The sequence below is a fragment of the Streptomyces sp. NPDC091289 genome (assembly GCF_044757365.1).
In the GTDB taxonomy this organism is placed as follows: Bacteria; Actinomycetota; Actinomycetes; order Streptomycetales; family Streptomycetaceae; genus Streptomyces.
The window spans coordinates 1-55,777 of sequence record NZ_JBIVUT010000017.1 but is presented as its reverse complement, the minus strand read 5'-3'; the positions used below and the strand labels follow the sequence as shown (position 1 = coordinate 55,777).

The following is a 55,777-nucleotide window of genomic DNA, read 5'->3' as shown; positions in this document are numbered from 1 at the left end:
AGGCCGGTGCGGGCGGGGGCGGGGGCGCCGGGGGCGGCGGCGAAGTTCAGGACGACGACCCCGTCGGGGACCGGCAGGTCGTCGTGGAGCCGCCGCGCCCGGAAGTCGGCCCGGGAGTCCAGGGGTACGAGGAGGCTCTCCGGGATGTCCTTCGGGGCGGCGTGGGGCACGGGGTGGTCGAGGTCCTGGCGCTGGATCACCAGCAGTCCGTCGTCGGGGATGCCGCCGCGCGGGTCCGGGACGCCGTCCGGCCCGGGGCACGGCACGGCGGCCACGCCCGTACGGAGCTTCAGCAGGGCGTCGAGCCGGCCGAGGACGACCATGGCGGGGGTGAGGGCGACCACGGTGTCGTATCCGTCGAGGCGGAACACGTCGTGGCGTCCGGCGGCCGGGCGCGGTATCAGCCGGGGGTGCAGCCGGCGGGCGGCGTCGAAGGCGGTGTCCGGCAGGCCGGGGTGCAGGACGACGACGTCCTCGCAGAGGGCCGGGTTGCTCAGCGCGAGGCTGCGCAGGAGGGCCTGGAGTCCGGGGAGTTCGTCCGTGCCGGCGACGTACACGGCGAAGGCGATCCTGCGCTTCCCGGTGACGGCACGACGGTCGTCGGCGGAGGCGGACCCGGCCACGGGGGTGGAGTCGTTCGTCGTCATCTCAGAGTGATCCTCACTGCGGCGTCGTCCGTGTTCCCGGTCCGCGCCTCGATCCACTCCCGCTCGCGCGGGGTCAGGGCCGCCGGTCCTTCGAACCCGATGAGGTCCACCCGGGCGGGGGTGCCCAGGAAGTCGAGCAGCCGCAGCACGGTATACGCGGTGCTCGCGGGCTCTTCGCGGCCGGCCTCCTCGCCGAGCAGCGCCGGATCGTGCAGCGGGCGGCGCAGCGACGCGTCGCCGATGCGGTCCTGCGCGCCGGGGACGAGCCGGCTGCGCAGGGCGAGCCGCCAGTGCGGGAGCGGGTCGCCGAAGACGAGCCGGGCGCCCGCCCGACGGTCCCAGCGGGGCCCCTTCCACGGAGTGTCGCCGCGCAGGGTGCAGATGTGCAGATCGGTGCGGGCGGTGGGTGCGGCATGGCGTACGGCGTCGCAGCGTACGACGAGGTCGTAGCCCTCGATCAGGCCGGCCGGCGGACCGCCGGGCCGCTGCTCCTGCTCCTGCTCCTGCTCCTGCTCCTGCTCGGCGGTGCGCGGTGTGTCGGCGACGATGCACACGGTCCGGCCCGCGACGAGCCGGCGCAGCCCGGGTACGCCGAGGGGTTCGGCCCCGCCGAGCAGCGGTTCGGCCATCGGGTCGCGGTCCGAGAGCCGGCGGTGCTCGGTGTAGAGCGCGGCGAGCCGGCGTACGGCCGGGTCGGCGGCTCCGAGTTCGGCGGTGCGGCGGCGGACGAGTGCGGTGAAGGCGGTGCGGGCCTCGGCGGCGGGCAGGTGGCGGGAGAGGCGGACGCCCCCGGCACCATCACCACTGCTGCCACTGCCACTGCCACTTTCACCGTCACCGTCACTGCTTGCGAACAGTGCCAACGCCTCGTCGATGCGGTCCCCGGCGGCGCGGAGGGTGGCGATCCGGCGTTCGACGTCGCGGGAGGCGGCGGCGTTCTGCTGGAGCGTGAGGTGATGTTCGTACGCCGTGATCGCCTCCTCGCCCCGGCCAAGCGCGTCCAGGGCGTTGCCGCGCAGCCGCCAGGCGCCCTTGGAGCGGGTGCGCAGGGCGGTCGCCTCGTCGGCGAGGGCGAGCGCGAGGCGGGCCTCGGCGTCGCCGCCGTTGTCCAGGGCCTGCTGTCCGGTCCGCAGCAGCGCATCGAACGCGTCGGCGCCCGGGGTGGAGCACGCGGTGGTCAGGGCGCCGATCGACGCGATGAGCCGGGTGCGGCGGGCGTCGGTGAGGGGGCCGGAGGCGGCGAGCGCGGCGAGGTGGTCGCCGCAGAGCCGCAGGGCGGCCAGGAGCGCCGGGTCCGGCCCGCCGCCGGCCCGCCGCGGGGCGGGCGTCCCCGGCCGTCCCGCTATCGCACGTACTGACGTGAGCAGCCCGGTGAGGGTCTGGCCCATGCTCGTTCCGCCGTTCTGTGAGTCGGGCGCCGGCCCCGGGTCAGAGGCCCAGGGTGCTGCGGGTGCGCCGTACGGTGCGGCGCAGCCGGACCGCCGCTCCCCGGGGGCCGCCGCCGGGCAGGGTGAGGCTCTGCAGGCGGCGGCGTTTGAAGTAGTGCTGGGTGGTGGGGTCGAGGTGCTCCCGCAGCCATTCCTCGGCGTCGGGGCGCAGCCCGGGGTGGAGCTTGGCCTGCATGCAGTAGCCGACGGCCCGTACCAGCGGGGCGAGGGTGTCCGGCGCGGTGCGCGGCAGGCGGGGGACGGTCCCGGCACCCTGTGCGTCCGGGCCGGGCACGTCCCCGGAGTCCCGCGCGTCCAGGTCGGGCACGAGGTGGTCGGTGATCGTCAGCGGGATGCGGTTGCTGTTCTCGTACGGGGTGATGCGGTCGAGGACCAGGCGGGTGCCGACGCGGGCGACGGGGATGCCGTAGTAGGCGGCGGCGGTGAACATCGCGGTGGAGAAGCAGCCGACGACCAGGGTGGGCGCGCACCGCTCGTACAGCGTCTCGGCGAGCAGCGGGCCGTCCAGGGTGGTGAGCCGTACGCCGGCCTCGGCGGCGGCCTCGTCCAGGGCGTGGGAGTAGCGGGCCGGAGCGGTGGGGTGGGGCTTGAAGAGGATGGAGGTGTGCCCGGCGCGGGCGGCTCCGCGCAGCATCCGGATGTGCAGGTCCTCTTCCTCCTCGGGGGTGAGGATGTTGAGGGCGGCGAGGTACTGGCCGAGCAGCATCGCGGTGGGGGCGGCCGCTTCGGCGGCGGCGAGGCCCTGGTCGCCCTCGGCCGCGGCGGCGATCTCGGAGAGGACGGCGCGGAAGGCGTCGTCGGGGACGAGTTCGGGTTCGACGCCGGCCTCGGCGAGGAGGAGCGGGCGCAGTCCGGTCACCAGGTCGAGGTGGAGGACGCGCCGGATGCGGCAGGCGATGGACTGGGGCAGCCGGTTGCGGGTGGGGCCGTAGCTCATCAGGCCGTCCGCGTAGACGTGCACGGCGCTCTCGGAGAAGATCGCGGCGAGCGCACGGGCCGGGTTGACCTGGATGGACTCGACGGCGAGGTCGACGGGGGCGTCGGGGGCGATGTCCCAGGCCAGGCGGAAGGCCCGCTGCCACAGGACGGTCTCCTCGGAGCGGGGGCCCCAGCCGCTGGGGTGGTGCGGGCTGATCGCCTCGTTCCAGTCGACGACGGCGTCGAAGCGGGCGGCGAGGGACCCGTAACCGCGCATCTCCTCCAGGCGCAGGGCGGTCTCGGGGACGGCCGCGTTGTTGGAGACCAGCAGGATGCGGTGGCTGTCGGTGGCCCGGCCGAACTGTCCGGCGTCGAGGGCTGCGGCGAGGGTGGCCGCCCCGTACAGGGTGGAGACCTGGAAGATCTGGGTGCGCGAGTGCATCGGTCAGGCGGCCTTCTGCTTGGTCGGCTTGGTCTGCTTGACCTGCTTGGTGCGCAGACGGCTGAGCAGCGTGCCGCGCTTGTCGTCGATCATCGTCAGGGTGCGGTCGAGCACGTCCTGCGGCATCCGGCCCAGCGCGGCGGTGGACTCGGCGCGCAACCGGCGGGCGGTGGCGGGCTCGTAGTCGTCGGCCTTCTCGTTGTGGAAGGCGATCATCGCGCAGTAGGTACGGACGGCCTTCGGCAGCAGGATGTCCGCGTCCCGGTCGGCACACAGTTCGTCGAGCAGGGTGTCGTAGGAGGCGAAGAAGTCGAGCTGACGGGCGTCCTTGATCTGGGTCAGGGAGGTGGTGACCCCGCGCCGGTAGAAGATGCCGTACAGCCCGAGCGCCGCGTAGGTGCGGGCGCGCAGATGGAGCTGCCAGATCCACAGCCGGTCCTCGGCGGTGCGCAGTTCGGTGGCGAAGCGCTGGGCGCCGTCCGCGAAGAGCCGCCGGTGGTAGATCCCGGCCCAGACGAACGGGTAGTCGACCATGGTCTCGCGCTCGGGCACCCCGATCCCGTCGCGCGGGTCGAGCACGGTGTCGCGGAGCGGCGCGGGCGCGCGCCGCACGACGCGGTTGGTGCCGGTGGACTGGACGTGGTCGGTGCGGGCGAAGTCGCAGTCGAGGTCTTGGGCGGCGCGCACCAGCCGGTCCAGATGGCCGGGGGCGTACCAGTCGTCGCCGTCGAGGAAGGTGAGGTAGTCGCCGTCGGCGGCGTCGATGCCGCTGTTGCGGGCGGCCGCGATGCCGGCGTTCGTACCGTGTCTGATCACCCGGGCGCGCGGCAGCCGCTCGGCCCAGTGGTCGACGATGTCCTGCGTGCCGTCGGTGGACGCGTCATCGACCAGCAGGAACTCGATGTCCGGGTCCGCGTTGCGGGCCAGGCTGCCCAGCGTGGTCGGGGCGTAGGCCGCGACATTGTGGAACGGTACGACAACGGACAGTTTCGGCACGCGTGCCCTCGCCTTCGATCATGGTCCCGACAACGTAGTGAGACTGCGGAAGGATCGGGTGACGCCTGCCACGACGGCGGGTGAACTCTGCGCGTCCGCCGGGTGACCGGGTACGGAGGGGCGGGTACGGAGGGATGGAGTGGGGGGCGGCCGCCCTCACCCCACCCCGTACCGCGCCTCGATGCCCGCGACGATCAGCAGTAGGCCGTCCTCGAAGCGTTCGTCGTAGCCGGTGAAGATCTCCGGCCCGGCGGCGGCCGCGAGGGGGAACTCCGCCATACGGTCCGCCCGTTCGCCGACGTCGAACCCCTCGCGCCGCTCGTCCGGCATGGGCTGGACGCCCTGTTCCTCGGTGACGAAGCCCATCGTGTACGCGAACGCGGTGGTGCCCGCGCGGACCGCCTGGCGCAGGGTGAAGCCCGCCTCGGTCATGGTCCGCAGATGGGCGTCCAGGCCGGGGGCGTGGTCGGTGCCGGTGAAGCGGGCGCCGCTGTAGACCTTCGCGCCGTCGCGGTAGCTCAGGAGCGCGGTGCGCAGGGCGGTGTTGTACGCGACGAGCTGGGCCTGCCAGGTGGCCGGGGCGGCGTCGGGGCCGGGGAGGCCGTCGGCCAGCATCCGGCGGTACATCAGCGTGGCCATCTCGTCGAGGAGGGCCTGCTTGTCCTTGAAGTGCCAGTAGAGGGCGGGCGCCTTGACGCCGAGCTCCCCGGCGATGGCCCGCAGGCTCAGGCCGTCGAGGCCCACTTCGTTCAGCAGCCGCAGGGCGGTGTCGGCGACGCGCGCCCGGTCGATCTTCGTCGTAGCCACCTTGACAACTTAACAGCGTTAAGCGCAGACTCCGAATCATGGAACTTAACAGCGTTAAGGAAAATGTCCTCGTGCCGGCCGAGGTGGACGTACTGATCGTCGGCGCCGGGCCCAGCGGCCTCGCGCTCGCCGTCGACCTGGCCCGCCGGGGCGTGCCCGCGCTGGTCGTCGAGAAGGCCGGCACCCTCTTCCCCGGGTCGCGCGGCAAGGGCGTCCAGCCCCGCACCCGGGAGGTGTTCGACGACCTCGGGGTGGGCGAGGCGGTGCGCGAGCACGGCGGCACGGCACCGGTCGGGATGACCTGGGCGGGCGGTGTGCGGCAGGGCCCGTACGACATGTTCCGCCGGGCGGCGCCCACCGACGCGGAGCCGTACGGGGAGCCTTGGCTGCTGCCCCAGTGGCGGACCCAGGAGATCCTGCTCGCCCGGCTGCGCGAACTCGGCGGCGACGTCGTCTTCTCCACCGCGCTGACCACGCTGTCCCAGGACGCCGACGGGGTCACCGCCGAGCTGACGACCGGGACGGTCCGGGCCTCCTGGCTGGTCGCGGCGGACGGCGGGCGCTCCACCGTGCGGCGGGCGCTCGGGGTGGGCATGACGGGCGGGAGCGTGGACCCGGCGCCGATGCTGGTCGCGGACGTGCGGATCGCGCCCACGGCCCTCGACCGGGACAACTGGCACATCTTCATGGGCGACGCGGGCCACACCACGCTGTGCCCGCTGCCCGGCACGGACGACTTCCAGCTGGTCGCCCAGTTCAAGGAGGGCGCACCCGACCTCGCGCCGGAGGCCGTACGCACCCTGGTCGCCGACCGCACCCACCTGGCAGCCGAGGACGTCACCGAGGTCCGGTGGTCCTCCGACTTCCGCCCGCGCGCCGCCCTCGCCGACCGCTTCCGGGCGGGCCGGGCGCTGCTCATGGGGGACGCGGCGCACATCCACTCCCCGGCGGGCGGCCAGGGCCTGAACACCAGCGTCCAGGACGCGTACAACCTGGGCTGGAAGCTCGGCCAGGTGCTGCTGCACGGCGCGCCCGAGGCACTGATCGACAGTTACGAGCAGGAGCGCCGCCCGGTCGCCGAGGCGATGCTGGGCCTGTCGACCCGGATCCACCAGGGCCGCCAGGAGCGCGGCCGGGACACCCAGCAACTCGGTCTCGGCTACCGGGGCGGCCCCCTCTCCACCGGCCGGGCGGGCGCGCTGGAGGCGGGCGACCGGGCGCCGGACGGGCCGGCCGGTGCGCACGGGCGGCTCTTCGACGTGTTCCGGGGGCCGCACTTCACGCTGCTGGCGCTGGGCACGGACGCCGGCACGGATGCCGGGCTTCCCGTGGCGGCGGACGCGTCGGTGCGTACGTACCGGGGGCCGGCCCCGGAGGCGTACGGCGCGGGGCTGTTCCTCGTCCGACCGGACGGCTACATCGGCTGGGCGGGCGAGGACCCGGCCGGGCTCGTCGCGTACGCCGAACCCCTGGGCCTTGACCTCACGTTTGCTTGAGGTCCTACGTTCGGCGGCATGAACTACTCACACGACGACGCAGGACTCGCACGCCAGCCGATCGGCTACTGGAGCTGGGCCGCGCACGAGGCGACGGTCACCCACATCCGCTCCGCGCTGGCCGAGCACGGACTCACCCAGCCTCCCTGGTGGGTACTCAACCAACTGGACGAGGCGGGCGATGAGGGGCGGGACCGGGCCGAGCTGGTCACCATGCTCAGCGGCTACCTCGACACCGGGGCCGAGGGCATGGAGGAGGCCGTCGAGAGCCTCCTCGAACGGGGGCTGATCACCGAGGACACGGGATCCCGGCTGCGGACGACCCCCGAGGGGCGGGCGCTGCGCGAGAAGGCGTACGCCAGGGTCACGCGGGCGAGCGCGGAGATCCACGAGGGCATCCCCGAGGCGGAGTTCGTCGCCGCGCTCAAGGTGCTCCAGCGGATGATCCACAACGTCGGAGGGAAGGCCTGGCACCACTGAGCGAGCCGTTCCGACACGATCGACGCCCCCGTACGGCCTGGGGCACATGCCAGAAGCATCACCCGTGCGGTCATATGACAGGGGCTCATGTTTCCGGCATCAAAACTCCCTGATTCTCCGGTCAGAGGGCATCTGCGGCAGCACGTGCGGCCTCTCGGTCCGCTACCAAGTGGACAAAAGCCCCCATAACCTGCCGTCAGACCTGCGGAACCGACCGCGGGTGGTCACTCGAGAACTCACGGACTCGACCTCACGGACTCAAGGAGAAGCCATGTTCCGACCCGGACGCGTCACCCCGCGCCTGTGGGCCGCCGCCGCCGTACTGACGATCACCGCGGGAACCACCGCACTGACCGCGCCCACGGCGGCGGCCGACGCCGACCAGTGTCCGTCCGGATCGTTCTGTGTCTGGGAACAGTCCAGCTACCGGGGCGACTTCCGGCACTACACCGCGTCGAACCCGAACGTCGGCGACTATATGAACGACCGCATGACCTCGTACTGGAACCGCACCGGCCGGACGGTCAGCGTCTACGAGCACTCCAACTACACCGGCTGCATGTTCTCGGTCGCGCCGGGCGGTTCCGAGGCGGCGGTGGCCTCGCACTTCAACGACAAGATGACCTCCCTCCGCGTCGGCAGCGGCTGCTGACGCGAAGTCCGCCGGCAGGGGCTGCCGACGCGAAGTCCCTCACACGCTGCTGAGCGAGAGCTTGGCCGCGAACCCGAGGAACAGCACACCGGCCGCAGAAGTGGCCCCCGCCGACAGCCGCTTACGGCGGCGGAAGGCGGCGGCCAGCCGGGTGCCGCCGAAGATCAGCACCGAGAGGTACGCGAAGCTGGCGAGCTGGAGCAGCGTGCCCAGCACCAGGAACGACAGCGCCGGGTAGGCGTAACCCGGATCGACGAACTGGACGAAGAAGGAGATCAGGAACAGGATCGCCTTCGGATTGATCAGGCTGACCACCAGCGCCCGGCGATAGGGCTTCTCCACGGGGCCCGTCACCCCGGAAGCCTCGGCCGTCCCGGCCGAATCGGCGGTCTCCATCAGCTCGGCGGTACGCCGGTGCCGCTCGCGCCACAGGGACACGGCCGCCCGCAGCATGCCGATGGCCATCCAGGTCAGATAGGCCGCGCCCGCGTACTTGACGATCGCGAAGAGCAGGGGCGTGGTCTGGAGCAGGGACGCGGCGCCGAGCGCGGCGAGCGTCATCAGGATGGCGTCCCCGGTCCAGACGCCCGCGGCTGCCGTATAGCCGGTGCGTACGCCGCGTCGGGCGGCGACGGAGAGCACGTACAGCGAGTTCGGCCCCGGCAGAAGAACGATCAGCGCCAGGCCGGCGAGATAAGTCGGAAGATCGGTGACACCCAGCATGGACGGAGTCTCGCACGTCCGTACGGGGGGCCGTCCAGGGGGTTTCACCAGGCGATATCGGCCCTCCGGCACCGCGCGGGAGAGGGCGGGCCGAGCGGGCCGGACCCGGCCATGATCCACCGGGCGCCCCCTCGGGGGGCTGGACGCGCGGCTTGCGTCCGGCGGAGGATTCGGGGACCGGGCCGGACGGGAATCCGTACAGGAGGCACGGGCGGGCGGTGAGCCAGGGGGGACCGAGCATGGCGGACAGGGCGGACACGAGCAGCGGTTGGTGGGACGGCCGGGAGACGAGAGGCACGGCCGGGGCGGGGGTGACGGAAGCGATACCGACCCCGGTTCCTGGGCGGGGACGGGTACGTCGAGTCTCCGCCGTTTCCCTCGTCGCGCTGGCCGCTCTCGCGACGGTGACGGCATGCGAGCCCGGGGCCGCCGAGGGGGCGCAGGACGCGCCGCCGCCGGTACGGGTCACGCAGGCCGCGGCGTCGCCGACCGCGAGCCCCTCCCCCACGGCCTCCGCCACCGACGACGCCAAACCGCCCACGACCCCGCCCCCGAGCCCGTCGGCGTCCACCGCCGCCCCGGCCCCGGCCCCGACGACCGCCCGGCCGACCCCCGAGCCGAGCACCGCACCGCCGCCGCGCGTCCTGATGCGGACCGGGTCCGAGGGCGGCCAGGTGCGGGAACTCCAGGCCCGGCTCCGCCAGATCGGCCACTTCGGGCGCAACCCCACCGGCTACTACGGCTCCGTCACCGCCGACGCCGTACGGTCCTTCCAGGCCAAACGGAGTCTGCCGGTCACCGGCAGCACCGACGCGGTGACCTGGCAGCGGCTGCTGGCCATGACCCGGGTGCCGACGGCGGCCGAGCTGGACCCGCCCACCGAGCGGCCGGTGGCCGCGCCGGACGAACGGTGCCTGAAGGGCCGGGTCCTGTGCATCAGCAAGAAGAGCCGGACCCTGGCGTGGATGATCGACGGCCGGGTCGTCTCCGCGATGGACGTGCGCTTCGGCTCGGAGTACACGCCGACCCGCGAGGGCGTGTTCCCGGTGTTCTGGAAGTCCCGGGACCATGTGTCGACGCTCTACGACACCCCGATGCCGTACGCCCTGTTCTTCAGCGGCGGCCAGGCGGTGCACTACTCCGCCGACTTCGCGGCCAACGGTTACGGCGGGGCCTCGCACGGCTGCGTCAATGTGCGGGACAAGAAGAAGGTCGCGGCGCTGTTCGACCAGGTGAAGAACGGCGACAAGGTCGTCGTCTACTGGTGAGGGGCGTCGTCCGCCGGTGAGAGTCGTCCGCCGGTGAGAAGAGAGGGCGCGGGCGGGACCGGGGGAACGTGTCCCGCCCGCGCCGATGCGCTGAGCCGAAGGTACGGGGGGAACCCCGGCTCGTTGCGCGGCCGATGACCAGTCGGCTCACTCTGTACTGCGCCCGGCCTCCGAAAAACGTCACACCTGGCCGTCCGGGCCGCGTTCCCGGCCCTGAAACCGCAGGTCAGCGCGTGAGTACGGAGGCAGCGCCGGAGCTCTTCGGAAGCGGCGGAATCCTGGCGCCCGTCCCGCCCGCGTCCGTCCCGCCGATGCCGGACCGGGCCTCCGGGGCCACGCCCGAGCGCGGTACGGGCTGGAAGGAGACGGGCGGCAGCGAGCCGCCGTCACCCGGCCCGTTCTGACCGCCGTCGTCGTCATCGTCGCCGTCCCCGCCGCCGGAACCACCGGAACCGCCGCTCCCGCCGTTCCCGCCGCCGCTGCCGCCGTTCCCGTCGAGGAGGCGGCCGCAGAAGCGCTCCAGGTTCTTCTCGCCCTTCGCGAGCTGGATCAGCTGGCGCCGGCTCCGGTCGTCCAGGGTGCCGGCGCGGAAGGCCTTGCAGGCCTTGACGGACTTCTCGTACCAATTCCCGGTGTCCGTGCCATCACCGGAGCCGCCGGATCCGCCGGGCCGTTCGTCCCGGCCGTCGCCGCCCCCGGTCGTCTCCTCCCGGCCGTCGCCGCCCGGCCGGTCCGGGTTGCCGGTGCGGTCCGCGTCGGGCTCCCGGCCGGTCTCGCCGGTCCGTGCGCCGTCGGGCTCATCGGGCCCGGCGGACTCCCGGTCCGCGGGCGAGAAGGACACCTCCGGCTCGTCGGGCGGGGACGGGTCGGCCGGGGACGAGGGGTCGTCGACGGGCCCGCTGGACATCAGCGGGCCGGGGGTCTCCGCAGCCGATACGGAGGTGGCGGGCGTGGGCGAGCCCTGCCCGCCGAAGGTCCCGGCGAACACGCCCGTACCGGCGGCGACCGCCACCCCGCCGAGCGCACAACCCGCGAGCGAGGCGGCCAGACCGAAGCGGACCGGCCGGCTCCAGCGCGGGCGGCGGGCCGGGGTGTCGGGGGCGGAGCCGATATGGACGGCGTGCAGCATGCCGGGCCGGCCCGGGACGGCGGCACCGGCGTCCCGGCCGGCGAGCCGGTCCACGCCCTTGCCGTGCCCGGCCTGCCGGAACGCGGCGAGAACCGCGTCCTCACCGGGGAGTTCACCTGCCGAGGGGCGCCGGCCCCCGCGGGCCGTGCCGAGCGCTTCGGCGAGCCGGAAGGCGTCGGTGCGGGCCTGGTCGCCGACGGGGACGACCGGTTCGCCGCGGAGCAGTCTCTCCGCCGCGTCCTTGTCAAGCCACTCGTAGTGCTCGTCGGCCATCACATGTCCTTCTGCGTCCACGGTCGCGAATGCGTCACACCGGGAGCGACCACGGCGGGCCCGGCCGGACCGCCCCGGCCGGGCCGCTGGGAAGGCACGGCGCCGAGCCCGGCGCCACCGCCCGCGTCCGGGGCGAACGCGCCGTCGGCCCGGGTCGCCGGAAGCTGCTCGTCGGCGCCGAGAAGTTCGGCCAGTCGCTTGAGACCGCGGTGGGCGGCGGTGCGTACGGCGCCGGGCCGCTTGCCCAGGGTCTGCGCCGCACTCTTCGCGTCGAGCCCGACGACCACCCGGAGCACGACGGCCTCGGCCTGGTCCTGCGGCAGCTGGGCGATGAGAGACATGGTGCGGTCGGTGTCGAGCGCCTCGATGGCGTCGCCCGCGGTGTCGGACTCGGCTGCGCGCGCGGTCAGCTCGGTCTCGTCGCCGCCGATCGCGGGACGGCGGCTGCGCATCCGCAGGTGGTCCAGCGAACGGTTGCGCGCGATCCGCGCGGCCCACCCCCGGAACCGGTCGGCGTCCCCGCTGAAGCGGTCGAGGTCACGCGCTATCTGCAGCCACGCCTCGGACGCCACGTCCTCGGCGTCCGGCTCCCCGACCAGCGTCCGTATGTAGCCCAACAACCGTGGCTGCACCGCGCGGTACACAGCACGGAAGGCGTCCTCGTCCCCGTCCTGTGCCGCGAGCACCGCGGCAGTCAGCTCCGCGTCGTCCCCCAGCACTCCCTCAACCCGCCCTGCCGTCCTCAATCGCAGCTGGTCAACTGCTGCGCAACCCTGCGCGAACCAGCACGCTACGTGCTCGGCGGGGGCCGCGTCCATGACTTGTACAACCCGCAACAATTCGTCGGCGGTCCTCCGGTGTGACAGAAAACGCAGTCATGGCGCTGAGATGAGTACGGGGTCGTGCTGCGACCCCGTGGAAGACGGCCGGGGCCTCTCCTGTGGGGGGTGGCGGCCCCGGTCGTCGCTCCTCTTCGCCCGCGCCCTGACGAGGGACGCCCTGGGCGCGGATGCTGCTCTGCGGAACCAACTGCGTGACCAACGCGACACGGATTCGTCCGCCGGTCGGCCGACCCTAGACTGCTTCGGGTGAATACCGCGTCTCCGTCGCCCTCCGTCTTCCGCCTGATCGTGACGGGAGGCGGCACCGGCGGCCACACCTACCCCGCTCTCACCGCGATCCGCACGTTGCAGGCGCGACTGGCGGCTTCCGGCCGCACCCTCGATGTCCTGTGGATCGGCACGGCAGAGGGCCTGGAAGCCCGAGTGACCACCGCGGAGGGAATCCCCTTCACCACCGTCGCCACGGGGAAGATCCGACGTTCCACGAATCCGCTGAAGATGGTGTCGCCGGCCAACGTCCGGGACATGGCGCGCGTGCCGATCGGGGTCGCTCAGGCGCGCAGCGCGGTCTCCGCCTTCCGGCCTGACGTCGTTCTCGCGACGGGCGGTTACGTCGCCGTGCCGACCGGGCTGGCCGCCAGGATGTGCCGGGTGCCGCTGGTCCTGCATGAGCAGACCGTCCGACTCGGCCTCGCCAACCGGAAGCTGGCCGGCTCCGCCGCGCGGATCGCCGTGTCCTCGGAGTCGACCGTGCCGCTTCTGCCGGAGAGCGTGCGGTCGGCGGCCGTGGTCACCGGCAACCCCGTACGACCCGAGGTCCTGACCGGCCACCCGGACAAGGCTGTGACGGCACTGGGCCTCCACACGTTCGACCGGCGTCTTCCGACGGTGTACGTCACCGGCGGCGCGCAGGGCTCGCAGCAGATCAACGACGTGGTCGGCGGCGAACTGCCGTGGCTGCTGGAGCGCGCCAACGTGGTGCACCAGTGCGGCCCGGCGCACCAAGAGGCTCTGTCCACGCGCGCCGCGGGGCTGCCCGCCTCCCTCGCCGCCCGGTATCACCTCGCCCCCTTTGTCGGACCGGAGCTGCCGGATGTTCTGGCCCTGGCCGATCTGGTGATCTCTCGCAGCGGCGCGGGAACGCTGGCCGAGCTGACCGCCCTGGGGAAGCCGGCCGTCTTCATCCCGCTCGCCTCGGCGGCCGGGAACGAGCAGGCCCACAATGCCCGTCATCTGAAGGAGTCCGGGGCGGCGGTCGCCCTCCTCGGCGACGTCACCGGCGGCCATCTTCGTCAGGCGGTCGGCCCGCTCCTCGACGATCCGGAGCGCCGGGCCACGATGGCTGCGGCGGCCAGGGCGCACGGTCGCCCGGACGCTGCGGAAAAGCTCGTGGACGTGATCCTTTCCGCAGCGTCCCAGTAACAGCGAGGCCCGCAGTGGGCTACGTGATCCGTCCACCGGTATGGAGGGCGGTGCCGGCTTCAATGAGCACAGCGCACTCGTGGAACGCAGCGTCGGCCTGGCCCATTGGGTCGGGCACGTCCCGGTCGCCAAGGTAGAGGCGCAGTTTGTTCTCGTTCTCCGGACCGCAGACGGCCCGGAGGGAGGCGAGGACGGAGGCGTCCATGGCGAGTACCGTGTCCGCCCAATCCAGCATGTCCAGGCTGATCTGCTGGGCGCGGTGGGCGGTGAGGTCGTAGCCCAGCCGCCGGGCAGCGTTGATCATGACGGAATGGGCCGGCTGGTCCTGCCACTTGCCGATCAGCCCGGCCGAGCGGACGGTCATACGTGGTCCGCCCCGTCGAGCGAGAGCAAGCCGGGCGAAGGGGCTGCGACAGTAGTTCCCCAGACACACGGTGAGCAGATTCGACATCATGCGCCGCCCGTGGCCTTGAGCGCGTGCCCGAGGGCGGTCACCACTCGACGGACATCTGCTTCGGTGAGGTGCTGGTGGAAGGGCAGGCTCAGGATTTCCCGGCTGACCCGTTCGGTGGCGGGCAGATCACGCGTCCAGCGTGCGAAGGCGGGCTGCAGGTGGTTGGGCGGGTAGTGAACGCCGACGCCGATGTTCCTGGCCCGGAGGTGGGCGAATACGTGGTCCCGATGCGGTACGCGGACCTGGCACAGGTGCGGCACCGTGTGGTCGAGGTCGACATCGACGAGCGTCACCCCCTCCAGCGTGCCCAGGGCATCGCAGTAGGTGCGCCACAAATGCCGCCGGGAGCGCACGGTGGCGTCGAAATGGTCGAGCTGCGCCAGCCCAATGGCGGCGTTGATGGACGAGAGCTGATACCGCAAGCCGAAGCCTTCCACCTGGTAGCCGGTGGTCTCGGCGCGCTCGCTCTGGGACGGCGTGACGCCCAGCATGCGGAGTCGGCGGACAGTGGCGGCCTCCTCAGGCGTACGGGGGATGACGGCCCCACCTTGGCCACAGGTCAGATTCTTGACCGGCCCGAAGGAGAAACACGTCAGGGCCGTGTCGTCAGCACCGACGTGATGGGGTCCACGGTAAGAGCCGAAGGCATGGGCGGCGTCCTCGATAACCACGATGCCCCGCTCCGCCAGATCCTCGCGAAGGGAACTGAGGTCAACGGCCCGGCCACCGAAGAGCACCGGCAGCACGGCGGCCGTGTCATCGGCAACTGCGTCCATGACGCGTTGCGGGGTGACGCACAACGTCGCCGGGTCTACATCGATGAACCGCGGGGCGGCTCCTACAGCCCGGATGGCCTGCACAGTGGCGCAGTACGTCATGGACGGCACGATCACCTCGTCGCCAAGGCCGATGCCTGTAGCAAGCAGGGCGCTGTGCAGGGCGGCGGTGCCGGAGCTGACGGCCACCGCGTCCGGCACTCCGAGTTGGGCAGCGATCCGAGTCTCGAATTCGGCGGTGAGGTCGGTATGTCCGTACTGGCCGGTCCCCAGGACTCGGGCGACAGCCGCCGCCTCCCGTCCGTAGAGGTATGGGGACGCGTTGCGCCGGGCGTCGGGGATGGTCAGGCTCATGTGGTTACCCCGTTCATGGCGATGCGCTTCAGGTCGGTCGTATCGCCGACGGCCAGCGTCTCGACGTAGTTGGTCAGGAACACCCCTGTCCGGTAGGTCAGTCGGTCATGGTCGACCGGGAGGCCGAACAGCCCGTTGACCATCTGGCCGACGAGATCGGCTCCGGCCGCCTCGGTCAGCGGGAAACCGCCGGCGATCCGGACGTTCAGCTCGGTGATGGTGACCTGCCCGTTTTCCTGGACGAAACCCTGTACGCAGCACAGACCCTCGGCGCGTACAGCGCATAGCGCGGCCAACACGAGATCAAGCACGGTGGTGTCGTGGAAGGTGGTGGAGACCGCGGCGAGCCCAGCCTTCACCAGGTCCCGGCGGCGCAGAATCGCCGACGCTCGTCCCGTGCGGTCCACCAGGCAGTCCGCCGTGAATTCGGTTCCGTACACCCGCTCCTGCACCAAGGCGTCAGGGACCACCTCGCTCAGCAGCAGGGCGTGCTCCTTCTTCTCGACGAAGTGGACGTGCTGGGCACCGTGGCCGCGCCGGGGCTTGACCACCAGCTGCGTGTTCTCGGGAACCCGGTCGAGGGTGTCGCCCCACCAAGATCGAGGGGTAGGCACTCCGTGCTCGGTGAGGACGCGATGAAAGGCCGCCTTGTCGATGCACGCGTGTACCGATGCGGGTTCGGGCAGCCACATGCGCACGCCGATCTCCTCCAGCCGAGAACTCATGCGCAGCAGCGGCGGAAGATCGTTCTCGATGGCGGGTACCACCGCGTGTACCGCCAGCGCCCGGCACAGCCCGGTCATGCGGGCCCGGTAGTCCTGGTCGTCAGCCGTCGGAATGACCTGGGGCACGACTTGCGGGAGAAGGAAGCCTGGGGCAAGAGGGTTGGCGTCGGCGGCGATGACCCGGTGGCCGAGACGGGTAAGGCTCCGGGCCAGTCCGAAGCCGGGGTTGGCCCCGGTGCCGGTGACCAGGATCCGGCGCGGTGCGATCTGGTCAGAGGGCATGGTCTTCCTCCAAAAATGCGGGCGCAGGGCGGGAGGCCGGCAAAGCGGTGCGCCAGAGACCACCGCCCGCGAGCGGGGCCCACCGGTCGGTGTTGCGGCGGTACCACTCGGCGGTTTCAGCCAGCCCAACCTCCAGGCGGTGAGCCGGCCGGTATCCGAGTTGGTTGCGGGCCTTGGAGCAGTCGATCGAGTAGCGGACGTCGTTCGACGGTCGGTCGGGGATGTACGTGACCGCGTCCCATGTCGCGCCGCAGATGCTCAGCAGATGGCCGGTCAGCTCCTTGCTGGACAGGTCAGTGCCTCCACCGAGGTTGTAGATCTCCCCCGGCTCCCCACCACGCAGCACCGCTTCGATCCCGGCACAGTTGTCCTCTACGTGCAACCAGTTGCGTACGTGCTGCCCCCGGTCGTGGAGAGTGACGGGCACTCCTCGCAACAGCCGGGTCACGAAGAGCGGGATGATCTTTTCCGGGTACTGGTAGGGCCCGTAGTTGTTGCTGCTGCGAGTTACACATAGCGGGAGCCCAAGTGTTTGGTGAGCACCCAGGGCAACCAGGTCGGCGGCCGCCTTCGACACCGCGTACGGGACCGAGGGGCGCAAGGGCGAATCCTCGGTCGCGGCCCCCTCCAGCAGCGGGCCGTAAACCTCGTCGGTCGAGACGTGGACGAACTTGTCGACGCCGTGGCGGTGTGCTGCGTCCACGAGCACCCGGGTGCCGAGAACATTCGTGGACAGGAACGCGTCGGCCGCGTCGTAGGAGCGGTCGACGTGGGACTCGGCCGCGAAATGCACCACTGCTGTGGGACCGGACGCCATCAGGCTGTCGACGACAGCCGCGTCCCGGATGTCACCGTGGACGAACCGTAGTTTGTCCGACAGGAACGCCATGCCCAGGTTCTCGATGTGACCGGCGTAGGTGAGGGCGTCAAGGACGGTCACACGGGCGACGTCCTCGGTCTGGATGATCCGCTTGACGAAGTGCGAGCCGATGAAGCCCGCACCTCCAGTGACGAGTACGTGTTTCATGCACGCCTCCCGGAAGAGTGGCGGCCCGGCACATCACGCAGAGAGCCGATGTCCGCGGGCCGTCGAGAGATGCCCGGAACCTCGCCGAGCTGCCTCCACGGTGGGCCGCACCCCCCGTTGGAGTCTGTATCCCCGATGTGGGCCCGCTCTGTGAATCAGGTCGCTACGGTGCCGTACAGACGTCAGAGTCGGGGGGTGTGCATGACGACTGAAGCGGTACGACATCCCCTGACCTACGTACGCCAACAGCGCGGGTGGAGCATGGAAAAGCTCGCCCATCACCTGAACCTGGCCGCGCAACGCCGCGGTCTTCGTATCGCTGCCGACCGCAGTCGCATCTACCGGTGGGAGCACAGGCGCGTAGGCGCTCCCAGCGACCTCTACCAAGAGCTACTGGCCGACGTTCTGGGCATCGATCACGCGCGGTTGCGGACTGTGGCATGGCCGTGGTGGCTCCCCGCCTACGATCGCCCCTTCCCCTTCAGCCCAGCCGGCGTCCGCGCCGCCCACACGGAGTTATTGGTGGATCTCGACCAGCCTGACCGCCGCACCTTTCTCGTCCTCGCCGCCGGATCCTTAGTCGGTATGGCAACCGAATGGGCTCGCGTCGAACCCGAACGCCTGACCGGGGCTCTGGCCGGGCGCCGCGTCGACGAGAGCCTGCTCACCTGGCTGGAGAGCAGCGTCGACCGTCTCCCTGGCCTGGCGAACACATCCCCTCAGGAGTGTGCTGACCTCCTCGGCGCGGCCATGCGTGTCACCATCAACCTGCTCGACTCGGCCCGCTACGACGAACCTGCGGGCCGCCGCCTGCGTACCGTCCTGGCTCAGGCAGCCCAGGGCGCCGCCTGGCTCCACTTCGACCAAGGTCGCCACGCCTCGGCGCAACGCCACTGGCGCACCGCCCTGCACTCGGCCCACAGCGCCGACGACCGCGATCTCGGAGCCGGAGTCCTCTCCGACCTCGCCTACTCCGCCACTTGGCTCGGCCATCCCGGTGAGGCGGTCGAGATCCTCTCCTTTGCCCGTACCCGAACCCGCCACGCGAAAGCCCGCTCCCTGCTGGATGTACGCCGGGCTCGCGCCCTCGCGGTACTCAAGGACGATGTAGGCACTGCCCGCGCACTCAACGACGCCGAACACCAACTGGAGCGTGGCAGAGCTCAATCCGCACCCCCGTGGGTGTCCTGGATGTCATCCGCCGACCTTGCCGTTGATGCGGGACGCTGCTGGCTCGATCTGGAGGACCCACGGCGAGCCACCTCCGCGTTGGAGGAGGGCCTGAGCCTGCTGGTCCCCGAACGGGAAAGAACCCGCGCCATCATGCTCACCTATCGCGCCCACGCTGCGCTCGCCGGCCATGACGTCGATGCCGCCGTAGCGGACACCCGAACAGCACTGGATACCGCCCTGGGAACAGGTGCTTCACGGTGCCTCGACCTGGTGCGAAGCACCCTGCTGGAGTCACTCGAACCCCACAAAGGTGCAACCGCCGTTCGAGACCTGCGCTCGTACGCGCACCAGCGACTGACGTCCGTACCTGCGTGAACAGCCTGCCTGGGCACCGGACGAACTGACCGCATCGCAGAGGGCTGCTTCGACTGGGTGCGGCGGCCAGGGCGCAGCCCGTAAAGGCAGGGACGCCGTCCTCGACGGGGTCCGGATACGCTGACGCCGGAGCTCCGCGCCCTGTTCCGGCACGGGGTGGACGGCTGTCGGCTTTCGGGGGGAGCGGGAGTGACACTCACGGGGGAGGATCCGCGGGTCATCGGCCGGTACCGGTTGCTGAGCAGGCTCGGCGCGGGCGGCATGGGCGTGGTCTACCTGGCGCGGTCGCCGTCGGAACGGCAGGTCGCGGTGAAGGTGATCCGGCCGGACCTGGCGCAGGACCCGGACTTCCGTACCCGTTTCCGTCGCGAGGTGGCGGCTGCCCGTCAGGTCAGCGGCGCCTTCACCGCCGCCGTGGTCGACGCCGACTGCGACGCCGAAACGCCCTGGCTCGCCACTGTGTACATAGCGGGTTCCACGCTCGCCGAACATGTCGCCCGAAAGGGGCCGTTGGCCGAGGCGGAGGTGTACCGGCTCGCCATGGGCCTCGTGGAGGCGCTGCACGACATCCACCGCACCGGACTGGTGCACCGGGACCTCAAGCCCGGCAACGTCCTCCTCGCCGACGACGGCCCCCGGGTCATCGACTTCGGTATCGCCCGCATCGCCGATGCCACGCAGCTCACCAGCACCGGAGTGGTCGTCGGCACCCCGCCGTTCATGGCGCCGGAGCAGTTCCGGCGCGGCGAGGCCGGTCCCGCGACGGACGTGTTCTCCCTGGGGGCCGTCCTCGCGTACGCGGGAAGCGGGCACGGCCCCTTCGGCGGGGACAGCTCCCACGCCGTCGGTTTCCGTGTCGTCCACGAGGAGCCCGACCTCACCGGGCTCCCCGCCTCCCTGCAGCCGCTGGTCCTCCACTGCCTCGCCAAGGACCCGGCCGCCCGGCCCACCGTGAGCGCGCTGCTGCGTACGCTGCCGGACGTCGCCCCTGCCGCCCTTTCGGTCTCCCGGCCGGAATCCCCGCACCCGCCCACGGAGCCGTCGGGCACCGTCCTTCCCGCGCCGCAGGACCGGCTCCGGAAGGTCGAGGCCACCCCCTCACCGGAGCCCACGCAGACCGCCCCGCCCCCACCGGTCGCTCCACCGCACCGTCCCGGCACCCCGCCGCCCCCCGCGCCCACCCGGTCCGCCACCCCTGGCTCCCCGCCCCGCCGCCGCGTCACGCGCCGCTGGGCCCTGGCCGGTCTCGCGGCGGCCCTGGTGGTCGCGGCGGCGACCACCGTCCCGCTGCTGATGAACGGCGACGGGAAGGGCAGCGGGAAGGAGAACCCCCAGGGCAAGGGCACCGGCGCGCCCTCCGGCGGGGGCGCCTCCTCGTCGGCCGCCGCCGTGGACTGCCCCACCTCCACCGGCACGGTCGCGGGGAGCGGGGTGAGCGTCCACAAGATCCTGATGGACCAGTGGAATCAGGAGTTCGCCGCGGTCTGCCCGGCCACGACCATGGCCTATCAACCCGTTGGCGCGGGAGCCGGCCTCGCCGACTTCACCGACGGAAAGGCCGCCTTCGCCGTCATCGATGAACCGCGGAAAGCCGAGGAGATCAATGAGCTCTCGGCCCACTGCCAGGGCGGCCGGGCCATCCACATTCCCCTCGGCGCCGCTCCCGTCACCGTGGTCGTCAATCTCCCCGGCGTGCAGAAGGCCGCCCTCGGCCCCTCCGCTCTGGCCATGATCTTCAACGGCGACCTGACCCGCTGGAACGACCAGGCCATCGCCGACACCAATCCGGGCGTCGCCCTTCCGGACACCGCGGTGAAGCCGGTCACCCTTTCCGAGGAGTCCGGCACCACCAGGGCGTTCACCACGTTCCTCGCCGCCCATGCCCCCGGTGAGTGGAAGCACCCCCCTGCCGGCACCCTTCCCGTCAACGGGACGACCGCACAGGGAACTTCGGGCGTCGCCGACGTGGTGCAGAGCACACCGGGCGCGGTCGCTGTCCTGCCCGGCGCCTTCGCGGCCACCCTGCCCGGCCTCCGGGCGGATCTGGCCACCGGCCGGGATTCCTCCAGCACCGCCACACCTGAGAACGTCACCAAGGCGCTGAGCGAGGCAGAGGTGACGGGCACTGGAGGAGACCTCTCGCTCTCCCTCGAACCGGAGTCCGGGCTCTCCGGCGCCTACCCCCTGCTTCAGCCGCTCTACGCCGTCGTCTGCGAGAAGGGCGGGAACGCCCCCGGTCTCCGCGCCTTCCTCACCCATGCGCTCAGCGAGGACGGCCGGGCCACGGCCGCCGAACTCGGCTACGGGCCGCTCCCGACACCCCTGACGGACCGGGCCCTCAGGACCGTCCGCTCCCTCTCCTGACCACCCGGGTCCCACCCGGCCGAGCAGAGCCACCTGGTGACCTGGTGACGTACAACTGCCGCGTAGGGCGGGCTCAGCCCCGCCCCCGCGCCCTCCGCGACATCACCGCGCGCAGGACCCGGCGGCCCTCCGTGGACAGGTCCAGCGCCTTGCGGAGTCCGGCGCCGCTGCCCGCCGTGCCGGTGGTCTCCGCGAGGATCTCCAGGATGCGGACCTGGCGTTCCAGCTCGCCCGCGACCAGCGGTCCCACGGCGGCCGGTTCGCCGCTGCGGGCCGCCTTGAGCAGGTGTTCCTCGTCCGGGGACGCGTCCGGGGCGTCGAACCGGCCGTGGAGCCTCAGCGCGACCAGCGAGCAGGCGTCGGCCCACTCCCGCAGCGGTACGGGGGCGAAGTCGGAGGGGGCGGCGCCGAGCATGGCCCGCACGCGTGCGGCCGGCCCGTCGGCCACGGACTCGTGGTCCATCGCCGTACGGACGGCCGCGAGGCGCATGGCCCATTCCCGCCCGTCCTCGCAGCTCGCCCAGAGCGGCCGCAGCGGCTCGGCCCCGTCCGGCCCGGCCAGCAGCGGCAGGCAGCGGTCCAGGCAGGCCACGGCACTGGCTGCGAGCGTGCGCTCGTCGGCTCGTTCGATCAGTTCCAGCAGACTCATCGACGTCTCCCTCGGTCTACCGGATACTGCGCCGAATGGCTGAAAATCGTCACTTGTGAGCGCCAGGGACCACCGTGGCGGGAAGCGCGCCGTGCGCGGCCCGTTCGACCTGCATGCGGGTCACCGCGCGGACGAAGAGGATCGCGAGCACCGCGGCGACGATGTCCAGCGTGTCGGCGGCCGCCACCAGGCCCGCGGCCCGCGCGATCTCCTCCGGCTCCTCGGCCCGCGCCCATGTGCTCCCGGTGAAGCGGGAGAAGAGGAGGGTCGCGACCCAGGCGCTCCACCAGAGGTTGAGCGGGGTCCGGGGGACCGTGCGCCAGCCGCCGTCCGAGCGGGTCTGCGCACTGGCCTCCCAGATGCCGCCCGCGACGCGGTAGGGGAGCCAGAAGTTGGCGATCGGGACGAACCAGCCGCCCACCGCCCAGCCGGGGCCCATCCGCTGCACGCCCGCGTCGAAGACCTCGGCGTTCCGGCGGGTCCGGTGGAACCAGATGATGAAGACGACGGCGGTGGCCGTCAGCGCCGTGCCCTGGGCGACGCCCGCGATGCCGTACAGCCGCTCGGCGAGGCGGCCGTCGGCACGGTGGACGCCCAGGGAACCGTCCATCGCCAGCCGGTCCCAGAATCCGCGCAGGCGCAGGCCGGTGCCGATGGCGAACACGTCGGTGGCGATGACCACGCCGAGCAGCGCCGTCACCGCCCGGGACAGGCCGACGGGTGAGCGCGGCCAGGTGCCGGCGCCCCAGCCGCCGGGGCCGGGGACCGGGGGCAGCAGGCCGTCGGGCAGCGGGGGCCGGGTGCCCGAGCAGAAGGTGCACAGGCCGTCGTCGGTCACGGCCGTTCTGATACGGCAACGGGTGCAGAGCATGAAGAAGTCCCCCCAGGGCACGAAGCAAGGCGTGAAACCGTGTGTGACCTTGCGTCCCTCCCCAGGAGCGCGCGGTCGGGGGGGGGGGGGGCCCGGGGCGGGGGGGGGGGGGCCGGGGGCGGGGCGCCCCCCCGGGCCCCCCCGGGGGGGCCCCCGCGGCCCCGGCCCCCGCCCCCCCCCCCCCGGCGCCCCCGCCGCCCCCCCCCCCCCCCCCCCCCCCCCCCCCCCGCCGGGGAACGCCCGGGGGCTACCCGGCGCTGCCGGTCCGCTTCGCCAGTTCCTGGAACTGTGCCCAGCTCAGCGAGGGCTTCCGCGGGTCCCACAGCTTCTGCGAGGTCGCCACCAACGGCATCCTGATGCCGTTCGCCACCTGCTGGGTGGTCTGCGCGTTCGGCAGGTCGCCCCAGACGGCGAACCGGCCGCCCAGGATCTGCGGCGAGTAGCGCTCGGCCACGGGCTCGGTGCCGCGCAGGACCAGCGGGGTCCACTGCTCGTAGATCCGCTTGCCGGTCGGGTAGACGAACTCGTTGGGCTCGCCGAGGACGTAGTAGAGGAACTCGTCGTTGAGGTTCAGCATCTTGTAGCCCGCGGCGAGGTACTCCTGCGGCGGGCGGGCGCCGATCTCCTTGCCGGTCCAGTACTCGATCTCGATGTTCTCGTCGGCCTTGACCTTCGTGCCCCGGAACAGCCCGTCGTTCCAGGCCTTGGCGGTCCGGCCCTTCGGGACGACGACGGCCGCCCGGTCGTTCAGCCAGCCGGTCGCCAGGTCCTCGATGGTGGCGCCGGAGCCGTGCTTCTCCTCGGCGGCCCGCTGGAGCTGGGGGTAGGAGGCGGCCGGGTTCTGGACCGTCAGCGCCTGGTACTCGTCCGCGCCGAGGTGCCAGAAGCGCCCCGGGAACAGCTCGGTGTACTCCTCCAGGAGTTCGTCGATGAGCTTGGCCGCGCCCGGCTTGGAGATGTCGATGGACCCCTTCGACTCGGCACCCGCGGTGTTGCGCAGCTGGAGGTCGGGGTGGGCGGCGAGCACCGCGCCGAGGTGTCCGGGCGAGTCGATCTCGGGGACGACCTCGATGTGCCGGCTGTTGGCGAGGCCGACGATGCGGCGGACCTCGTCCTGGGTGAGGGCCTCGTCCGAGACCACCTCGGGGTGGGACTTCGACTCGATCCGGAAGGCCTGGTCGTCGGAGAAGTGCAGGCCGAGCTGGTTGAGCTTGAGGTCGCCCATCTCGCGTATGCGGTCCTCTATCCACTCCGCGCTGTAGTGCTTGCGCGCGATGTCGAGGTTGAGCCCGCGCTGCGGCCGGTCCGGCCGGTCGTTGACGACGCCCTCGGGCACCGTTTTATCCGCCTTGAGCGACTGCTTCAGCGTGCGGGTGCCGTAGAAGACGCCCGATTCGTCGGGTGCGGTGATCTTCACCTTCGCGTCGCGCACGGTGAGCGTGTACGACTCGGCGGGGCCCGCGTCCTTGGCGCCGAGCGCCAGCTCGACGTCTCCGGTCCGCGCCGGCTCGGCGCCCCGGTAGCGGATCTTCAGCTCCTTGGCGAGCAGCTCCGCCTCGTCGGCGAGCACCTGGCTGCCCTTGGCGATGACGACCGTACTGTCCTTGCCCGGTTGCCAGCCGGGCCCGCGCGCCGCCGTGTGCTCGCGGACCGCCGGGATCACACTCGGCGTGCTGGACATCGGGTAGCTGCGGGACGGCGACGGGGCGGCGGCCTCGGCGGAGGTGCCGGAGGGTGACGCCGCGTCGCGGGAGGGGTGGCTGCCGGATCCCTCCGGCCAGACGACGACGGTGAGGGCGACGGCGGCTGCGGCCGTGACAGCCGCGCCGGTGACAAGGGCACCACGCGAGGGCGACATCGGGCAGATTCCTCCGTTGAGGGGGCAGGGACGGGTGAAACGAGTGAAGTGCGGGTGAAACGAGTGAATAGGGTGCAAGGTTGGCATTTTTGCCGTGGCCTCGCCCATCGGGAGCTTCGGGGGATCGGACACACCCCCCGCCGACGCAGGTCAGACGTCCATCACACGTTCCGAAACTCTCCCGTTCGGGTGATTCTTCTTCGGTCCGCCGGACGGCTGCCGACCGATATCGCTAGCGTTGGGGCACATTCGTCCCTCCCTTCACCCCCACCCCACGGAACCTCATTGCGCTCCGGCCTGTCTTCCAGGAACGGAGGCCTCTTTTCGGGGCCGCGGGGTCACAGATGTCGTTGACCTCACAGATGTCATTGAACGAGGAGTCCACGCTGTCCAGGTCCAGCGAGTCCCCCGCAGGCCTGCCGAAGCGATCCGCGCCCCGGGCCGGGCAGTCGGCCGTGCCCGTGCAGCCGCGCCACCCGGCTCCGGCCGACGGCCCGGGGGCGCCGCCCGCCGCCGGGCCGCCGGATGATCATGCCGTCGGTCTGGCCCATTTCAACAGCCTCCCCTTCGCCGCCGCCGAGGCGGCCTTCCTGGAGTGCTGCGGCAGTCTCCGCTGGGCCCACCGCATGGCCGCCCACCGCCCCTACCCGGATCTCGGCTCCCTACTGGCCGCCTCCGACGAGGCGGGCTACGACCTCGCGCCCCGGGACATCGCGGAGGCCCTGGCCTCGGAGCCGGCCCCCTGCCTGCACCACGACGCCCCCCGCGCCGCCCATCTGGCGCTGCGGGCCGCGCACGCGGCGTACGAGAGCAGGTTCGGCCACGCCTTCGTGATCTGCCTGGACGCCTGTCAGCCCTCCCAGCACGTGGACCAGGTGCTGGCCGGGATCCGGGTCCGGCTGGCGCACGACCCGGACGAGGAGCGGGCGGTCACCGCCGAGGAGCTGCGCCGACTCGCCCGGAGCCGGATCGTCGAGCTGGTGGCGCCGGACCCCCGGCAGCATGCCCCTCAGTAGCCCGTACGTGCCTGTTTGATTGCCACTTTGATCACACCAGAGGCCCCGGCGCGAACGAACCGACAATGCGTCGCTACGATGGCCGGGGCCGGTGGACCGTACCCGGCCGGGTCAGACCGACAGTCAAGCCGGCCGACCCCAATCCCCGCTCCCGGAGGGTTCTTCCGTGCCGGCTGGAACGCTGTACCGCGGCCGGGAAGGCATGTGGTCCTGGGTGGCTCATCGAGTCACCGGTGTCCTCATTTTCTTCTTCCTGTTCGTACATGTCCTGGACACCGCTCTCGTCCGCGTCTCCCCCGAGGCCTACGACGATGTCGTGGCCACGTACAAGACGCCGATCGTCGCGCTCCTCGAATACGGCCTCGTGGCCGCGATTCTCTTCCACGCGCTGAACGGTCTCCGGATCATCGCCGTGGACTTCTGGGCCAAGGGCCCGCGACTCCAGAAGCAGATGCTCTGGACCGTGGTGGGCATCTGGATCGTGCTGATGGTCGGGGCCCTGTACCCCGTCCTCGGTCACGCCGTACGCGACGTCTTCGGGAGCTGAGGCCCATGTCCAGCGAGACTTCTTCCGCAGCCGCGATCGGCGACGTCGAAGGCGTGAGCCTGTTCGACGTCGACCACCCGGCCCCGGTGATCGAGCCCCCGCGCAAGCGCACGGCCAAGACACCCAAGGGTTCGCGCACCAACTTCGAGATGTACGCCTGGCTCTTCATGCGCCTGTCGGGCATCGTCCTGACCGTCCTCGTCATCGGCCACCTGCTGATCCAGCTGGTGCTCGACGGCGGCGTCTCCAAGATCGGCTTCGCCTTCGTGGCGGGCCGCTGGGCCTCGCCGTTCTGGCAGGTCTGGGACCTGACGATGCTGTGGCTCGCCATGCTCCACGGCGCCAACGGCCTCCGTACGGTCATCAACGACTACGCCGAACGGGACAACACCCGCTTCTGGCTGAAGATGCTCCTGTACACCGCCACGGTGTTCACCGTCCTGCTGGGCACGCTGGTGATCTTCACCTTCGACCCGAACATTCGCTAGGCGCCGGGACAGAGGGACCAGAGGAAACCATGCAGATCCACAAGTACGACACCGTCATCGTCGGCGCCGGCGGCGCCGGCATGCGCGCGGCCATCGAGTCGACCAAGCGCAGCCGTACCGCCGTACTGACGAAGCTCTACCCCACCCGCTCCCACACGGGCGCCGCGCAGGGCGGCATGGCCGCCGCGCTGGCCAACGTGGAGGAGGACAACTGGGAGTGGCACACCTTCGACACGATCAAGGGCGGCGACTACCTGGTCGACCAGGACGCCGCCGAGATCCTCGCGAAGGAGGCCATCGACGCCGTCCTCGACCTGGAGAAGATGGGCCTGCCGTTCGGCCGCACGCCCGAGGGCAAGATCGACCAGCGCCGCTTCGGCGGTCACACCCGTAGCCATGGCGAGGCCCCGGTCCGTCGTGCCTGCTACTCGGGCGACCGCACCGGCCACATGATCCTCCAGACGCTGTACCAGAACTGCGTCAAGGAGGGCGTGGAGTTCTTCAACGAGTTCTACGTCCTGGACCAGCTGATCACCGAGGTCGACGGGGTCAAGAAGTCCTCCGGCGTCGTCGCGTACGAGCTGGCGACCGGCGAGATCCACGTCTTCCAGGCGAAGTCGGTCATCTACGCCTCCGGCGGCACCGGCAAGTTCTTCAAGGTGACGTCCAACGCGCACACCCTGACCGGTGACGGCCAGGCCGCCTGCTACCGGCGCGGTCTGCCGCTGGAGGACATGGAGTTCTTCCAGTTCCACCCGACGGGCATCTGGCGCATGGGCATCCTGCTGACGGAGGGCGCCCGCGGTGAGGGCGGCATCCTCCGCAACAAGGACGGCGAGCGCTTCATGGAGAAGTACGCGCCGGTCATGAAGGACCTCGCGTCCCGTGACGTCGTCTCCCGGTCCATCTACACGGAGATCCGTGAGGGCCGCGGCTGCGGTCCCGCCGGTGACCACGTCTACCTGGACCTCACCCACCTGCCGCCGGAGCAGCTGGACGCCAAGCTCCCGGACATCACCGAGTTCGCGCGGACGTACCTCGGCATCGAGCCCTACACGGACCCGATCCCGATCCAGCCGACCGCGCACTACGCCATGGGCGGCATCCCGACCAACGTCGAGGGCGAGGTGCTGGCCGACAACACCACCGTCGTCCCGGGCCTGTACGCCGCCGGCGAGGTCGCCTGTGTCTCCGTGCACGGCGCCAACCGGCTGGGCACCAACTCGCTGCTCGACATCAACGTCTTCGGCAAGCGCTCGGGCATCGCCGCCGCCGAGTACGCGGCGAAGACCGACTTCGTCGAGCTGCCCGAGAACCCGGCCCAGCTCGTCGCCGACCAGGTCGAGCGGCTGCGTAACTCCACCGGCACCGAGCGCGTGGCGACGCTGCGCCTGGAGCTCCAGGAGTGCATGGACGCCAACGTGATGGTGTTCCGCACCGAGCAGACGATCAAGACGGCGGTCGACAAGATCGCCGAGCTGCGCGCGCGCTACCTGAACGTGTCCGTCCAGGACAAGGGCAAGCGGTTCAACACCGACCTGCTGGAGGCCATCGAGCTGGGCAACCTGCTCGACCTGGCCGAGGTCATGGCGGTCTCCGCGCTCGCCCGCAAGGAGTCCCGCGGCGGTCACTACCGCGAGGACTACCCCAACCGCGACGACGTCAACTTCATGCGCCACACCATGGCGTACCGCGAGGTGGCCGCCGACGGCGCCGAGTCGATCCGGCTCGACTACAAGCCGGTCGTGACGACCCGCTACCAGCCGATGGAGCGTAAGTACTGATGGCTACCCCGACCCTGGACAAGACCGACAAGGCCGAGGCCGGCTTCGCCGACTCGCCGTTCATCACGGCCACGTTCCGGATCCGCCGCTTCAACCCCGAGGTGTCGGACGAGGTCCAGTGGCAGGACTTCCAGATCGAGATCGACCCGAAGGAGCGTGTCCTCGACGCCCTTCACAAGATCAAGTGGGAGCTCGACGGAACCCTGACGTTCCGCCGTTCCTGCGCCCACGGCATCTGTGGTTCCGACGCGATGCGGATCAACGGCAAGAACAGGCTCGCCTGCAAGACGCTGATCAAGGACATCAACCCGGACAAGCCGATCATGGTGGAGGCCATCAAGGGCCTCACGGTCCTCAAGGACCTCGTGGTCGACATGGACCCGTTCTTCCAGGCGTACCACGACGTCATGCCCTTCCTCATCACCAAGGGGAACGAGCCGACCCGCGAGCGTCTGCAGTCCGCCGAGGACCGCGAGCGGTTCGACGACACCACCAAGTGCATCCTGTGCGCCGCGTGCACGTCCTCGTGCCCGGTGTTCTGGAACGACGGCCAGTACTTCGGCCCGGCGGCGATCGTCAACGCGCACCGCTTCATCTTCGACTCGCGCGACGAGGCCGGCGAGCAGCGCCTGGAGATCCTCAACGACCGTGACGGCGTGTGGCGTTGCCGCACCACGTTCAACTGCACGGACGCCTGCCCGCGTGGCATCGAGGTCACCAAGGCGATCCAGGAGGTGAAGCGCGCGCTCATCACGCGTCGCTTCTGACCCGCTCGTAACACCTGTTACGTCGACAGGCCCCGCCCCCGCAGCCTCACCGCTGCCGGGGGCGGGGCCTGTTGCTGCGCCGGGACCGTGCGGGCGGTACGGTTCAGCGGAGCTGAAGACCGAAAGAGAACGGGGATCGTCGTGAGCGAGCCGAATCCGTACGCGGACGACGCGTACAAGTGGGGCCCGCCCCAGCAGCCGGGCCACCAGCCGACCGTGGCCGACGGCCAGGCGTACGGCTATCCGAACCCGGGCGCGGCCCCGGCGTACGGCTATCCGCAGCCGCTGCCGGAGTCCGCGGCGCAGCCCGGCCCCGGTTACGGGTACCCCAACGCGGCCGCCCAGCCGACGATGCCCGGCCAGTACCTCCCGGTGCCGCAGGGTGCGCCGGGCCAGGGCGGCGTCCCGGTGCTGGCGATCGGCGACATCACCGTGATGAGCGACGCGATCGTCACCCCGTCCGGCTCGATGCCGCTCAAGGGCGCGGTCTGGACGGCCACGGACATGTCGCGCACGGAGGAGAAGATCCCGACGCACGCGGTCGTGCTGGCGATCATCTTCGCGCTGTTCTGCCTGATCGGGCTGCTGTTCCTGCTGATGAAGGAGAAGCAGACCACCGGCTTCATCCAGGTCACGGTCACCAGCGGCGGCCGGCACCACTCCACGATGATCCCGGCCATGGGCCCGTACACCTTCCCCGCGGTGATGGGCCAGCTCAACCAGGCCCGTTCCATGAGCGCCTGAGCAGCGGGGCCCGCCCATGGCGCGTTTCGAGCACACGGTCTCCGTCGCCGCCCTGGACCGGGGCTGGTTCGAGGAGGCCGCCGGTACGCTGGTGGGCCTCCTCGACGCCTCCCGGGAGCGGGACGGGGCGATCCTGCTGGCGGACGGGCGGGCCGTGGACGGCGCCCGGCTGCTGAAGGGGCGTCACCTGCAGCCGGGGGCGCGGTACGGGAGCGTCCCGGATCCGGCCGAGGCGGACGAGGCGCAGGACGCGGCGGCGGCTTCCCCGGTGTCGGAGGAGGCGGCCGTCCTGCGTGAGTGGCGGCCCTCGCGCTCCATCGAGGTGGAGAGCCTCATGGAGGACGAGTCCTTCGCGGTCCGGGCGAAGATCCGGCTGCGCGATCCGCTGAAGCCGAGGGCCCTGGAGCTCTCGCTGTCGGGGCACAACCCGAAGGGCGGTTCGCTGTACCGCTTCTCGGGGCGCGGCAAGGCCGATCTGGCCGCCTGGTGGGCGGCGGTGGACCGGCCGCACACAGCGCCTCCGGCCGCCCGGGCCCCGGTGTCCGGCAAGGCGGTGCACCGGCTGGGGAAGGCCCGTCTGACGGTCACCCCGCGACCGGCCGAGGACGGTTCCTGGCAGGTCTGTGTAGTGCTGGGCGTGCGCGGCCGGTGGCTGCTGCGGCCGGTGGGCGCGGTGGCGCTGTTCTTCGCCCGGGGGCCGATGACGCGGGGCTTCCGGGAGGCGGTGGAGAGTGCGGCCGAGGAGTGGAACACGACGCTCGCGGAGCTGACGCCGCTGCACGGCGAGGCGTTGCGCACGGAGATCGCCGACGCGCTGACGGAGCCGGCCGAACCGCCCGAGCCGAAGGCTCTCTGACCTTTCCTTCCCCCCTCTCCCTCACCCTCCCTCACCTCCCTTCCCCGGACCCCTTCTTGAACATGTTCAAGAAGGGGTCTACAGTCATGCCCAAGAGCATTTTTGAACGCGTTCAAGGGAGGGTGGGGCATGGACCTCACTGTGGTCGCGTACGTCATCTACCTGCTGATCAGCGTGGCGCTCACCGTCTGGGTGGCCCGCACGCTCAGCCGCAACGGGCGGGTCTTCCTCGCCGATGTGCTGCACGGCAACGAGAAGCTCGCCGAAGCCGTCAACCACCTGCTGGTGGTGGGCTTCTACCTGGTCAACCTCGGGTTCGTCACGCTGTATCTGAAGAACGCCGACGGGGTGGCCAACGCCCGCGAGCTGTTCGAGGCCCTCTCGGTGAAGGTCGGCGTGGTCCTGCTGGTGCTCGGCGTCATGCACCTGGGCAATGTGTGGGTGCTCAGCCGGATCCGCCGCCGCAGCGCCCTGGAGCGCGAACAGACCCCGCCCGTACCGCCGCAGGGCTGGACGCCGCCGGGGCCCCAGGGCCAGTGGGCCGCACCCGCACCCGGGCAGTGAGTCCGGTGACCGGGCCCGCCCCCGTACGCCGGCTCACCGTGCTCTACGACGCGCAGTGCCCGCTCTGTGTCCACCTGCGGCACTGGCTCCAGCGGCAGCGACAGCTCGTGCCGCTGGACCTCGTACCCGCCGGATCGGCCGAGGCACGGCGGCGGTTCCCGGAGCTGGACCATGCGGCGACGCTCCAGGAGATCACCGTGGTCGGCGACCTGGGGCAGGTCTACCGGGAGACCTCCGCCTGGATCGTCTGCCTGTGGGCGCTCGCCAAGTACCGCTCCCGGGCCCACTGGCTGACCACCCCGGCGGGCCGGCCCTTCGCCCGGGGCACCGTGCTGGCCGCCGCCCGCTACCGCTCGATGGCCGTCCCGCCCTGCGCCCCCGGGGCCAGCGCGTGCGTCGCCCCGCCCGGAGGACCGTGGGGTCCCCGTTAACCTTGGGCCCGTGGTGAAGGAAGCGAAGAACGTGCAGGAGAACAAGCCGGCCAAGGCCGCGAAGAGCGAGCAGACCCGCACGCTGATTCTCGAAACGGCGCTCCGGCTCTTCGCGGAGCGCGGCTACGACCGGACGACGATGCGGGCCATCGCCCAGGAGGCGGGCGTCTCGGTCGGGAACGCCTACTACTACTTCTCCTCCAAGGAGCACCTGGTCCAGGGCTTCTACGACCGGATCGCCGGCGAACACGCGGCGGCGGTCCGGCCCGTGCTGGAGGGCGACGGCGATCTGACCGTACGCATCAGGGGGGTGCTGCTCGGCTGGTTGGACGTGGCGGAGCCGTACCACCGCTTCGCCGCCCAGTTCTTCAAGAACGCGGCCGACCCCGAGAGTCCGCTCTCCCCGTTCTCCGAGGACTCGGTGGCCGCCCGCGACGCGGCGATCTCCATCCACGAGCGCTGCATCGCCGGGGCGGACGTCAAGAGCGATCCGGAACTGGCTCCGCTGCTGCCGCAGTTGATGTGGCTGATGCAGATGGGGCTGGTGTTGTTCTGGGTGTACGACCGGACCGAGGGCACCGAGCGCAGCCGCCGGCTGGTCGAGCGCACCGCGCCGATCGCCGCACGGGCCATCGCGCTCTCCCGGTTCCGGGTGCTGCGACCGCTGGTGCGGCAGATCCACGCGCTGCTGGTGGAGTTCCTGCCGGGTGCGGCGACGGCCGGGCCCCAGGACGCTGCCAGGGGCCCGGCCGACTGATCGATCCGATCGGATCGGACTAGATCAGACCAGGTCAGATCTGACCTGATCAGATCCAGCTGAGCTCCCACAGGCGCCAGGTGCCGGTGCCGTCGGAGAGGTACTGGGAGCCGGCGACGTCGGACTTGGCGACGACGTAGTCCTTCTTCTGCCACAGCGGCAGCAGGGGGACGTCCTCGCCGACCAGGGACTGCATCGCCTTGAAGTCGTTCGAGGTCCGGCTGCGGTCGCTGAACTGCTGCGTGGCGGCGATCAGCTGGTCCATCTTCTTGCTGGAGTAGCCGCTGTGCAGGACGTTCCCGGTGCCGACGAGCGGCTGGCTGAAGGTGTCGGGGTCCGGGAAGTCGGGGAACCAGCCGACGGTGTACATGTCGTACTTACCGGCCGCGTACTCCTGCTGGTACGTGGTCCACTCCACGGCCTTGACCGAGACCTTGAACAGCCCGTCCTTCTCCATCTGACGCCGCAGCTCGGCGGTCTCCTTGGTGTACATGTCGCCCGCGCGGTACGCGAAGTTGATGGCGACCGGCGTCTCCAGCCCGGCCTGCTCCAGCAGTTGCGCGGCGCGGTCGGGGTCGGAGGAGGGGTAGGCGTCGAAGAACGGGGTGCTGTGCCCGATGTAGCCGGTGGGGATCAGCGAGTACAGCGGGTCGACCGTGCCCTGGTAGACCTTCCGGACCAGGGGACCCCGGTCGAGGAGCGCGGCGACCGCCTGGCGGACCTTCTTGTTCCCGAACGGCGAGTCCGCACGGGAGTTGAAGATGATGTTGCGGATCTCGGCGCTGGCCGCCTCGGTCACCCGCACGTCCGGGTCGTTCTCGTTCAGCTCGGCGAGCGTCTCGGACGGCAGCTGCCGGTGGGCGATGTCCACATCGCCGCTGTCCCAGGACGTCTGCAGGTCCTCGGAGGTCTTGAAGTAGCGGATGGTGACCGCCTCGCCGGTCTTCTTGAGCGCACCCTTGTACTTCAGGTTGGGCACCAGCTCGGCGCGGCTCCCCGAGTCGTACGACTTGAGGACGTACGGGCCGGAGCCGTCGACCTCGTTGCCCGTGCGGAGCTTGTCCTTCGGGTACGTGTCCGGGTCGACGATCGCCGCGGCGCCGGTGGCGATCTTCTGCGGGAAGGTCGCGTCCCTGCCGGACAGGTTGAACGTGATCGTGCGGCCCTCGGTCGTCACCGTGTCGAGCGTGGGGAAGAGACCCGCGGGGCCGACCTCCGACTTGATCGTGAAGATCCGGTCGAAGGAGTGCTTGACGTCCTCGGCGGTGATCTTTCGGCCGTTGGAGAAGGTCAGGTCGTCGCGGAGCTTGCACTGGTACGTCTGGAGCTTCTGCCCGACGAATCCGCAGCTCTCGGCGGCGTCGGGTTCCGGGGTGACGGCACCGGGCTTGAAGGTCATCAGCGACTGGTAGATGCTGCTGTAGATCGCCCAGGAACCCGCGTCGTACGCACCGGCCGGGTCAAGGGAGGTGACGACATCCGATGTCCCGACAGTGATCGCATCGGTCTTCGCCTCCCCCGACGGGAGCAGTTGCCAGGCGCCGACGCCTGCGATGACCAATACCGCGAGAATCGCGAGAATCCGTACCCGGACCGACCGCATTGCCGTGCTCTCCCTTACCAGCCCCACCTCGGCGGTCGCGTTTGTGACGCGCACATCGCCGCATGTTCGCGCTTACCCAATCACACGATTTTCACATCTGGAAGAGTAAATGGGGCGCTCACAGCCTTTTATTGGACACGCACGGGAAGTCCTGTCCGAAAAGGCTGTTTCCTGCCTCCTACCTGCGGGTTTCCGTAGCTGACGGTGACTCTTCGGTGTGGATTTCATGATGACGGACCCGGGGCTCCCGGACCGTCGCACCCGCAACGGAGAGTCACGCCTGACGGGAGGCGAGCTCCACGACGGTGATGTCGGACGGGGCGCCCACCCGGACGGGCGGCCCCCAGGCGCCCGCGCCGCGCGAGACGAAGAGCTGGGTGTCGCCGTAGCGTTCGAGCCCGGCGACGGTGGGGTTGGCCAGCTCGGCGAGGTAGTTCCCCGGCCAGAGCTGTCCGCCGTGGGTGTGGCCGGAGAGCTGGAGGTCGACGCCGTGCTCGACGGCGTCGTGGATGACCACGGGCTGGTGCGCCATGAGGACGGCGGCGCGGCCGCGGTCCCGGTCGCCCAGCGCCCTGCCGAAGTCGGGCCCCTGGCCCTCGGTCTCGCCCGCGATGTCGTTGACGCCGGCGAGGTCGAAGCCCTCGATCTCCACCCGGGCGTTCTCCAGCGGGATCAGGCCCAGTTCGCGAACGTGATCGACCCACTGCTCGGCACCGGAGAAGTACTCGTGGTTGCCGGTGACGAAGTAGCTGCCGTGCCGGGCGCGCAGGGCGGCCAGCGGTTCGGCGGCGGAGCCCAGGTCCGCGACGGACCCGTCGACGAGGTCGCCGACGACGGCGACCAGGTCGGGCGAGGTCGCGTTGATCGTGTCGACGATCCGGCGGGTGTGGGCGCGGCCGAGGATCGGGCCGATGTGGATGTCGCTGACCACGGCGATCCGGAAGCCGTGGGCGGCGCGGGGCAGTCGGGCCAGCGGGACGGTGATCCGCTTGACGCTCGGCCCGCGCAGCACCCCGTACGTGCCGTACCCGACGGTGGCGAGTCCGGCGGCGGCCGCCGTGCCGCCGACGACCCGGGAGACGAAGAGCCGCCGGGAGGGACCGGCAGCGAGAGCGGGACCGACAGCGAGAGCGGGAGTGGGAACGGGAGCGGGAGTGGGAGCTGCCGGTTCCGCTTTCGGTTCCGTTTCAGCTTCCGGCGCCGTACGCGCCGCCGCTTCCGAGGGAGCCGAAGAGGCCGAGGTACCGGCCGAGCGGGACGGCACCAGCTCTTCGGTACGGGGACGGGTCTCGTCCGGTGCCTCGGCAAGGGTTCCGGACGCCGCTCCGGAAGCCGTTCCGCTTCTCGCCGCGTCACGCCGGGCGAGGACCCGCAGGAGCACCGGCCGAACGACCTCGCCCACGAGGAGCGCCAGCGTCAGGTACAGCAGGCAGGCCAGCCACAGGAAGCCCGGCCAGGCCAGCACCTGCTGGAGCCAGAAGGGGGCGCCCACCCGGCCGGACGTCATCGCTCCGACGCTCAGCAGGGGGAGCACGAAGGCGGCGACGGTGCCCGCCCGCCGCAGCGGGCTGCCCGGCGCCGTCGTGTCACCGACGAAGCGCCGCCACACATACCGGTGCACGGCGCCGAGCAGCGCCAGCACCACGAGCCCCACCAGAGCGAAGACCACTGCAGCCATCCGAGCTTCCCCACGTTCCCGTCGTCATGTGCGCTTGTCGCGCAAAGCCCGGACTCCGCGCAACCCGATCACGCCGACCGCCGTCCCCAGAAGAAAGGACGTGATGGCGAGCAGCAGGTGCACCCAGAAGTACCCGGTCGGTTCGCCCGCGTCGTCGAAGGCGAGCCCGCTGCCGTCCTGCCACAGGTTCTTGACGAAAGTGATCCAGATGAACCAGCTCCACACCCCGAACGCGAGCAGGAACCAGGACACGCGGCGGCTGAGCTTCATGGGTCCAGTATCGCCGCCGCCCCCCGGCCCCCATCCCCGGGGTGGCGTCCGAACGGGGCCGTCCCGGCGTTCCCTGCGGCGGGTCAGCCGGTCCGGCTCCGCATCCACATGTTCGCCCTGTACGTTTCCGATCGTGCCTGCTCTGAAAAAGATCGCTCTGACGGTCACCTCCGCCGCCTTGTTGTCTGGTTTCGTCCTCAGTCCCGCCGCAGCGGCCGACAAGGACAAGAGCGACGCCAAACAGCCCAAGCCGCCGAGCACGATGTCCGGTATCGGCGGGGAGCGGCTCGGTAAAGCCGGTACCCAGGTCGATCTGGGCCCGGGGGCGCCGGTGCTGCCCAAGGGGCTGACCGGCCGGTCGTGGATCGTCGCGGACGCGGAGAGCGGCGACGTCCTGGCGGCGCACAACTCGCACTGGCGGCTGCCGCCGGCCTCCACGCTGAAGATGCTCTTCGCGGACACGGTCCTGCCCGCGCTCCAGCCCACCACCCTGACGCACAAGGTGACGGAGAGTGAGCTGGCCGGGGTCGGCGAGGGCAGCAGCCTGGTCGGGATCAAGGAGGACCACACCTACACGGTCCACGACCTGTGGCTCGGGGTGTTCCTGCGGTCGGGCAACGACGCGGTGCACGTCCTCTCGGAGATGTACGGCGGCGTCCCGAAGACGGTGGACGCGATGAAGGCGCACGCCGAGGAGCTCCAGGCGCTGGACACCGTGGTGGTCTCGCCGGACGGGTACGACGCGCCGCGCCAGGTCTCCAGCGCCTACGACCTGACCCTGATCGCCCGCAGCGGACTCCAGAAGAAGGACTTCCGTGAGTACGCGGCGACCGCGTCGGCCGACTTCCCCGGCGAGAAGAAGAAGGGGAAGAAGCGGGACTCCTTCGAGATCCAGAACACCAACCGGCTGATCACCGGAGACATCGGCGTGGACCCGTACCAGGGCATCGCGGGCGTCAAGAACGGCTACACCTCCCACGCGGGCAACACCTTCACCGGCGTCGCGGAGCGCAACGGCAGGGTCCTGCTGGTCACGGTGATGAATCCGTCGGCGGAGGAGAGCCACGCCGTCTACAAGGAGGCCGCCCACCTGCTCGACTGGGGCTTCGCCGCCAGCGGCAAGGTGACCCCGGTCGGCCAGCTGGTACCGCCGAAGTCCGTGGACACCGGCACCGGAACCGGCACAGCGACCGGCGGCAAGGGCGCGGCGCCCGCCGCCGGCGCGGACCAGGGCTCGGGCGGCCAGGCGGAGGCCTCGCACGCGGCCGCCGCGAACGGTTCCAGCGGGGTCGGGATCGCCCTGGCGATCATCGGCGGCCTGCTGGTGCTCCTGGCGGGCGGGGTGTTCCTGGTCAACCGTCGCTGGCCGCTGACCGGCCTGGCCCGCCGCACCCCGGCGACGACCGACGCGGCCGAGCCCACGGAAGCGGCGGAGCGCACGGAGCCCACTGAGCCTGCCGGGCCGACCGAGCCGAAGGCCTCGACCGGCCCGACCGACTCGGCCGGCTCGACCGAGAAGTCCTAGGCGCGGGTGGAGCCGCCGGGTGCCACGCCCCCGGCGGCATCCCCCGGCTCCACCGTCTCCTCGACCTCATCGTCCTTGCTGCCGGTCGCCGTCCAGGCGGCGCAGAACAGCAGCAGTTTCGCGGTGAAGTTGATCCACAGAAGGAGCGCGATCGGCACGCCGAACGCGCCGTACATGCTCTTGCCCGCGACGCCCTTCATATAGCTGCCGAGCAGCAGCTTGAGCAGTTCGAAGCCGACCGCCCCGAGCAGGGCCGCGACCACCAGCCGCCGCCGGGGCGGCTCCACTCCGGGCAGCAGCGTCAGCAGATAGAGCAGCAGCAGGAAGTCGGCGACGACCGCGACCGCCAGCGCGGCCACCCGCAGCAGGACGCCGCCCGCCCCGCCCTCGGGGATGCCGATCAGGTCGGCGAACCAGCCGACCGCCGTCGAGCCGACGGTGGAGACCGCGAGGGTGGCGAGCGCCGCGCCGCCGAGGCCGACCAGCAGCACCGCGTCCTTCACCTTGGCGACGACGGGGTTGGCCGCCTGGACGTCGTCCAGCTCCCAGACCGCGCGCAGGCATTCGCGCATCGAGCCGACCCAGCCGACACCGGTGAACAGCAGCAGCGCACCGGCCACCAGGCCGATCGTGCCCGCGTTGGCGACCAGACCGTCGATGCCCAACTGGTCGGAGATGCCGGGCACCTGGTCGGCCAGCTTGTCCTTGATGGTGTCGAGCTGCTTGTCGCTCAGCAGAGCGGCGGCGACGGCCGCGCCGACCGCGATCAGCGGGAAGAGGGCCAGGAAGCTGATGAAGGTGATCGCCGCCGCGAGCCTGGCCCAGTGGACCCGGTCCAGCCGCTCGTACGAACGCCACGCGTGCGTCTTCATCAACCGGGCGACCAGGGGCCCGATCACCGGGAGTTTCTTGAGCCAGTCCATGACGTCACGCGTACCCTCCTGGGCCCGGAACACCAGCGGCCCGCCCCGGACTCTCCCGGACCCGTCCGGCGGATCCCGGTCACGCTTCTCTGACACTCACTCCATCACCCGTTCCGGTGAGCGAATTCACCAATGCCGCGAAGGGGATTTCCCGGACGATACGGTCACCCTCATGTCCGTCGACACGGTGTCCTTGACCGGCTGGGGCCGCACCGCCCCGACGACCGCCGTGCGGTTTCGCCCCCGTACGTACGAGGAGGCGGCCGCCGCCGTCCGGGGGCGCGGGCCCCGGGGAGTCATCGCGCGCGGGCTGGGGCGGTCGCCCGGGGACGCGGCGCAGAACGCGGGCGGCTCGGTGCTCGACGTGACGGGCCTGGCCCGGATCGGCGGGGTCGACGCCGTCGGCCTGGTGCGCTGCGACGCGGGGGTGAGCCTGGAGCGGCTGTCGCGGGTGCTGCTGCCGCTCGGCTGGCTCCCGCCGGTCGTGGCCGGGACCGGCAGAGTGACGGTCGGCGGGGCGATCGGCTCCGATCTGCCCGGCCTCGACCACCGCCGGTCGGGTTCGTTCGCCCGGCACGTGAGCGCCCTGGAACTGCTCACCGCCGACGGCGAGGTGCGTACGGTGCTGCCGGGCACCGCCCTCTTCGACGCGACCGCCGGGGGCCTCGGCCTGACCGGGGTGATCCTGGGCGCGACGCTCCGCCTCCGGCGCGTCGCCACGGCCCTGATGTCGGTCTCCACCGAGCGCGCCGGGGACCTGGACGATCTGCTGGCCCGCTTCACCGCGGGCGGCGACCGGATGCCGTACGGCTCCGCCTGGATCGACCTGATGGCGCGGGGCCGGGCGACCGGACGCGGGATCCTCACCCGGGGGGAGCACGCACCCCCGGATATGCGCCCGGCGCACGCGGGGCGCACTCTGCTGTCCTCGCGCTCCGGAAGGCCCCGGGGGCGGCTCTCCGGTCCCGGCTCCTTCCCCGGCTCCTTTCCCGCCTCCGTCCCCGGCCTCCCGCCGCTGCCGGGCGGGCTGCTCGGCCCGGCAGCGGCCGCCCTGTACAACGAGGTCCGCTACCGCGGCGCGCCCCGCGCACGGACCGGTGAGCTCCGCCCGGTCCCCGCCTTCTTCCACGCCTCGGACGCCCTGCCCGACCCGCGTCCGCTGTACGGCCGGGGCGGCCTGGTGCGCTACCGGTTCGCCGTCGGGTACGGCCAGGAGGAGACCCTGCACCGGGTGGTGCGCCGGATCGCGGCGCGCCGGAGCCCCGCCGTGCGGGCCGTGCTCCAGCGGTTCGGGGCGGCGGCCCCCGGCCCGCTGTCGTTCGCGGCGCCCGGCTGGTCCCTGGCCCTGGATCTGCCCGCGGCCCTGCCCGGCCTGTCCCGCTTCCTGGACGGCGTCGACGAGGAGGTGGCCGCCGCCGGGGGCCGGGTCTGCCTGGCGAAGGACTCCCGGATGCGGCCGGAGACGGCGGCCGCGATGTACCCGCGGCTCGCGGAGTTCCGGGAGCTGCGGGCGCGGCTGGACCCGACGGAGGCGTTCCGCTCCGACCTGTCGCGCCGGCTCGGGCTGTAGCCCTCCCCACCACCGATCCCCCGCTCCCCCACCTGACCAGGAGTTTTCCGTGAAGGATGCCTTCGGCGCCCCGCAGTCCCTGCTCGTCCTCGGCGGCACCTCCGAGATCGCCCTGGCCACCGCGCGCCGGCTGATCGCCCTGCGCACCCGCCGGGTCTGGCTGGCCGGGCGCCCCTCCCCGGCCCTGGAGTCGGCCGCCGCCGAGCTGCGCGGCCGGGGGGCGGACGTACGGACCGTCGACTTCGACGCGCTGGACTCCGCCTCCCACGAGGTCGCCCTCGGCAAGGTCTTCGCGGAGGGCGACATCGACGTGGTGCTGATGGCGTTCGGCGTCCTCGGGGACCAGGCGCGGGACGAGGAGGAGCCGATGGCCGCGGTCCGGGTCGCCCAGACCAACTACACGGGGGCGGTCTCCGCCGGGCTGGTGTGCGCCGGCGCACTGCAGGCGCAGGGGCACGGTTCGCTGGTGGTGCTGTCCTCGGTGGCCGGGGAGCGCGCCCGGCGCGCGGACTTCATCTACGGCTCCAGCAAGGCGGGCCTCGACGCGTTCGCGCAGGGGCTTGGCGACGCGCTCCAGGGGACCGGGGTGCAGGTGATGGTCGTGCGCCCCGGTTTCGTACGGACGCGGGCCACGGCGGGGCGGCCGGAGCAGCCGCTCGCGACCGGCCCGGAGGAGGTGGCGGCGGCGATCGTCACGGGGCTGCGGCGGCGCTCGGAGACCGTGTGGGTGCCCGGTTCGCTCCGGGTGGTGATGGCGGCGCTGCGGCACGTCCCGCGCCCGCTGTTCCGCCGGCTGCCCGTCTAGGGCGTACGGCCCCGGGTGCTCAGGGCCGCAGCGACGGGGCCGAGGACGCGTCGATCGTGTAGCCGCCCTGGGCGGGGACGGCGGGCGCCCCGCCTCCCCCGCCGAACGGGAAGTCCTTGATCTTGCGCCAGACGGCGTCCGGGCCCTGCTCGTACAGCGCGAAGGAGCCGCAGGTCCAGGCGGCCTCGTAGTCGGCGAGCTCCTCGTAGGCCCGGTCCATGGCCTCCTCGGCGATGCCGTGGGCCACGGTGACGTGCGGGTGGTACGGGAACTGGAGCTCGCGCACCAGGGGCCCCGAGGCGTCCCGGACCCGCTTCTGGAGCCAGGCGCAGGCCGAGGCGCCCGCGGCGACCTGGACGAAGACGACCGGCGACAGCGGGCGGAAGGTGCCGGTGCCGGACAGCCGCATGGGGAACGGGCGGCCGGCCGTGGCGATCTTGTCGAGGTGCGCCTCGATCGCCGGCAGGTCGGCCGACTGCGCCTCGGTCGGCGGCATGAGGGTGACGTGGGTGGGAATGCCGAAGGCGGCAGGGTCCCCGAAGCTCGCGCGGCGTTCCTGGAGCAGGCTGCCGTAGGGCTCCGGGACCGCGATCGAAACGCCGAGCGTTACGGTCCCCACGTCGTTCTCCTCCATCGTCGATGGTCGATTTCCGGTCATGCCGCGCGGGCCGGGTGTCCGGCCCGCGCGTTCCGCCGCCGCAAGTGTGACCCCTGCGGCCATGATCTCGCCAGGGTCCTTGGACTCAGTGCTTCGCGGGCAGGAAGCCCATCCGGTCGTACGTCTGTGCCAGGGTCTCCGCGGCGACGGCCCTGGCCTTCTCCGCACCCTTGGCCAGGATGGAGTCCAGCGTCTCCGGGTCGTCCAGATATTCCTGGGTGCGGGCCCGGAAGGGAGTGACGAATTCCACCATGGCCTCGGCCAGGTCGGTCTTCAGCGCGCCGTAGCCCTTGCCCTCGTAACTCCGTTCCAGATCCTCGACGGGGCTGCCGGAGAGGGTGGAGAGGATCGTGAGCAGGTTGCTGACGCCCGGCTTCTTCTCGGCGTCGTAGCGGATCACCGTGTCGGTGTCGGTGACCGCGCTCTTCACCTTCTTCGCGGTGACCTTCGGGTCGTCGAGGAGGTTGATGAGGCCCTTCGGCGTGGAGGCCGACTTGCTCATCTTCACCGCCGGGTCCTGGAGGTCGAAGATCTTCGCCGTCTCCTTGAGGATGTACGGCGCGGGGACGGTGAACGTCTGGCCGTACCGGCCGTTGAACCGCTCGGCGAGGTCGCGGGTCAGCTCGATGTGCTGACGCTGGTCCTCGCCCACCGGGACCTGGTTCGCCTGGTAGAGCAGGATGTCGGCGACCTGGAGCACCGGGTAGGTGAAGAGGCCGACGGTGGCCCGGTCGGCGCCCTGCTTGGCGGACTTGTCCTTGAACTGCGTCATCCGGGAGGCCTCGCCGAAGCCGGTGAGGCAGTTCATCACCCAGCCGAGCTGGGCGTGCTCGGGCACATGGCTCTGCACGAACAGCGTGCAGCGCTCCGGGTCCAGACCGGCCGCCAGCAGCTGCGCCACGGCGAGCCGGGTGTTGGCCCGCAGCTCGGCGGGGTCCTGCGGGATCGTGATCGCGTGCAGGTCCACGACCATGTAGAAGGCGTCGTGGCTCTCCTGCAGCGCCACCCACTGGCGCACCGCGCCCAGGTAGTTGCCGAGGTGGAACGAGCCCGCGGTGGGCTGGATCCCGGAGAGCACGCGCGGACGGGCGGCCGCACCGGTGCGGCCCGTCTGCGGCTGGTCGGTGGGGAGCGAAGGGCGATCAGAGGCCATGGCCCCATTGTCTCAGGTACGGGGGCGATCTCCGGCAGCCGGTGCGGGGCGGAGAGGGCGCGTACCAGCAGGAGCCCGGAGCACAGGAGCGCGCACCTGAGACGAAGCCCACATTCCGGCCGCCGGAGTGTGCGCGGGCGGGCGCGCCGGAGAGTGAAGGTTTCCCTGCGCCGGATCCGACCGACGATACAAAGTGGGCACCACCCCCGCCCACGCCGCACGACGAACGGAGATCCCGTGTCGACCACGGAAACTGCCATCGCCTCCGCCGAGGCGCACAGCGCGCACAACTACCACCCGTTGCCGATCGTCGTGGCCACGGCGGACGGCGCCTGGATGACCGACGTCGAGGGCCGCCGGTATCTGGATCTGCTGGCCGGATACTCGGCACTCAATTTCGGCCACGGCAACCGCCGGCTCATCGACGCGGCCAAGGCCCAGCTGGAACGGGTGACGCTGACCTCCCGGGCCTTCCACCACGACCGGTTCGCCGACTTCTGTACGGAGCTGGCGGCGCTGTGCGGCATGGAGACGGTGCTGCCGATGAACACCGGTGCGGAGGCCGTGGAGACCGCGGTGAAGACCGCCCGCAAGTGGGGCTACCGGGTCAAGGGCGTGCCGGACGGCATGGCGAAGATCATCGTGGCCTCGGACAACTTCCACGGCCGCACGACGACGATCGTCAGCTTCTCCACGGACCCGGAGGCGCGGGCCGACTTCGGCCCGTACACCCCGGGGTTCGAGATCGTCCCGTACGGGGATCTCACCGCGATGCGGGAGGCGATGACCGAGAACACCGTGGCGGTGCTGATCGAGCCGATCCAGGGCGAGGCCGGGGTGCTGGTGCCGCCGGCCGGCTATCTGCCCGGGGTGCGGGAGCTGACCCGCGAGCGGAACGTGCTGTTCATCGCGGACGAGATCCAGTCGGGGCTCGGGCGGACCGGGAAGACGTTCGCGCTGGACCACGAGGGTGTGGTGCCGGACATGTACGTGCTCGGCAAGGCGCTGGGCGGCGGGGTGGTGCCGGTCTCCGCGGTGGTCTCGTCGGCGGATGTGCTCGGCGTGTTCCGGCCCGGCGAGCACGGCTCCACGTTCGGCGGGAACCCGCTGGCCTGCGCGGTGGCGCTGGAGGTGATCGCGATGCTGCGGACCGGTGAGTACCAGCAGCGGGCGGCCGAGCTGGGCGACCATCTGCACCGGGAGCTGGGCCTGTTGACGGGCGGCGGCGCGGTGGAGGCGGTGCGCGGCAGGGGTCTGTGGGCGGGCGTCGACATCGCTCCGGCGCTGGGCACCGGCCGGGAGATCTCCGAGAAGCTGATGGATCAGGGGGTGCTGGTGAAGGACACCCACGGCTCGACGATCCGGATCGCCCCGCCGCTGGTGATTTCCAAGGAGGACCTGGACTGGGGCCTGGACCGGCTGCGGGCGGTGCTGACCGCCTGAGCCGGCCCGGGCCCCCTCATGTCGACGCCCCGGGGGTCAGAGGATGACGTGGGGCAGGAAGCGGGCGTACTCGTCCGTGACCGGCCCCGCCGACTCCCGGATGCCAAGCCCCGCCGCCTCGTCCTCGACGATCCACGCGCCAAGCACCACCCGGTTGCCGTCGATGTCGGGCAGCGGGGCCAACTCCTGGTAGCAGCACGGCTCGCCGCGCAGGACGGGCGGCGAGCCGGGGCCGTGCAGGTCGACCCCGGCGCCCTCGCGGCCGAGCAGCGGCTTGGACACGTAACCCGCCCCGCCGGGTCCGGCCAGCTCGCGCGGTCCGTCGAGGTAGGCGGGCAGCAGATTCGGGTGGCCCGGATACAGCTCCCAGAGGATCGCCAGCAGCGCCTTGTTGGAGAGCAGCATCTTCCAGGCGGGCTCGATCCAGCAGGTGGTGCCGGAGCCGCCGCCGTTGTCGAGGGTCTCCAGCACCTGCGGGCCGAAGCGGTCCGTGGCGAGCCACTCCCAGGGGTAGAGCTTGAAGCAGCTGCGGATGAAGCGGAGCCGGTCGTCGACGAACCGGCCCGACAGCCGGTCCCAGCCGATCTCCTCGACCGACAGCGCCTCGGTGTCGATCCCGGCCTGCTGGGCGGTCTCGCGCAGATACGCGACCGTCATCAGGTCCTCGCCCGCCTCGTCGCCGTCGGAGTGGACGAAGTGCAGCGGTCCCGGCGGCAGCAGGGACGCCTGCCGCTTCCAGGCGTCGACCAGCCGCTCGTGCAGGGAGTTCCACTGGTCGGCACCGGGGAACCGGTCCTCCATCCAGAACCACTGCGCGCTCGCGGCCTCCACCAGCGAGGTCGGGGTGTCGGCGTTGTACTCCAGCATTCTCGCCGGGCCGCTCCCGTCGTAGCGCAGGTCGAACCGCCCGTACACCGAAGGCAGTTCGGCGCGGCGGTGCCAGGACTCGGCGACCAGCGCGGCCAGTCGCGGGTCGGTGATGCCGAGGTCGGCGAAGCGGTCCCGCTCGACGATGTGCGCGGCGGCGGCCAGGCACATCGTGTGCAGTTCCTCGACCACCTCCTCCAGGGCCTCGACCTCGGGCAGCGAGAAGGCGTAATAGGCGCTCTCGTCCCAGTACGGACGGAGCGAGTCGTCCGGGTAGCGGGTGAGCGGGTAGACGACGCCCTGCGACTCGACGGTCTCCTGCCAGCCGGGGCGCGGCTCGATCGTGCGGCGCTCCATCTCCGCTCAGCCCCCGCCGGACTTGGAGCAGCCGAAGCCGCCGCGGTCGACCGCGGACTTGTTGAAGCTGCCGCCCTGCACCTTGCCGTCGTAGCTGCTGGTGCTGCCGCCGTAGTAGTACGAGCCGCGGCCGCCGCCGGAGCCCCCGCCGCCGCTGCTGCCTCCGCTGCCGCCCCGGCACTCGTAACTGGGCAGGGGTTCACGGGTCGTGCGGTCGGCGCAGCGCCGGTCCGGCTCCGAGCCGCAGGACGTGATCGTCAGGGCGAGCAGCCCCATGCCGCCGAGCACGACCGTGCTCGACCTCAGCCTTCGTGTGGCCATGTTCGGTTCTCCCCCGTGGTACGCGATCGGATCCGGCTTCCTTTCTGTTCCGTCACCGGATCTCTTGTCAGATTAGTTGGAGGGGTGGCCGGTTCGGAAGCCGACTGCTTACGGGAGCACCCGGCACAGGGCGTCCAGCGCGCCCGCCCAGGCGCTCTCCGACGGGGAGCCGTAGCCGATCACCAGGGCGTCGCGGGCGGCCGGGGCGTCCGGGTGGCGGTAGCGCGCGAGGCCGTCCAGGGCCAGGCCCTGGAACGCCGCCGCCTGGATCACCGAACGCTCGGAGCCCGCCGGGAGTTCGAGGACCGCGTGCAGCCCGGCCGCGATCCCGCTGATCTCGATGCCCGGCGCGCGCTCCGCGAGCGCCGCGACGAGCTGGTCGCGGCGGCGGCGGTAGCGCAGCCGCATCGAGCGCACATGCCGGTCGTACGCTCCCGAGGCGATGAACTCCGCGAGCGTCAGCTGGTCGGGCGAGCCGGACATCCACTCGGACACGCCCTTCGCCGCCACCACCTCGCCCACCAGGCTCCGGGGCAGCACCATCCAGCCCAGCCGCAGCGCGGGGGCCAGCGACTTACTGGCGGTGCCGAGGTACACGACCTGCTCCGGATCGAGGCCCTGGAGCGCGCCCACCGGCTGCCGGTCGTAGCGGAACTCCCCGTCGTAGTCGTCCTCCAGGATCAGCCCGCCGGTGGACCGGGCCCAGTCGACGGCGGCGGCCCGCCGGTCCGGGTGCAGCGGTACGCCGGTGGGGAACTGGTGCGCCGGGGTCAGCAGGACCGCTCCCGCGCCGCGCATGGCGGCCGGCTCGCCGGTGCGGGAGCCGTGCTCGTCCAGCGGCAGGCACGGGGTGCGCAGCCCGGCTTCGGTGAGGAGGTCTCTGTGGAGGTCGAGGCCGTACGACTCGACGGCGACGTCCCGGACCCGGCGGCGGCGCAGCACCCGGCCCAGCAGCGACAGCCCGTGCGCGAAGCCGGAGCAGATCACGATGCGCTCCGGGTCGGCGTACACCCCGCGCGCCCGCGCCAGATATTCGGCCAGCACGGTGCGCAGTTCGACGCGGCCGTGCGGATCGCCGTAGCCGAAGGCCTCGTCGGGCGCGGCGGTGAGCGCCTTGCGGGCGGCCTTGAGCCAGGCGGTGCGCGGGAAGGCGGACAGGTCGGGCGTGCCGGGCTTCAGGTTGTACCCGGCCCCGGACCGGGTCGGCCGGGAGGGGGCCGCCGCCGGGTCCGTCCGGCGCGGCGCGGACCGCTGGGCGACCCGGGTCCCCGAGCCCTGCCGGGCGGTGAGCCAGCCCTCGGCGACCAGTTCGGCGTAGGCGTCGGCGACCGTGTTGCGGGCGACGCCCAGGTCGGCGGCGAGCACCCGGGAGGACGGCAGCCGGGTGCCGGGCGTCAGCCGGCCGCTGCGCACCGCCTCCCGCAGCGCCTCCATCAGCCCGCTGCGCAGCCCCTGGCCGACCGGCTCCAGATGCAGGTCGGCGCCGAAAGTGGCCCAGGGATCCGTCATGCCAATGGACCATACCGGGGTGCCACCGGGGCCGTAGCGTCGTCCTCATGACCACGACGCACGAGCACCACCACGCCCCCGCCGGCCTCGCCCCCGAGCACCCCGCCCGGATCTCCGTCTCCCAGCTCCTCCCCGACGTCTACAAGGCGATGATCCGGCTCGACATCGCCGCCCGTCAGGGCCTGGACCCGGTCCTGGTGGAGCTGGTGAAGATCCGGGCCTCGCAGCTCAACCGGTGCGCGTTCTGCCTGGACATGCACAGCAAGGACGCGCTCGCGGCGGGCGAGTCCGTCGAGCGGATCGTGCAGCTCAGCGCCTGGGAGGAGTCGCAGCACTTCTACACGGAGAAGGAGCTGGCGGCACTCGCCCTGACCGAGGCGGTCACCGTCCTGACCGACGGCTTCGTCCCGGACGAGGTGTACGCGAAGGCCGCCGAGCACTTCGAGGAGGCCGAGCTGGCCCGGCTGATCGCGGCCATCACCGTGATCAACGCCTGGAACCGCTTCGGCGTCACCGGCCGGCTGGCCCCGGGCCACTACACGCCCGGCGACCACAAGAGCTGACCCGCCCAAACCCCTCGCCCCTCACCCTTCCGCCCCTCACCCCCGAGGACAGCCCTGTGACCGACCCGGTCTCCGTCTTCCGCGCCCTGCACCACGGGCGCGCCCCCGACGACCCGCTGGTACTGCCCGGGCCGTGGGACGCGGCGAGCGCACGGGCGCTGGAGGAGGCCGGGTTCCCGGCGCTGGCGATCCCGAGCGCGGGCGTCGCCGCCGCGCTCGGCCACGAGGACGGACACACCCCGGCGGACGAGATGTTCGCCGCCGTGGCCCGGATCGCCCGCGCGGTCTCCGTACCCGTGTCGGCGGACATCGAGGCCGGGTACGGGCTGGAGCCGAAGGAGCTGGTGGAACGGCTCCTGGCGGCGGGGGCGGTCGGCTGCAACCTGGAGGACTCGGTGGACGGCGTCCTGCTGGACCCCGCGTACCAGGCCGACCGGCTGGCCCGCTTCCGCGAGGCCGCGGGCGACCGGCTCTTCCTCAACGCCCGTGTGGACACGTATCTCTACGGCGGGCCCGCCGGTACGGACCGGTCGGCGGCCGCGCTCGACCGGGCCCGGCGCTACGCGGCGGCGGGCGCCGACGGCGTCTACCCGATCGCCGCGCCGCCCGAGGAGCTGCCGGCGCTGGCCGCCGCCGTGCCGCTGCCGCTGAACGCCCTCGGTACGCCGGACTCCCCGGCCGCCCTGCGCCGGCTGGGCGAACTGGGCGCGGCCCGGATCACCTTCGGCCCCGCCCTCCAGCGGCTGGCGGTGGCAGCGGCGCGCGGGGCGGCGGAGGGACTGCGGTAGGGCGCGCGGACACCGGACACGCCCAACGCCGAACGCCCCCGGCAGCACAGGCTGCCGGGGGCGTTCGGTGTGGTGCGGTGGTGCGGGGTGCTGGGTGCTGATCAGATGAGGCCGAGCTCGCGGACCGCGTCGCGCTCCTCGGTGAGCTCCTTGACCGACGCGTCGATGCGCGTACGGGAGAACTCGTTGATGTCCAGGCCCTGGACGATCTCGTAGACACCGTTCTTCGTGGTGACCGGGAACGAGGAGATGATGCCCTCGGGGACGCCGTAGGAGCCGTCCGACGGGATGCCCATCGAGGTCCAGTCGCCCTCGGCGGTGCCGTTGACCCAGGTGTGCACGTGGTCGATGGCGGCGTTGGCGGCCGAGGCGGCCGAGGACGCGCCACGGGCCTCGATGATCGCGGCGCCGCGCTTGGCGACGGTCGGGATGAAGGTGTCGGCCAGCCACACCTCGTCGTTGACGACCTCGGCGGCGTTCTTGCCGGCGATCTCCGCGTGGAAGATGTCCGGGTACTGGGTGGCCGAGTGGTTGCCCCAGATCGTCAGCTTCTTGATGTCGGAGACGGCGGCACCGGTCTTGGCGGCCAGCTGCGAGATCGCGCGGTTGTGGTCCAGGCGGGTCATCGCGGTGAAGCGCTCGGCCGGTACGTCCGGGGCGGCGGCCTGCGCGATGAGCGCGTTGGTGTTGGCCGGGTTGCCGACGACGAGGACCTTGATGTCGTCCGCGGCGTTGTCGTTGATGGCCTTGCCCTGCGGCTTGAAGATGCCGCCGTTGGCGGCGAGCAGGTCGCCGCGCTCCATGCCCTTGGTACGCGGGCGGGCGCCGACGAGCAGGGCGACGTTCGCACCGGCGAAGCCGACGTTCGGGTCGTCGGTGATCTCGATGTTGCGCAGCAGCGGGAAGGCGCAGTCGTCGAGCTCCATCGCGGTGCCCTCGGCGGCCTTGAGGCCCTGCGGGATCTCCAGGAGGCGCAGGTTGACCGGCACGTCCGGGCCGAGCAGGTGGCCGGAGGCGATGCGGAAGAGCAGCGCGTAGCCGATCTGGCCGGCTGCGCCGGTCACGGTGACATTCACGGGAGTGCGGGTCATGGCGGTCTCCGTTTAGACAGCTGGCGGTGGGGGTCCCGGCCCCTGGTGCCGGACCCTGGTGCTGGACGCCTCTTCCGCGCCCCGACGAATCTTGACGTGAAGAGATATCCAGCGGTCAGGCTATCGGACCCGGCCGGGCCGGGCCGCCCGGCCCCCTGTGGCACCGCACACAACCGGTCACGCACCGCACGCACGGGTGACCCCGGCCCCGGGCGGGACCGGGGTCACCTGCCCGGAGCCGGGATCACTCGCCCGGGTCCGTGCACCCCTTCGTGCCGGAGGTGAGCGTCGCGCACGCCTTCGCGTCGGCCGCCTTCTTCACCGCGACCATCGGGGTGTACGCGTCGGTGTCCCCCATGACCTCGCCGTCCTGCCCGCCGTCGGCCCCCGTGATCCGCACGGTGTCGCCGACGGCCGCCTCGGTGAGCCGGGCCCAGGCGGCGGAGCAGACCTCGCTGTAGCGGACCTCGACCTTGCTGCCGCCGACCACCGCGCTGGCGACCGTACGGGCGAACTCGCCGCCGCAGCCCATCGCCTCGGGGTCCTCCCCGGTGCAGTCGGCGCCGCTGCACTCGACGCCCACGGGCAGCTCCGGGGCGGGCGTGGTGGGGGCTGCCGACGGGGGCGGGGTGGCCTTGGCGGACTCGTCGCCGCCCGGTGCGAGCAGCACCGCGCCGACCACGACGATCAGCGCGCCGACCGCCCCGACGGCGAGCATGACGCCCTTCTTGCGGCCGCCGGGCGTCTTGCCTCCGGCGTTCCGGCCCGACCGCTCCCCGTCCTGCGGCGGCCGGGGAGCCTCCGGCGCGCTGCCGCGCTGGCGGGGTACGGAGAGCTGGCGCGTCGCGTCGTCGCCGCCGGGTCCGTAGGCGTCGGCGCCGTGACCGGCCGGTCCGTAACCACCCGGTCCCCGGCCGTCGTTGCCGTGGCCGGCGGTCGCGTGGCCGCCCGGCCCCTGGCCGTACGTCTCGTAGGCGGAGGGTCCGCGTTGGCCGGGAGCGGTGGTGTCGCGGGGCGGGGCGTCCGTACCGGCCGGGCCCGCGGCGGTGGGCACCCGCGCGCCGGATCCGGCCGTGCTGTGCCGGCCGCCGGCGGAGGACCGGCCGGACCGGCCGGACGACGGAGCGTCGGGAGACGTCGTGCCGAGCTCGCCGAGCGCGGCACGGGCCTGCGTGATGCGGATGGCCTCCATGGTCATGTCGTGGCGCATCTCGGCCCGGCTCCAGGCCCGCTCCGCCAGCTCCCACATGGTCGTGAGGTGGTGCTGCGGCGTGCCCGTCACCTCGGCGAGGGCGACGACGGCCCCGCGCGGGGCGAGCAGCCGCCCGTTGAGATACCGCTCCCAGGACGTCTTGCTGTAACCCGTGCGGTCGGCCACCGCGTTGATGTTCAGTCCGCTGCGGTCGACGAGCCGGCGCAGCTGGCTGGCGAACTCCCTGATCTGCGGGTCGAGCTCTTCGGGCAGTGCCTTCCAACGAGGCATCGCTTTATTCCCCCCTCATGTCCCCCGGACGTGCTTGCTGTACCCCGCTGCGCCGGGTCCCCCGACCCGCGCTTCCCCCCGGTCCGTCCGCCGTCCGTCCGTTCCGGACCGTCAGCTGGACTACCCACGAGGATGCGCGGAACCAGGGTGTCAGTTCCGGACGAGGGGGCGCACGGGAGCATTCGGGACGGAGTACGCATCTTCGCGCGCCCCGATCACTGTTCCGGCCACTGCTCTCTGCCTGCTCCGTGCCGCTCTGTGTGCCGTGACAGTCTGCCATCGTTGCGCGGCGATCACACCGTGCCGGAATGGTCACTTCCGTGCCACAGGCCACAGTGAACACTTGTTCCGGTCTTTCGTGTCCATGACGCTGGAGTCGGGACGGGGCAAGGCCGCCCATCTCGCCGCATACCGGGGCTTTCTGCCCGGTGGCCCCGTTCCGCCGTGGTGTCCGTCCCCCCTCGGGGGTGGGGACGGCCACCACGGTCGGGCCCGAACGCTTCTCCGAACGCCTCTAGCGGATGGTGAAGCGGACCGCGTTCTCCAGGATCGGGACGTCCAGCCACGGCTTGGGCTGGGCGACCAGCGCGAGCAGCACGATCAACGTGCCCATCAGCCCGTACGTGACGAGGTCGGTGAAGCGGGAACGTACCGCCAGCATCCCGACCGACGGCACCACCCAGCGCAGCACGGCACCGGCGATCAGCGCGCCGCCGATCAGGATGGTGCCGATACGGAACGCCTGGTCGAACGGGTCCAGGGCCACGATCAGCAGGCCGAGGCCCGCCGCGCAGAGCACGGTGAGCAGCGGCCACTGCCGGGCCGGGGCGGGCGCGTCGCCGGACGCCGCCCGGCCGCCGCCCTCGGGCCGGGCGGTGTCCCGGGTGAACCGCGGGAACCGCCGCGACCGGCGGGGCCGCCCGGCGGGCGCGGCTCGGTCCGTGACCTCCGCGGCCCCGTCCGTGGCCGCACCCGTGGTCCCGTCCGCAGCTCCGTCCGTGGTCCCGTCCAGGGGCTTGTCCGTAGCCCCGTCCAGGGTCTTGTCCGTGGCCGGTTCGTCCGGCTCGTCCGCCGCCCTGCCCGCGGAGGCGGGGTCGGCCGGACTCGTACCAGCACCCATGGGGTTTCCTCCGGATCCGGGCCGTCAGCCCGCGGCGGCGGCGTCGGCGGCCTCGGCGGCGGCCCGCTCGGCGGCTTCGACCACGTTGACCAGCAGTTGAGCGCGGGTCATCGGGCCGACGCCCCCCGGGTTCGGGGCGACCCAGGCGGCCACCTCGCGGACCCCCGGGTGCACATCGCCGACGATCTTGCCGTCCGCGTCCCGGCTGACGCCGACGTCGAGCACGGCCGCGCCCGGCTTCACGTCCTCCGGCTTGATCAGGTGCTGCACCCCGGCGGCGGCGACGATGATGTCGGCCTGCCGCAGGTGCGAGGAGAGGTCCCGGGTGCCGGTGTGGCACTGGGTCACCGTGGCGTTCTCCGACTTACGGGTCAGCAGCAGCGGGATCGACCGGCCGATGGTGACACCGCGTCCGACGACCACGACATGCGCCCCGTTGATCTCCACGCCGTGCGCGCGCAGCAACTGGACGACGCCCTGCGGGGTGCAGGGCAGCGGGCCGGTCTCGTTGAGGACGAGGCGGCCGAGGCTCATCGGGTGCAGCCCGTCGGCGTCCTTCGCCGGGTCCATCAGCTCCAGGACCCGGTTGGTGTCGATGCCCTTGGGCAGCGGCAGCTGGACGATGTAACCGGTGCACTCGGGGTTGGCGTTGAGCTCCCGGACGACGTCCTCGATCTCCTCCTGCGTGGCGGTGTCGGGAAGTTCGCGCTGGATGGATCCGATGCCGACCTGGGCGCAGTCACGGTGCTTGCCGTTGACGTACCACCGGCTGCCCGGGTCGTCCCCGACGAGCAGGGTTCCGAGGCCGGGAGTGATCCCCTGGGCCTTGAGGGCCGCCACACGGACGGTCAGATCGGATTTGATCGCGGCAGCGGTGGCCTTGCCATCGAGAATCTGGGCAGTCATGGGCCCATCCTCGCGGATGACCCCGCCCGCATACCAATTGCCGGTGCCACCCCCGTACCGGAGATTGCACTTGCACAACTTCCACGGCTCCGGACTGGACAAACAAGGGCTCCGCTTATAACGATGAAGGCCGCGGTTGTACGGGGGGCGGGCCGCTGATCGATGTCCTTCCTCCGTGTGGCCATCTCGTCCCCACACGTCTGTTGAAGGAACACCCCTTATGAGCTTCGGCGACCCGAACAACCCGTACGGGCAGCAGCCCGGCCAGCCGCCCCAGGGCCCGCCGCAGGGGCAGCCCGGATACGGCTACCCGCAGCAGGCTCCGCAGGGTGTCCCGCCGCAGGGCTACGGCTACCCGCAGCAGCAGCCGGGGTACCCCCAGCAGCCCGGTTACCCGCAGCAGCAGCCCGGCCAGCCCTACGGCGGCGGCTACCCGCAGCAGCCCGGCTACGGCGGCGGCATGCCGGAGCTGGCCCACTGGGGTCTGCGCTTCGGCGGACTGATCGTCGACGGGCTCGTCATGATGGTCCCGTACATCCTCGTCATCATCGGCACCGGTGTCGGCGACTCGTTCGGCGTGATCCTCAGCGGCATCGGCTTCATCGGTCTCATCGCCGTGGCCATCTGGCAGCTGTACCAGGAGGGCACCACCGGCCAGACGATCGGCAAGAAGGCCGTAGGCATCCGCCTGCTGCGCGAGGCCGACGGCCGTCCGCTGGGCTTCGGCATGGCGTTCGTGCGCCGTCTGGCCCACTTCCTGGACAGCATCGCCTGCTACATCGGCTGGCTGTGGCCGCTGTGGGACGAGAAGAAGCAGACGTTCGCGGACAAGGTCTGCTCGTCCGTGGTCGTCAAGGCCAACTGACGCTCCTTCCGGACGCTTCCGGACATGCCGCGAGGGCCGCACCCGATCACGGGGTGCGGCCCTCGCGGCATGTCCGGCGACGGCGGGCCCGGTCAGTCCTTGCGTACGCCCGGGATCTCCGCCGGCTCCGGCGTCGTGCGCTCCATCACCACGAAGCTGCCGCCCCGGTGCTTGAGCCGGTAGCGCGCCTCGGGGTGCAGCTGCTGGGCGTACGCCACCGGGTCCTGGATCGGGCGGGACCAGCCGAAGTCCAGGTTGATGGCGACGATGTCGGGTGCGGTGCCCGGGGCCCCGCCGACCCAGTAGACGGTGCGGTCGGAGGTGAGGTGGGCCATCAACGTGATGTCCGTCTCGACCCGTGCCCCGGCCGGGATGGCGTCCAGCGCCGCCCGGGCCGCCTGGCTGCGGGCGTCGTCGGTGCGGTAGGTCTCCGGGCGCAGCAGATCGCGCAGCGGCAGGTGCTGGGTCATGGCGACGGCGATCGCGGCGGCGACGGGCACGGCGACCTTCGCGTACGAGGCGAGCCAGGGGCGGTGCGAGTCGCGGCTGCGGCGGACGCCGTCGGCCAGCGCGAGGAAGAGCACCGGCATGAGGATCGCGCTGTAGTGCCAGACCATGCCCCAGTGGTTGCTGTCCTGGGAGAGCAACCGCCAGCCGAGCGTGGGGACGATCAGCAGCGTCAGCGGTGAACGCAGCGCCATGAACGCGGTGATACCGATCAGGAAGACCAGCATCTCGATCTTGACGGAGGAGTTGAGGACGCCGAGGACGGAGTCCAGCATCGAGACGTCCTGCTCGCCGTTCTTGTCGATCTTCGTCCAGTAGTCGTACGTCCCCGCGCTGCTGGCCGCCGGGATGAGCACCATGAGGGTGACGACGAAGGCCACGACCCCGAACGCGGCGAGCAGCGCGCCCTGGAGGCGGCGGCCGTACACGAAGAGCAGGAAGCCGACGACCGCGACGGTGGCGCCCAGGTCCTCCTTGACCAGGACCAGCGGGAGCGACCACAGGAGCGCGGCCGTCCACCGCTTCAGCAGCAGCGCCCGGCAGACGAGGGCCAGCAGCGGCACGGCGAACGCGATCTCGTGGAAGTCGGCCTTCACCGCTTCCTGGATTCCCCAGGAGAGCCCGTACGCGACGGTGACGCAGAGCCCGGAGCGCCCGCCGAGGAGCTGCTGGGTGGTGCGGCCGACGATGACCGCTCCCAGCGCGAACAGCGCGGCCTGCGCGAACAGCAGGGCCTCGGCCGACGGCCAGAGCCAGTACAGCGGGGCCAGCAGCGCCACGATCGGGGAGAAGTGGTCGCCGAGGATCAGATAGCCGGGGCCCTTGATGTCGACGACCGGGGCGTCGAACCCGGCGTACGCCCTGACCTCCTGCTCGAAGATCCCCAGGTCCCAGGAGGGCGAGCCGAAACGGGCGTACTGGAAGTACGCGTAGAGGAAGTAGAGCGCGCACAGGATCGCGCCGGCGATGAGGTACGGGCGCAGGGGTACGCGTTCGGCGGCGGCCTCGCCCGTACGCGGCGCATCGCCGGCCGGACGGGCGTCCGGCCCCGGGCCCTGGGCGGGCAGGCGGCCCGGTCCCGACCGGTCCGTTCCACTCTTGTTCAGCTCAAGCACGGTGACTGCCCCCGCTAGGGATTTCCACGGCCGTTCATCGGATACGGCCGTGTCATTAGAACAGAGCGGCGAGCGCGTTCCGTACGACGGACACGGCGGCGGGGGGGGGGCCCCCCGGGGGGGGGGGGGGGGGGGGGCCCGCGGGGGGGGGGGGGGGGGGGTGGGGGGGGGGCGGGGGGGGGGGGGGGGGCCCCCCCCCCCCCCCCCCCGCCCCCCCCCCCCCCCCCCCCCCCACGGCCGGGTGCCGCAGCA

At 71.8% G+C, this 55,777-nt stretch carries 53 protein-coding genes (1 of these 53 cut by a window edge); 24 read left to right on the top strand and 29 right to left on the bottom strand.

Annotated features, from left to right (window positions below):
* The 5 genes from ACIQPT_RS23060 to ACIQPT_RS23040 form a co-directional block, all read right to left on the bottom strand.
* Nucleotides 1–647 carry the start of a polysaccharide pyruvyl transferase family protein gene (locus ACIQPT_RS23060; protein ID WP_401157961.1) on the bottom strand. The gene continues 1,762 nt to the left of window position 1, outside the view, so the window shows 647 of its 2,409 coding nt (coding positions 1–647); it begins with the start codon at nt 645–647; its stop codon lies off the left edge, out of view.
* A complete protein-coding gene (locus ACIQPT_RS23055; RefSeq protein ID WP_401157959.1) occupies nt 644–2,035 on the bottom strand; it encodes a hypothetical protein in 1,392 nt (463 codons plus the stop codon). The genes ACIQPT_RS23060 and ACIQPT_RS23055 overlap by 4 nt, the downstream gene beginning before the upstream one ends.
* Before the next feature lie 40 nt (nt 2,036–2,075).
* Nucleotides 2,076–3,455 (bottom strand): polysialyltransferase family glycosyltransferase, encoded by a 1,380-nt coding sequence (locus ACIQPT_RS23050; protein ID WP_401157957.1) that lies wholly within the window; start codon nt 3,453–3,455, stop codon nt 2,076–2,078.
* Nucleotides 3,456–3,458: 3 nt separating this feature from the next.
* Complete coding sequence (locus ACIQPT_RS23045) at nt 3,459–4,451, bottom strand: glycosyltransferase family 2 protein (RefSeq protein WP_401157956.1); 993 nt, start codon at nt 4,449–4,451, stop codon at nt 3,459–3,461.
* A 156-nt stretch (nt 4,452–4,607) separates the two neighbouring features.
* Entirely contained in the window at nt 4,608–5,258 is a 651-nt protein-coding gene (locus ACIQPT_RS23040) for a TetR/AcrR family transcriptional regulator C-terminal domain-containing protein (protein ID WP_401157954.1), read from the bottom strand.
* Nucleotides 5,259–5,296: 38 nt separating this feature from the next.
* Between ACIQPT_RS23040 and ACIQPT_RS23035 the strand changes: the two genes are divergently transcribed.
* The 3 genes from ACIQPT_RS23035 to ACIQPT_RS23025 all read left to right on the top strand — a co-directional run bounded on the left by ACIQPT_RS23035 (nt 5,297) and on the right by ACIQPT_RS23025 (nt 7,886).
* The gene (locus tag ACIQPT_RS23035; protein ID WP_401157953.1) at nt 5,297–6,754 is read left to right on the top strand and encodes an FAD-dependent monooxygenase; all 1,458 of its coding nucleotides are present in this window, start codon (nt 5,297–5,299) and stop codon (nt 6,752–6,754) included.
* 18 nt (nt 6,755–6,772) lie between these two features.
* On the top strand, nt 6,773–7,234 hold the full coding sequence (locus tag ACIQPT_RS23030; RefSeq protein ID WP_401157952.1) for a MarR family winged helix-turn-helix transcriptional regulator: 462 nt from the start codon (nt 6,773–6,775) through the stop codon (nt 7,232–7,234).
* 271 nt (nt 7,235–7,505) lie between these two features.
* The gene (locus ACIQPT_RS23025) at nt 7,506–7,886 is read left to right on the top strand and encodes a peptidase inhibitor family I36 protein (RefSeq protein ID WP_401157950.1); all 381 of its coding nucleotides are present in this window, start codon (nt 7,506–7,508) and stop codon (nt 7,884–7,886) included.
* Between the two features lie 39 nt (nt 7,887–7,925).
* Here the strand turns inward: ACIQPT_RS23025 and leuE are convergent, their stop codons facing one another.
* On the bottom strand, nt 7,926–8,609 hold the full coding sequence (gene leuE / locus ACIQPT_RS23020; protein WP_401157948.1) for a leucine efflux protein LeuE: 684 nt from the start codon (nt 8,607–8,609) through the stop codon (nt 7,926–7,928).
* Nucleotides 8,610–8,995: 386 nt separating this feature from the next.
* Between leuE and ACIQPT_RS23015 the strand changes: the two genes are divergently transcribed.
* The gene (locus tag ACIQPT_RS23015) at nt 8,996–9,877 is read left to right on the top strand and encodes a peptidoglycan-binding protein (protein WP_401158211.1); all 882 of its coding nucleotides are present in this window, start codon (nt 8,996–8,998) and stop codon (nt 9,875–9,877) included.
* Between the two features lie 226 nt (nt 9,878–10,103).
* On the opposite strand, the gene ACIQPT_RS23010 is transcribed toward ACIQPT_RS23015, so the two are convergent.
* Complete coding sequence (locus ACIQPT_RS23010) at nt 10,104–11,279, bottom strand: hypothetical protein (protein WP_401157947.1); 1,176 nt, start codon at nt 11,277–11,279, stop codon at nt 10,104–10,106.
* Entirely contained in the window at nt 11,279–11,998 is a 720-nt protein-coding gene (locus ACIQPT_RS23005; RefSeq protein WP_401157945.1) for an RNA polymerase sigma factor, read from the bottom strand. The genes ACIQPT_RS23010 and ACIQPT_RS23005 overlap by 1 nt, the downstream gene beginning before the upstream one ends.
* 369 nt (nt 11,999–12,367) lie before the next feature.
* Here ACIQPT_RS23005 and ACIQPT_RS23000 point away from each other — a divergent pair, with 369 nt between their 5' ends.
* A complete protein-coding gene (locus ACIQPT_RS23000; protein ID WP_401157943.1) occupies nt 12,368–13,543 on the top strand; it encodes a UDP-N-acetylglucosamine--N-acetylmuramyl-(pentapeptide) pyrophosphoryl-undecaprenol N-acetylglucosamine transferase in 1,176 nt (391 codons plus the stop codon).
* A 19-nt stretch (nt 13,544–13,562) separates the two neighbouring features.
* Here ACIQPT_RS23000 and ACIQPT_RS22995 read toward each other — a convergent pair whose 3' ends face one another.
* From ACIQPT_RS22995 to ACIQPT_RS22980, 4 genes are read right to left on the bottom strand one after another with little or no spacing between them, the layout of a single operon-like run.
* Complete coding sequence (locus tag ACIQPT_RS22995; protein ID WP_401157941.1) at nt 13,563–13,994, bottom strand: low molecular weight phosphotyrosine protein phosphatase; 432 nt, start codon at nt 13,992–13,994, stop codon at nt 13,563–13,565.
* Nucleotides 13,994–15,127, bottom strand: coding sequence for a DegT/DnrJ/EryC1/StrS family aminotransferase (locus ACIQPT_RS22990; protein ID WP_401157939.1), 1,134 nt, complete (start codon nt 15,125–15,127; stop codon nt 13,994–13,996). Before ACIQPT_RS22990 ends, ACIQPT_RS22995 begins: the two co-directional genes overlap by 1 nt.
* Nucleotides 15,124–16,134 carry an ATP-grasp domain-containing protein gene (locus ACIQPT_RS22985; protein WP_401157938.1) on the bottom strand — a complete coding sequence of 337 codons (1,011 nt, stop codon included), beginning with the start codon at nt 16,132–16,134 and terminating at the stop codon, nt 15,124–15,126. The genes ACIQPT_RS22990 and ACIQPT_RS22985 overlap by 4 nt, the downstream gene beginning before the upstream one ends.
* A complete protein-coding gene (locus ACIQPT_RS22980; protein ID WP_401157936.1) occupies nt 16,124–17,161 on the bottom strand; it encodes a dTDP-glucose 4,6-dehydratase in 1,038 nt (345 codons plus the stop codon). The genes ACIQPT_RS22985 and ACIQPT_RS22980 overlap by 11 nt, the downstream gene beginning before the upstream one ends.
* Before the next feature lie 261 nt (nt 17,162–17,422).
* On the opposite strand from ACIQPT_RS22980, the gene ACIQPT_RS22975 reads away from it, so the two are divergent.
* Nucleotides 17,423–18,709 carry an XRE family transcriptional regulator gene (locus tag ACIQPT_RS22975; RefSeq protein ID WP_401157934.1) on the top strand — a complete coding sequence of 429 codons (1,287 nt, stop codon included), beginning with the start codon at nt 17,423–17,425 and terminating at the stop codon, nt 18,707–18,709.
* A 189-nt stretch (nt 18,710–18,898) separates the two neighbouring features.
* The gene (locus ACIQPT_RS22970; protein ID WP_401157932.1) at nt 18,899–21,073 is read left to right on the top strand and encodes a substrate-binding domain-containing protein; all 2,175 of its coding nucleotides are present in this window, start codon (nt 18,899–18,901) and stop codon (nt 21,071–21,073) included.
* A gap of 73 nt (nt 21,074–21,146) precedes the next feature.
* Here ACIQPT_RS22970 and ACIQPT_RS22965 read toward each other — a convergent pair whose 3' ends face one another.
* The 3 genes from ACIQPT_RS22965 to ACIQPT_RS22955 all read right to left on the bottom strand — a co-directional run bounded on the left by ACIQPT_RS22965 (nt 21,147) and on the right by ACIQPT_RS22955 (nt 24,451).
* Nucleotides 21,147–21,722, bottom strand: coding sequence for a hypothetical protein (locus ACIQPT_RS22965; protein ID WP_401157930.1), 576 nt, complete (start codon nt 21,720–21,722; stop codon nt 21,147–21,149).
* 49 nt (nt 21,723–21,771) lie between these two features.
* Nucleotides 21,772–22,593 (bottom strand): DUF4328 domain-containing protein, encoded by an 822-nt coding sequence (locus ACIQPT_RS22960; RefSeq protein ID WP_401157928.1) that lies wholly within the window; start codon nt 22,591–22,593, stop codon nt 21,772–21,774.
* 247 nt (nt 22,594–22,840) lie between these two features.
* Nucleotides 22,841–24,451: a family 20 glycosylhydrolase gene (locus tag ACIQPT_RS22955; protein WP_401157926.1), complete on the bottom strand. Its 1,611-nt coding sequence runs from the start codon at nt 24,449–24,451 to the stop codon at nt 22,841–22,843.
* Between the two features lie 455 nt (nt 24,452–24,906).
* On the opposite strand from ACIQPT_RS22955, the gene ACIQPT_RS22950 reads away from it, so the two are divergent.
* The 10 genes from ACIQPT_RS22950 (at nt 24,907) to ACIQPT_RS22905 (ending at nt 32,405) form a co-directional block, all read left to right on the top strand.
* Nucleotides 24,907–25,467: a 2-oxo-4-hydroxy-4-carboxy-5-ureidoimidazoline decarboxylase gene (locus ACIQPT_RS22950; protein ID WP_401158209.1), complete on the top strand. Its 561-nt coding sequence runs from the start codon at nt 24,907–24,909 to the stop codon at nt 25,465–25,467.
* A 166-nt stretch (nt 25,468–25,633) separates the two neighbouring features.
* Nucleotides 25,634–26,014: a succinate dehydrogenase, cytochrome b556 subunit gene (gene sdhC, locus ACIQPT_RS22945; RefSeq protein WP_073740310.1), complete on the top strand. Its 381-nt coding sequence runs from the start codon at nt 25,634–25,636 to the stop codon at nt 26,012–26,014.
* A 5-nt stretch (nt 26,015–26,019) separates the two neighbouring features.
* Nucleotides 26,020–26,502 carry a succinate dehydrogenase hydrophobic membrane anchor subunit gene (locus ACIQPT_RS22940; protein ID WP_319600374.1) on the top strand — a complete coding sequence of 161 codons (483 nt, stop codon included), beginning with the start codon at nt 26,020–26,022 and terminating at the stop codon, nt 26,500–26,502.
* Nucleotides 26,503–26,531: 29 nt separating this feature from the next.
* Nucleotides 26,532–28,286, top strand: coding sequence for a succinate dehydrogenase flavoprotein subunit (sdhA, locus tag ACIQPT_RS22935; protein ID WP_401157925.1), 1,755 nt, complete (start codon nt 26,532–26,534; stop codon nt 28,284–28,286).
* On the top strand, nt 28,286–29,053 hold the full coding sequence (locus tag ACIQPT_RS22930; RefSeq protein ID WP_401157923.1) for a succinate dehydrogenase iron-sulfur subunit: 768 nt from the start codon (nt 28,286–28,288) through the stop codon (nt 29,051–29,053). The genes sdhA and ACIQPT_RS22930 overlap by 1 nt, the downstream gene beginning before the upstream one ends.
* A 141-nt stretch (nt 29,054–29,194) precedes the next feature.
* On the top strand, nt 29,195–29,797 hold the full coding sequence (locus tag ACIQPT_RS22925) for a hypothetical protein (RefSeq protein ID WP_401157921.1): 603 nt from the start codon (nt 29,195–29,197) through the stop codon (nt 29,795–29,797).
* Between the two features lie 16 nt (nt 29,798–29,813).
* Nucleotides 29,814–30,653, top strand: coding sequence for a hypothetical protein (locus ACIQPT_RS22920; RefSeq protein WP_401157920.1), 840 nt, complete (start codon nt 29,814–29,816; stop codon nt 30,651–30,653).
* Between the two features lie 129 nt (nt 30,654–30,782).
* Nucleotides 30,783–31,217, top strand: a complete 435-nt coding sequence (locus ACIQPT_RS22915) for a hypothetical protein (protein WP_401157918.1) — start codon at nt 30,783–30,785, stop codon at nt 31,215–31,217.
* Entirely contained in the window at nt 31,214–31,648 is a 435-nt protein-coding gene (locus ACIQPT_RS22910; protein ID WP_401157917.1) for a thiol-disulfide oxidoreductase DCC family protein, read from the top strand. The genes ACIQPT_RS22915 and ACIQPT_RS22910 overlap by 4 nt, the downstream gene beginning before the upstream one ends.
* 10 nt (nt 31,649–31,658) lie before the next feature.
* On the top strand, nt 31,659–32,405 hold the full coding sequence (locus tag ACIQPT_RS22905) for a TetR family transcriptional regulator (protein ID WP_401157915.1): 747 nt from the start codon (nt 31,659–31,661) through the stop codon (nt 32,403–32,405).
* Nucleotides 32,406–32,454: 49 nt separating this feature from the next.
* On the opposite strand, the gene ACIQPT_RS22900 is transcribed toward ACIQPT_RS22905, so the two are convergent.
* The 3 genes from ACIQPT_RS22900 to ACIQPT_RS22890 form a co-directional block, all read right to left on the bottom strand.
* Nucleotides 32,455–34,008 carry an ABC transporter substrate-binding protein gene (locus tag ACIQPT_RS22900; protein ID WP_401157914.1) on the bottom strand — a complete coding sequence of 518 codons (1,554 nt, stop codon included), beginning with the start codon at nt 34,006–34,008 and terminating at the stop codon, nt 32,455–32,457.
* Between the two features lie 274 nt (nt 34,009–34,282).
* Nucleotides 34,283–35,677 (bottom strand): metallophosphoesterase, encoded by a 1,395-nt coding sequence (locus ACIQPT_RS22895; RefSeq protein WP_401158207.1) that lies wholly within the window; start codon nt 35,675–35,677, stop codon nt 34,283–34,285.
* A 33-nt stretch (nt 35,678–35,710) separates the two neighbouring features.
* Nucleotides 35,711–35,956 (bottom strand): SCO4848 family membrane protein, encoded by a 246-nt coding sequence (locus tag ACIQPT_RS22890; protein WP_401157913.1) that lies wholly within the window; start codon nt 35,954–35,956, stop codon nt 35,711–35,713.
* Nucleotides 35,957–36,089: 133 nt separating this feature from the next.
* Here ACIQPT_RS22890 and ACIQPT_RS22885 point away from each other — a divergent pair, with 133 nt between their 5' ends.
* Nucleotides 36,090–37,481 (top strand): D-alanyl-D-alanine carboxypeptidase family protein, encoded by a 1,392-nt coding sequence (locus tag ACIQPT_RS22885; RefSeq protein WP_401157911.1) that lies wholly within the window; start codon nt 36,090–36,092, stop codon nt 37,479–37,481.
* Here ACIQPT_RS22885 and ACIQPT_RS22880 read toward each other — a convergent pair.
* On the bottom strand, nt 37,478–38,404 hold the full coding sequence (locus tag ACIQPT_RS22880; RefSeq protein ID WP_401157909.1) for a YihY/virulence factor BrkB family protein: 927 nt from the start codon (nt 38,402–38,404) through the stop codon (nt 37,478–37,480). The genes ACIQPT_RS22885 and ACIQPT_RS22880 overlap by 4 nt on opposite strands.
* A gap of 172 nt (nt 38,405–38,576) precedes the next feature.
* Between ACIQPT_RS22880 and ACIQPT_RS22875 the strand changes: the two genes are divergently transcribed.
* Nucleotides 38,577–39,974: an FAD-binding protein gene (locus tag ACIQPT_RS22875; protein WP_401157908.1), complete on the top strand. Its 1,398-nt coding sequence runs from the start codon at nt 38,577–38,579 to the stop codon at nt 39,972–39,974.
* A 49-nt stretch (nt 39,975–40,023) separates the two neighbouring features.
* A complete protein-coding gene (locus ACIQPT_RS22870; protein ID WP_087765255.1) occupies nt 40,024–40,779 on the top strand; it encodes a decaprenylphospho-beta-D-erythro-pentofuranosid-2-ulose 2-reductase in 756 nt (251 codons plus the stop codon).
* 19 nt (nt 40,780–40,798) lie between these two features.
* On the opposite strand, the gene ACIQPT_RS22865 is transcribed toward ACIQPT_RS22870, so the two are convergent.
* Both ACIQPT_RS22865 and trpS read right to left on the bottom strand, forming a co-directional pair.
* Complete coding sequence (locus ACIQPT_RS22865) at nt 40,799–41,398, bottom strand: 2'-5' RNA ligase family protein (protein WP_401157906.1); 600 nt, start codon at nt 41,396–41,398, stop codon at nt 40,799–40,801.
* A gap of 124 nt (nt 41,399–41,522) precedes the next feature.
* Entirely contained in the window at nt 41,523–42,515 is a 993-nt protein-coding gene (gene trpS / locus ACIQPT_RS22860) for a tryptophan--tRNA ligase (protein ID WP_401158205.1), read from the bottom strand.
* Between the two features lie 312 nt (nt 42,516–42,827).
* Between trpS and rocD the strand changes: the two genes are divergently transcribed.
* The gene (rocD, locus tag ACIQPT_RS22855) at nt 42,828–44,033 is read left to right on the top strand and encodes an ornithine--oxo-acid transaminase (protein ID WP_401157904.1); all 1,206 of its coding nucleotides are present in this window, start codon (nt 42,828–42,830) and stop codon (nt 44,031–44,033) included.
* A 36-nt stretch (nt 44,034–44,069) separates the two neighbouring features.
* Here the strand turns inward: rocD and ACIQPT_RS22850 are convergent, their stop codons facing one another.
* The 3 genes from ACIQPT_RS22850 to ACIQPT_RS22840 form a co-directional block, all read right to left on the bottom strand.
* Nucleotides 44,070–45,257 carry a glutathionylspermidine synthase family protein gene (locus tag ACIQPT_RS22850; RefSeq protein ID WP_401157902.1) on the bottom strand — a complete coding sequence of 396 codons (1,188 nt, stop codon included), beginning with the start codon at nt 45,255–45,257 and terminating at the stop codon, nt 44,070–44,072.
* Between the two features lie 6 nt (nt 45,258–45,263).
* Complete coding sequence (locus ACIQPT_RS22845; protein WP_401157901.1) at nt 45,264–45,578, bottom strand: hypothetical protein; 315 nt, start codon at nt 45,576–45,578, stop codon at nt 45,264–45,266.
* Between the two features lie 108 nt (nt 45,579–45,686).
* Complete coding sequence (locus ACIQPT_RS22840; protein ID WP_401157899.1) at nt 45,687–47,087, bottom strand: PLP-dependent aminotransferase family protein; 1,401 nt, start codon at nt 47,085–47,087, stop codon at nt 45,687–45,689.
* Nucleotides 47,088–47,134: 47 nt separating this feature from the next.
* Here ACIQPT_RS22840 and ACIQPT_RS22835 point away from each other — a divergent pair, with 47 nt between their 5' ends.
* Nucleotides 47,135–47,650, top strand: coding sequence for a carboxymuconolactone decarboxylase family protein (locus ACIQPT_RS22835; protein WP_401157897.1), 516 nt, complete (start codon nt 47,135–47,137; stop codon nt 47,648–47,650).
* A gap of 56 nt (nt 47,651–47,706) precedes the next feature.
* The gene (locus tag ACIQPT_RS22830) at nt 47,707–48,438 is read left to right on the top strand and encodes an isocitrate lyase/phosphoenolpyruvate mutase family protein (RefSeq protein ID WP_401157895.1); all 732 of its coding nucleotides are present in this window, start codon (nt 47,707–47,709) and stop codon (nt 48,436–48,438) included.
* 101 nt (nt 48,439–48,539) lie between these two features.
* Here ACIQPT_RS22830 and ACIQPT_RS22825 read toward each other — a convergent pair whose 3' ends face one another.
* The 4 genes from ACIQPT_RS22825 to ACIQPT_RS22810 form a co-directional block, all read right to left on the bottom strand.
* Nucleotides 48,540–49,529, bottom strand: a complete 990-nt coding sequence (locus ACIQPT_RS22825) for a malate dehydrogenase (protein WP_032791657.1) — start codon at nt 49,527–49,529, stop codon at nt 48,540–48,542.
* 244 nt (nt 49,530–49,773) lie between these two features.
* Nucleotides 49,774–51,012 carry a DUF2690 domain-containing protein gene (locus tag ACIQPT_RS22820; RefSeq protein WP_401157893.1) on the bottom strand — a complete coding sequence of 413 codons (1,239 nt, stop codon included), beginning with the start codon at nt 51,010–51,012 and terminating at the stop codon, nt 49,774–49,776.
* Between the two features lie 514 nt (nt 51,013–51,526).
* The gene (locus ACIQPT_RS22815) at nt 51,527–52,132 is read right to left on the bottom strand and encodes a DUF3017 domain-containing protein (RefSeq protein WP_401157891.1); all 606 of its coding nucleotides are present in this window, start codon (nt 52,130–52,132) and stop codon (nt 51,527–51,529) included.
* Between the two features lie 24 nt (nt 52,133–52,156).
* Nucleotides 52,157–53,038 carry a bifunctional methylenetetrahydrofolate dehydrogenase/methenyltetrahydrofolate cyclohydrolase gene (locus ACIQPT_RS22810; protein ID WP_010058645.1) on the bottom strand — a complete coding sequence of 294 codons (882 nt, stop codon included), beginning with the start codon at nt 53,036–53,038 and terminating at the stop codon, nt 52,157–52,159.
* 220 nt (nt 53,039–53,258) lie between these two features.
* Between ACIQPT_RS22810 and ACIQPT_RS22805 the strand changes: the two genes are divergently transcribed.
* Nucleotides 53,259–53,903: an RDD family protein gene (locus ACIQPT_RS22805; protein ID WP_401157889.1), complete on the top strand. Its 645-nt coding sequence runs from the start codon at nt 53,259–53,261 to the stop codon at nt 53,901–53,903.
* Nucleotides 53,904–53,995: 92 nt separating this feature from the next.
* Here the strand turns inward: ACIQPT_RS22805 and ACIQPT_RS22800 are convergent, their stop codons facing one another.
* The gene (locus tag ACIQPT_RS22800; RefSeq protein ID WP_401157887.1) at nt 53,996–55,525 is read right to left on the bottom strand and encodes a DUF2079 domain-containing protein; all 1,530 of its coding nucleotides are present in this window, start codon (nt 55,523–55,525) and stop codon (nt 53,996–53,998) included.
* Nucleotides 55,526–55,777: the final 252 nt, after the last annotated feature.

Excerpts from the sequence above, each read along its gene's own strand:
- ACIQPT_RS23055 (WP_401157959.1), bottom strand. The coding sequence starts at position 2,035 with ATGGGCCAGACCCTCACCGGGCTGCTCACGTCAGTACGTGCGATAGCG.
- ACIQPT_RS23050 (WP_401157957.1), bottom strand. The coding sequence starts at position 3,455 with ATGCACTCGCGCACCCAGATCTTCCAGGTCTCCACCCTGTACGGGGCG.
- ACIQPT_RS23035 (WP_401157953.1), top strand. The coding sequence starts at position 5,297 with ATGGAACTTAACAGCGTTAAGGAAAATGTCCTCGTGCCGGCCGAGGTG.
- ACIQPT_RS23030 (WP_401157952.1), top strand. The coding sequence starts at position 6,773 with ATGAACTACTCACACGACGACGCAGGACTCGCACGCCAGCCGATCGGC.
- ACIQPT_RS23025 (WP_401157950.1), top strand. The coding sequence starts at position 7,506 with ATGTTCCGACCCGGACGCGTCACCCCGCGCCTGTGGGCCGCCGCCGCC.
- leuE (WP_401157948.1), bottom strand. The coding sequence starts at position 8,609 with ATGCTGGGTGTCACCGATCTTCCGACTTATCTCGCCGGCCTGGCGCTG.
- ACIQPT_RS23010 (WP_401157947.1), bottom strand. The coding sequence starts at position 11,279 with ATGGCCGACGAGCACTACGAGTGGCTTGACAAGGACGCGGCGGAGAGA.
- ACIQPT_RS22995 (WP_401157941.1), bottom strand. The coding sequence starts at position 13,994 with ATGTCGAATCTGCTCACCGTGTGTCTGGGGAACTACTGTCGCAGCCCC.
- ACIQPT_RS22990 (WP_401157939.1), bottom strand. The coding sequence starts at position 15,127 with ATGAGCCTGACCATCCCCGACGCCCGGCGCAACGCGTCCCCATACCTC.
- ACIQPT_RS22985 (WP_401157938.1), bottom strand. The coding sequence starts at position 16,134 with ATGCCCTCTGACCAGATCGCACCGCGCCGGATCCTGGTCACCGGCACC.
- ACIQPT_RS22980 (WP_401157936.1), bottom strand. The coding sequence starts at position 17,161 with ATGAAACACGTACTCGTCACTGGAGGTGCGGGCTTCATCGGCTCGCAC.
- ACIQPT_RS22975 (WP_401157934.1), top strand. The coding sequence starts at position 17,423 with ATGGAAAAGCTCGCCCATCACCTGAACCTGGCCGCGCAACGCCGCGGT.
- ACIQPT_RS22965 (WP_401157930.1), bottom strand. The coding sequence starts at position 21,722 with ATGAGTCTGCTGGAACTGATCGAACGAGCCGACGAGCGCACGCTCGCA.
- ACIQPT_RS22960 (WP_401157928.1), bottom strand. The coding sequence starts at position 22,593 with ATGCTCTGCACCCGTTGCCGTATCAGAACGGCCGTGACCGACGACGGC.
- ACIQPT_RS22955 (WP_401157926.1), bottom strand. The coding sequence starts at position 24,451 with ATGTCGCCCTCGCGTGGTGCCCTTGTCACCGGCGCGGCTGTCACGGCC.
- ACIQPT_RS22940 (WP_319600374.1), top strand. The coding sequence starts at position 26,020 with ATGTCCAGCGAGACTTCTTCCGCAGCCGCGATCGGCGACGTCGAAGGC.
- sdhA (WP_401157925.1), top strand. The coding sequence starts at position 26,532 with ATGCAGATCCACAAGTACGACACCGTCATCGTCGGCGCCGGCGGCGCC.
- ACIQPT_RS22930 (WP_401157923.1), top strand. The coding sequence starts at position 28,286 with ATGGCTACCCCGACCCTGGACAAGACCGACAAGGCCGAGGCCGGCTTC.
- ACIQPT_RS22920 (WP_401157920.1), top strand. The coding sequence starts at position 29,814 with ATGGCGCGTTTCGAGCACACGGTCTCCGTCGCCGCCCTGGACCGGGGC.
- ACIQPT_RS22915 (WP_401157918.1), top strand. The coding sequence starts at position 30,783 with ATGGACCTCACTGTGGTCGCGTACGTCATCTACCTGCTGATCAGCGTG.
- ACIQPT_RS22900 (WP_401157914.1), bottom strand. The coding sequence starts at position 34,008 with ATGCGGTCGGTCCGGGTACGGATTCTCGCGATTCTCGCGGTATTGGTC.
- ACIQPT_RS22890 (WP_401157913.1), bottom strand. The coding sequence starts at position 35,956 with ATGAAGCTCAGCCGCCGCGTGTCCTGGTTCCTGCTCGCGTTCGGGGTG.
- ACIQPT_RS22880 (WP_401157909.1), bottom strand. The coding sequence starts at position 38,404 with ATGGACTGGCTCAAGAAACTCCCGGTGATCGGGCCCCTGGTCGCCCGG.
- ACIQPT_RS22875 (WP_401157908.1), top strand. The coding sequence starts at position 38,577 with ATGTCCGTCGACACGGTGTCCTTGACCGGCTGGGGCCGCACCGCCCCG.
- ACIQPT_RS22850 (WP_401157902.1), bottom strand. The coding sequence starts at position 45,257 with ATGGAGCGCCGCACGATCGAGCCGCGCCCCGGCTGGCAGGAGACCGTC.
- ACIQPT_RS22845 (WP_401157901.1), bottom strand. The coding sequence starts at position 45,578 with ATGGCCACACGAAGGCTGAGGTCGAGCACGGTCGTGCTCGGCGGCATG.
- ACIQPT_RS22840 (WP_401157899.1), bottom strand. The coding sequence starts at position 47,087 with ATGACGGATCCCTGGGCCACTTTCGGCGCCGACCTGCATCTGGAGCCG.
- ACIQPT_RS22835 (WP_401157897.1), top strand. The coding sequence starts at position 47,135 with ATGACCACGACGCACGAGCACCACCACGCCCCCGCCGGCCTCGCCCCC.
- ACIQPT_RS22825 (WP_032791657.1), bottom strand. The coding sequence starts at position 49,529 with ATGACCCGCACTCCCGTGAATGTCACCGTGACCGGCGCAGCCGGCCAG.
- ACIQPT_RS22820 (WP_401157893.1), bottom strand. The coding sequence starts at position 51,012 with ATGCCTCGTTGGAAGGCACTGCCCGAAGAGCTCGACCCGCAGATCAGG.
- ACIQPT_RS22815 (WP_401157891.1), bottom strand. The coding sequence starts at position 52,132 with ATGGGTGCTGGTACGAGTCCGGCCGACCCCGCCTCCGCGGGCAGGGCG.
- ACIQPT_RS22810 (WP_010058645.1), bottom strand. The coding sequence starts at position 53,038 with ATGACTGCCCAGATTCTCGATGGCAAGGCCACCGCTGCCGCGATCAAA.
- ACIQPT_RS22805 (WP_401157889.1), top strand. The coding sequence starts at position 53,259 with ATGAGCTTCGGCGACCCGAACAACCCGTACGGGCAGCAGCCCGGCCAG.